48 protein-coding genes and 1 tRNA gene (1 of these 49 running past the window's edge) are annotated in these 56,279 nt (G+C 72.5%); 20 read left to right on the top strand and 29 right to left on the bottom strand.

Going from position 1 to position 56,279, the window contains the following annotated elements; genetic code table 11:
* From ACZ5NH_RS26265 to ACZ5NH_RS26220, 10 genes are all read right to left on the bottom strand, one after another.
* Positions 1-1,356 carry the 5' portion of an MmgE/PrpD family protein gene (locus tag ACZ5NH_RS26265; protein ID WP_468778584.1) on the bottom strand. The gene continues 213 nt to the left of window position 1, outside the view, so only the first 1,356 of its 1,569 coding nucleotides appear in the window; it begins with the start codon at positions 1,354-1,356; its stop codon lies off the left edge, out of view.
* Between the two features lie 92 nt (positions 1,357-1,448).
* Positions 1,449-1,817, bottom strand: coding sequence for a nuclear transport factor 2 family protein (locus ACZ5NH_RS26260; RefSeq protein WP_388624626.1), 369 nt, complete (start codon positions 1,815-1,817; stop codon positions 1,449-1,451).
* A gap of 50 nt (positions 1,818-1,867) precedes the next feature.
* Positions 1,868-2,830, bottom strand: a complete 963-nt coding sequence (locus tag ACZ5NH_RS26255) for a diacylglycerol/lipid kinase family protein (protein ID WP_468778581.1) — start codon at positions 2,828-2,830, stop codon at positions 1,868-1,870.
* 135 nt (positions 2,831-2,965) lie between these two features.
* Positions 2,966-4,159 carry a cytochrome P450 gene (locus tag ACZ5NH_RS26250; RefSeq protein ID WP_468778579.1) on the bottom strand — a complete coding sequence of 398 codons (1,194 nt, stop codon included), beginning with the start codon at positions 4,157-4,159 and terminating at the stop codon, positions 2,966-2,968.
* Positions 4,160-4,309: 150 nt separating this feature from the next.
* Complete coding sequence (locus tag ACZ5NH_RS26245; protein ID WP_468778577.1) at positions 4,310-5,779, bottom strand: MFS transporter; 1,470 nt, start codon at positions 5,777-5,779, stop codon at positions 4,310-4,312.
* 151 nt (positions 5,780-5,930) lie between these two features.
* A complete protein-coding gene (locus tag ACZ5NH_RS26240) occupies positions 5,931-6,698 on the bottom strand; it encodes a thioesterase II family protein (RefSeq protein ID WP_468778773.1) in 768 nt (255 codons plus the stop codon).
* Between the two features lie 29 nt (positions 6,699-6,727).
* On the bottom strand, positions 6,728-7,726 hold the full coding sequence (locus tag ACZ5NH_RS26235; protein WP_468778575.1) for an LLM class flavin-dependent oxidoreductase: 999 nt from the start codon (positions 7,724-7,726) through the stop codon (positions 6,728-6,730).
* Between the two features lie 38 nt (positions 7,727-7,764).
* Positions 7,765-9,366, bottom strand: a complete 1,602-nt coding sequence (locus ACZ5NH_RS26230; RefSeq protein ID WP_468778574.1) for a fatty acid--CoA ligase — start codon at positions 9,364-9,366, stop codon at positions 7,765-7,767.
* 23 nt (positions 9,367-9,389) lie between these two features.
* Entirely contained in the window at positions 9,390-15,143 is a 5,754-nt protein-coding gene (locus tag ACZ5NH_RS26225) for a type I polyketide synthase (protein WP_468778572.1), read from the bottom strand.
* Positions 15,144-15,154: 11 nt separating this feature from the next.
* Positions 15,155-15,454: an acyl carrier protein gene (locus ACZ5NH_RS26220; protein ID WP_388624645.1), complete on the bottom strand. Its 300-nt coding sequence runs from the start codon at positions 15,452-15,454 to the stop codon at positions 15,155-15,157.
* 161 nt (positions 15,455-15,615) lie between these two features.
* On the opposite strand from ACZ5NH_RS26220, the gene ACZ5NH_RS26215 reads away from it, so the two are divergent.
* From ACZ5NH_RS26215 to serS, 12 genes are all read left to right on the top strand, one after another.
* A complete protein-coding gene (locus tag ACZ5NH_RS26215) occupies positions 15,616-17,247 on the top strand; it encodes an aldehyde dehydrogenase family protein (RefSeq protein WP_388624647.1) in 1,632 nt (543 codons plus the stop codon).
* Positions 17,248-17,274: 27 nt separating this feature from the next.
* Positions 17,275-18,417, top strand: coding sequence for an acyl-CoA dehydrogenase (locus ACZ5NH_RS26210; protein WP_388624650.1), 1,143 nt, complete (start codon positions 17,275-17,277; stop codon positions 18,415-18,417).
* A gap of 126 nt (positions 18,418-18,543) precedes the next feature.
* Complete coding sequence (locus tag ACZ5NH_RS26205; protein ID WP_468778570.1) at positions 18,544-19,839, top strand: aspartate aminotransferase family protein; 1,296 nt, start codon at positions 18,544-18,546, stop codon at positions 19,837-19,839.
* Positions 19,840-19,841: 2 nt separating this feature from the next.
* Positions 19,842-20,324 carry a type II toxin-antitoxin system RatA family toxin gene (locus tag ACZ5NH_RS26200; protein ID WP_468778568.1) on the top strand — a complete coding sequence of 161 codons (483 nt, stop codon included), beginning with the start codon at positions 19,842-19,844 and terminating at the stop codon, positions 20,322-20,324.
* Between the two features lie 21 nt (positions 20,325-20,345).
* Complete coding sequence (locus ACZ5NH_RS26195) at positions 20,346-20,879, top strand: hypothetical protein (protein WP_468778567.1); 534 nt, start codon at positions 20,346-20,348, stop codon at positions 20,877-20,879.
* Positions 20,876-21,421 carry a flavin reductase family protein gene (locus ACZ5NH_RS26190; RefSeq protein WP_468778565.1) on the top strand — a complete coding sequence of 182 codons (546 nt, stop codon included), beginning with the start codon at positions 20,876-20,878 and terminating at the stop codon, positions 21,419-21,421. The genes ACZ5NH_RS26195 and ACZ5NH_RS26190 overlap by 4 nt, the downstream gene beginning before the upstream one ends.
* Entirely contained in the window at positions 21,418-22,401 is a 984-nt protein-coding gene (locus tag ACZ5NH_RS26185) for a ferritin family protein (RefSeq protein WP_388624664.1), read from the top strand. Before ACZ5NH_RS26190 ends, ACZ5NH_RS26185 begins: the two co-directional genes overlap by 4 nt.
* Positions 22,398-23,405, top strand: a complete 1,008-nt coding sequence (locus ACZ5NH_RS26180) for a beta-ketoacyl-ACP synthase III (RefSeq protein WP_468778563.1) — start codon at positions 22,398-22,400, stop codon at positions 23,403-23,405. Before ACZ5NH_RS26185 ends, ACZ5NH_RS26180 begins: the two co-directional genes overlap by 4 nt.
* A gap of 78 nt (positions 23,406-23,483) precedes the next feature.
* Positions 23,484-23,714 carry a phosphopantetheine-binding protein gene (locus tag ACZ5NH_RS26175; protein WP_076095786.1) on the top strand — a complete coding sequence of 77 codons (231 nt, stop codon included), beginning with the start codon at positions 23,484-23,486 and terminating at the stop codon, positions 23,712-23,714.
* On the top strand, positions 23,714-24,934 hold the full coding sequence (locus ACZ5NH_RS26170) for a beta-ketoacyl-[acyl-carrier-protein] synthase family protein (RefSeq protein ID WP_468778561.1): 1,221 nt from the start codon (positions 23,714-23,716) through the stop codon (positions 24,932-24,934). Before ACZ5NH_RS26175 ends, ACZ5NH_RS26170 begins: the two co-directional genes overlap by 1 nt.
* Positions 24,935-25,017: 83 nt before the next feature.
* Positions 25,018-26,487, top strand: coding sequence for an APC family permease (locus ACZ5NH_RS26165; protein WP_388624672.1), 1,470 nt, complete (start codon positions 25,018-25,020; stop codon positions 26,485-26,487).
* Complete coding sequence (serS, locus tag ACZ5NH_RS26160) at positions 26,480-27,757, top strand: serine--tRNA ligase (RefSeq protein ID WP_468778559.1); 1,278 nt, start codon at positions 26,480-26,482, stop codon at positions 27,755-27,757. The genes ACZ5NH_RS26165 and serS overlap by 8 nt, the downstream gene beginning before the upstream one ends.
* 52 nt (positions 27,758-27,809) lie before the next feature.
* On the opposite strand, the gene fabI is transcribed toward serS, so the two are convergent.
* The 6 genes from fabI to ACZ5NH_RS26130 form a co-directional block, all read right to left on the bottom strand.
* Positions 27,810-28,577: an enoyl-ACP reductase FabI gene (gene fabI / locus ACZ5NH_RS26155; RefSeq protein WP_468778557.1), complete on the bottom strand. Its 768-nt coding sequence runs from the start codon at positions 28,575-28,577 to the stop codon at positions 27,810-27,812.
* Complete coding sequence (gene fdxA / locus ACZ5NH_RS26150; protein ID WP_388624681.1) at positions 28,574-28,903, bottom strand: ferredoxin; 330 nt, start codon at positions 28,901-28,903, stop codon at positions 28,574-28,576. Before fdxA ends, fabI begins: the two co-directional genes overlap by 4 nt.
* A gap of 28 nt (positions 28,904-28,931) precedes the next feature.
* A complete protein-coding gene (locus tag ACZ5NH_RS26145) occupies positions 28,932-30,299 on the bottom strand; it encodes an MFS transporter (RefSeq protein WP_468778555.1) in 1,368 nt (455 codons plus the stop codon).
* Between the two features lie 110 nt (positions 30,300-30,409).
* A complete protein-coding gene (locus ACZ5NH_RS26140) occupies positions 30,410-31,510 on the bottom strand; it encodes a fatty acid desaturase family protein (protein WP_388624687.1) in 1,101 nt (366 codons plus the stop codon).
* A gap of 288 nt (positions 31,511-31,798) precedes the next feature.
* On the bottom strand, positions 31,799-31,948 hold the full coding sequence (locus ACZ5NH_RS26135) for a hypothetical protein (RefSeq protein ID WP_468778496.1): 150 nt from the start codon (positions 31,946-31,948) through the stop codon (positions 31,799-31,801).
* Positions 31,949-32,005: 57 nt separating this feature from the next.
* On the bottom strand, positions 32,006-33,013 hold the full coding sequence (locus ACZ5NH_RS26130; protein ID WP_468778494.1) for a DUF2156 domain-containing protein: 1,008 nt from the start codon (positions 33,011-33,013) through the stop codon (positions 32,006-32,008).
* Positions 33,014-33,200: 187 nt separating this feature from the next.
* On the opposite strand from ACZ5NH_RS26130, the gene ACZ5NH_RS26125 reads away from it, so the two are divergent.
* The 4 genes from ACZ5NH_RS26125 (at position 33,201) to ACZ5NH_RS26110 (ending at position 36,303) form a co-directional block, all read left to right on the top strand.
* A tRNA-Cys gene (locus tag ACZ5NH_RS26125) sits at positions 33,201-33,292 on the top strand.
* Between the two features lie 289 nt (positions 33,293-33,581).
* Positions 33,582-34,379 (top strand): AfsR/SARP family transcriptional regulator, encoded by a 798-nt coding sequence (locus tag ACZ5NH_RS26120; RefSeq protein WP_468778492.1) that lies wholly within the window; start codon positions 33,582-33,584, stop codon positions 34,377-34,379.
* A 140-nt stretch (positions 34,380-34,519) separates the two neighbouring features.
* Positions 34,520-36,064, top strand: coding sequence for an acyl-CoA carboxylase subunit beta (locus ACZ5NH_RS26115; RefSeq protein WP_468778490.1), 1,545 nt, complete (start codon positions 34,520-34,522; stop codon positions 36,062-36,064).
* Between the two features lie 38 nt (positions 36,065-36,102).
* A complete protein-coding gene (locus ACZ5NH_RS26110; RefSeq protein WP_388624699.1) occupies positions 36,103-36,303 on the top strand; it encodes an acyl-CoA carboxylase epsilon subunit in 201 nt (66 codons plus the stop codon).
* A 68-nt stretch (positions 36,304-36,371) separates the two neighbouring features.
* Here the strand turns inward: ACZ5NH_RS26110 and ACZ5NH_RS26105 are convergent, their stop codons facing one another.
* The gene (locus ACZ5NH_RS26105; protein ID WP_468778488.1) at positions 36,372-36,797 is read right to left on the bottom strand and encodes a DUF6299 family protein; all 426 of its coding nucleotides are present in this window, start codon (positions 36,795-36,797) and stop codon (positions 36,372-36,374) included.
* 237 nt (positions 36,798-37,034) lie between these two features.
* Here ACZ5NH_RS26105 and ACZ5NH_RS26100 point away from each other — a divergent pair, with 237 nt between their 5' ends.
* Positions 37,035-37,229: a DUF5999 family protein gene (locus tag ACZ5NH_RS26100; protein ID WP_351806179.1), complete on the top strand. Its 195-nt coding sequence runs from the start codon at positions 37,035-37,037 to the stop codon at positions 37,227-37,229.
* Positions 37,230-37,239: 10 nt separating this feature from the next.
* Here ACZ5NH_RS26100 and ACZ5NH_RS26095 read toward each other — a convergent pair whose 3' ends face one another.
* Together ACZ5NH_RS26095 and ACZ5NH_RS26090 are read right to left on the bottom strand one after the other, a co-directional pair.
* A complete protein-coding gene (locus ACZ5NH_RS26095; protein WP_468778486.1) occupies positions 37,240-37,638 on the bottom strand; it encodes a RidA family protein in 399 nt (132 codons plus the stop codon).
* Positions 37,635-38,768 (bottom strand): acyl-CoA dehydrogenase family protein, encoded by a 1,134-nt coding sequence (locus ACZ5NH_RS26090; protein ID WP_468778484.1) that lies wholly within the window; start codon positions 38,766-38,768, stop codon positions 37,635-37,637. The genes ACZ5NH_RS26095 and ACZ5NH_RS26090 overlap by 4 nt, the downstream gene beginning before the upstream one ends.
* Positions 38,769-39,021: 253 nt before the next feature.
* Between ACZ5NH_RS26090 and ACZ5NH_RS26085 the strand changes: the two genes are divergently transcribed.
* Positions 39,022-40,614 carry an AMP-binding protein gene (locus ACZ5NH_RS26085; protein ID WP_468778482.1) on the top strand — a complete coding sequence of 531 codons (1,593 nt, stop codon included), beginning with the start codon at positions 39,022-39,024 and terminating at the stop codon, positions 40,612-40,614.
* 15 nt (positions 40,615-40,629) lie between these two features.
* The gene (locus ACZ5NH_RS26080) at positions 40,630-41,442 is read left to right on the top strand and encodes a PaaX family transcriptional regulator (RefSeq protein WP_468778480.1); all 813 of its coding nucleotides are present in this window, start codon (positions 40,630-40,632) and stop codon (positions 41,440-41,442) included.
* Between the two features lie 12 nt (positions 41,443-41,454).
* Here ACZ5NH_RS26080 and ACZ5NH_RS26075 read toward each other — a convergent pair whose 3' ends face one another.
* The 3 genes from ACZ5NH_RS26075 to ACZ5NH_RS26065 are packed head-to-tail and all read right to left on the bottom strand — an operon-like array spanning position 41,455 to position 45,093.
* On the bottom strand, positions 41,455-41,934 hold the full coding sequence (locus ACZ5NH_RS26075; RefSeq protein WP_468778478.1) for a hypothetical protein: 480 nt from the start codon (positions 41,932-41,934) through the stop codon (positions 41,455-41,457).
* A gap of 57 nt (positions 41,935-41,991) precedes the next feature.
* Positions 41,992-44,259, bottom strand: a complete 2,268-nt coding sequence (locus tag ACZ5NH_RS26070) for a bifunctional salicylyl-CoA 5-hydroxylase/oxidoreductase (RefSeq protein ID WP_468778476.1) — start codon at positions 44,257-44,259, stop codon at positions 41,992-41,994.
* Positions 44,260-44,265: 6 nt separating this feature from the next.
* Positions 44,266-45,093: an enoyl-CoA hydratase family protein gene (locus ACZ5NH_RS26065; protein WP_468778474.1), complete on the bottom strand. Its 828-nt coding sequence runs from the start codon at positions 45,091-45,093 to the stop codon at positions 44,266-44,268.
* Between the two features lie 295 nt (positions 45,094-45,388).
* On the opposite strand from ACZ5NH_RS26065, the gene ACZ5NH_RS26060 reads away from it, so the two are divergent.
* Complete coding sequence (locus ACZ5NH_RS26060; protein WP_468778472.1) at positions 45,389-45,844, top strand: ATP-binding protein; 456 nt, start codon at positions 45,389-45,391, stop codon at positions 45,842-45,844.
* Here the strand turns inward: ACZ5NH_RS26060 and ACZ5NH_RS26055 are convergent.
* The 7 genes from ACZ5NH_RS26055 to ACZ5NH_RS26025 form a co-directional block, all read right to left on the bottom strand.
* A complete protein-coding gene (locus ACZ5NH_RS26055) occupies positions 45,801-47,252 on the bottom strand; it encodes an amino acid permease (protein ID WP_468778470.1) in 1,452 nt (483 codons plus the stop codon). The genes ACZ5NH_RS26060 and ACZ5NH_RS26055 overlap by 44 nt on opposite strands.
* Positions 47,253-47,373: 121 nt before the next feature.
* Positions 47,374-48,384, bottom strand: a complete 1,011-nt coding sequence (gene argF / locus ACZ5NH_RS26050) for an ornithine carbamoyltransferase (RefSeq protein ID WP_468778468.1) — start codon at positions 48,382-48,384, stop codon at positions 47,374-47,376.
* Between the two features lie 62 nt (positions 48,385-48,446).
* Positions 48,447-49,670 carry an arginine deiminase gene (locus tag ACZ5NH_RS26045; protein WP_388624730.1) on the bottom strand — a complete coding sequence of 408 codons (1,224 nt, stop codon included), beginning with the start codon at positions 49,668-49,670 and terminating at the stop codon, positions 48,447-48,449.
* Positions 49,671-49,699: 29 nt separating this feature from the next.
* Positions 49,700-50,566, bottom strand: a complete 867-nt coding sequence (locus tag ACZ5NH_RS26040; RefSeq protein ID WP_468778465.1) for a DUF5825 family protein — start codon at positions 50,564-50,566, stop codon at positions 49,700-49,702.
* Between the two features lie 227 nt (positions 50,567-50,793).
* On the bottom strand, positions 50,794-53,340 hold the full coding sequence (locus ACZ5NH_RS26035; RefSeq protein WP_468778463.1) for a polynucleotide kinase-phosphatase: 2,547 nt from the start codon (positions 53,338-53,340) through the stop codon (positions 50,794-50,796).
* The gene (locus tag ACZ5NH_RS26030) at positions 53,337-54,806 is read right to left on the bottom strand and encodes a 3' terminal RNA ribose 2'-O-methyltransferase Hen1 (protein WP_468778461.1); all 1,470 of its coding nucleotides are present in this window, start codon (positions 54,804-54,806) and stop codon (positions 53,337-53,339) included. The genes ACZ5NH_RS26035 and ACZ5NH_RS26030 overlap by 4 nt, the downstream gene beginning before the upstream one ends.
* Positions 54,807-54,907: 101 nt before the next feature.
* On the bottom strand, positions 54,908-56,167 hold the full coding sequence (locus tag ACZ5NH_RS26025; protein ID WP_468778772.1) for an IS701 family transposase: 1,260 nt from the start codon (positions 56,165-56,167) through the stop codon (positions 54,908-54,910).
* Positions 56,168-56,279: the final 112 nt, after the last annotated feature.

Below are 56,279 nucleotides of genomic sequence, written 5' to 3'. Positions count from 1 at the left end.
GGTGACCCGGGCGCCGGTGGCCTTGGTGGATCGGGAGAAGTCCCGGTCGTCGGCCGCCGACACACCCACCAGGTCCACCAGCTCGTCACCGCCGAAGCCGCGCAGCCACGGCACGGCCAGCTCCCCCGCCTCGCGCACCGCCTCGCCGAACGGCGCGTCGGACAGGAAGAGTTCCCGCGTCATCTCCGTGTCGTGCTCCAGCCGTATCCGCCTGGCCAGCGCCCACCGGTCGGGGTCGTCCAGCAGCGGTGCGGAGAAGTCGTCCACGCCGAACGCGCCGGTGAGCAGGGTGGTCGCCACCGGGTAGGGCACGTCCAGCACCAGCGCGCCCAGCGGGGAGCCGGGCCCGGTGACGTACTGGGCGGCCCGCTGCCCCGCGAACAGCGTGTACAGGGAGGCCTCGACGACGACTTCGGCCACGTCCCGCGGGCGCAGCGCGCCGATCTCCTTGTGGATCTCGGCCGCGCAGTCGACCGCCGCGTCGATACCGGGCCCGCCCGGGTGCATCTTGAACGACAGGGTGTCCGTGTGCCAGCGGCGGCCGAGCCCCTTGGCCACCGCCTGGGGCAGCGGCACGGTGGCGAAGCGGGCCAGGAAGCCGTCGCGGTGCTCCATGATGTCCGGCGCACCGCGCAGCCCGGCGTACGCGGCGTCACAGGCGTCCATCGCGGTGCGCACCGGGGTGAAGGTGTTGAACAGGCGGGCGTCGCTGGCCAGGAAGGCGCGCATCAGCGGCCAGTTGGGCATCGCGAAGGCCAGCCCGAAGGCGTTCTCGAACAGGGCTGCCGGGGCCCGGTCGCAGTGCAGCCGCCCGGCCACCGCGCCGGCCAGATGGGTGTGTACGGCGCTCTGGCCGCGCAGGGGTCCGAGGGTCGCGGAGGCGGTGATCCGGGCCGCGCACTCGTTGGCCGCGACCACCGCGGTGAGCAGCGAGAGCCCGTCCAGCTGCCGGGCGTAGGCGAAGGCGAGCGGCACCGCCACGGTGGAGTTCGACAGGTGTCCGGCGTAGGCGGTGTCGTCCAGGTTCAGCCAGGAACCGAGCGCGGCGAAGACGCCGGCCGCCTGGCGCGGATCGCGCTGCATGGGGTGCCCGAACGCGGCCACCAGCCGTCTGCCGAGCGGGTGTTGCAGCCCCGCGCGGATGGAGGCGATCTGCGAGAGGACCTGGCTCGCGGCGAGCTTCAGCACCCGGCACGGCACATCCTGCGGCCGCAGGGTCGCGGCCCAGTGCGAGAGCTCACGCAACGGGGTGTCGGCCGGGGTGCGGCCGCGGGCGGCCCGGGCCGGGGTACGGGCCTGCTCGGCCCAGTCGGCGCACAGCGCCCGGGCGACGCTCTCCGCGAGGACGGCGGTCATGGAGGGTACCTTCCGTGCGTGCGCTGGGACGTGCGGGGGAACACGGCTGCGGGAGCACCGTCGCCCCGGTGCTCCCGCAGTGTATGGTGGTGTTACGCGGCCGGGACCTTGTCCAGGAAGCCGTAGACGGCCTTGATCTTGCCCGCCTCGTCGGTGACGAGCACGTCGAAGCCGATGGCGATCGGCTCGGCCCCCGGCTCGGTCACCAGGCCCCACTGGAAGCGGGCCTGGTTGTGGTGGGCGTCGACGGTGCCGTGCAGTTCGAAGGCGAGGCCCTTGAACTGGTCGCGGGCCCCGGCCACCACGGCCCCGAAGCCCTCATGGCCCTCGACCGCGGCGAGCGGGTCGATGTACGGGGCGTCGGCGGTGAACAGCTCGGCGATGGCCGCGGCGCGCTTCTCGGCGTCCGCCTCGTTCCAGATGTCGAGGTAACGGGTGACGGTGGTGGTCAGGTCGCTCATGCGGGCGATCTCCTCTGTGGCGTGCTTGTCTGGTTCTTCGGACAGGTGGATCAGGGGGTGGCCGGCGCCCAGACCGGGAGGGCTCCGGGGAGCACCTCGAAGGTGGCCGTGGTGCCGATGCCGTGCTGGTACTCGCCGTCGTGTTCCAGCGGGAGCCGGCGGCCGTCGGTGCGCTCGACGGTGATCGTGCGCCCGCGGGCGTAGACGGTCGCGGGGTGGTCCATGTGCCGGGCCTCCAGGGTCAGTTCGGGCACCTGGTCCGCCGGGACCGCGCCGCCGATCACACAGACGTCGAGCAGTCCGTCGTCGAGCAGCGAGCCGGGCAGGACCAGGAACCGGCCGCCTCGGTAGCGGCCGCCGCCGACGTTGGCGAGGACCGTGGGGCCCTCGTGCACGACCCGGCCGTCCACGGTGACCCGGCCCGGGTACGGCCGGTAGCCGGCGGCCGTGTCGGCGAAGGCGCGGGCGTAGCGCTCCCGCCCGGTCAGCGGCAGCTCCCGGGCGGTGATCAGCGCGTCGGCGATCACCCCCGAACAGGCCCCGAGATAAACGTGGTTGCGGGTCTCGGCCAGGCGGGCCAGGTCGAGGCGGCGCAGGCGGGCGCTGCCGCCGATGCCGTTGTCGGTCAGGACCGCCTTCAGGGACTCGCTCCAGGGGCGCTCGCCCCACAGCATCTTGTAGCCGGAGTTGCCGGTGCCGCCAGGCACCACCGCGAGGGCGGCGTTCCCGGTCACGGGCACGAGTGCCTGGACGGCCTCCCGGACGGTGCCGTCCCCGCCGATGACCACGATCAGGTCGGGGGCGCCGGGGGATGCCGCGGCGGGCCGCTGCAGGGCGCGGCGCACCGCGACCGTGGCGTCACCGGGGCCGGTGGTGAGGTGCACCTCGGTGTGCTCCAGACAGGAGGCACACAACTGCCTTACTTCTTCGACCAGTTCGGGCGAGTGGCTGCCGGAGGCGGGGTTGCCCAGGACGAGCGCCCGGGTGGGAGCCGGGGCTGCGGTGTCTGCCATGGCGGGCATACTCCTTCTCGTCGGACGGCAGCGGGCCGACCAGGCCGGGTGGTGCTGCCCCGGTCTCGCCGCGTTTCCCACTGTGCCGGGGGGCGCTGACACGACGCTGACGCCGGGCACCGGGGCTCGCGGGGTTCACCAGGTGACCGGCAGTTCCTCCAGGCCGTACACGATCGTGTTCTCACGGAAGCGGACCTCCTGCGGCGGCACCGCCAGGCGCAGCGTCGGGAAGCGGGTGAAGAGGGCGCTCAGGCACACCTCCAGCTCCATGCGGGCCAGCGACGCGCCGGGGCACAGATGGGCGCCGAAGCCGAAGGCGAGATGGCCGGAGGCGTCGCGGCGGATGTCGAGGCGTGCGGCGCCGGGGTAGACCGACTCGTCGTGGTTGGCGGCGGGGATGGCGACGATCACGCCGTCCCCCTTGCGGATCCTCGCCCCGCTCAGCTCGACGTCGTCCACGGCGGCGCGCACCTGGTTGTCCTGCGAGATGGACCAGTAGCGCAGGAGTTCCTCGACGGCTGGCTTGAACAGGCCCGGGTCGGCGCGGAGTTCCGCCAGCTGGTCCGGGTCGCGCAGCAGGCTGAGCACGCTGAGGCTGATCTGGTGGGCCGTGGTCTCGTGCCCGGCGACGAGGATGAACCGGGCCATGGCCACGAGGTCCTCGTGGGTCAGCTCGCCGCTCGCCACATAGCGGGTGGCCAGCCGGCTGATCAGGTCGTCCCGCGGAGTGGCGGTGCGCTGTGCGACGAGCCGGTCCAGGAACTGCGACATCTCCACGAAGGCCGCGTACGTCTCCTCGGGACCGGCCTCCTGGGAGAGGATGACCCGGCTCTGCTCGGTGAAGTCCGCCTCGTCCTCCTCCGGCACGCCGAGCATCCGGGCGATCACCAGGGAGGGCAGCCGGACCGCGAAGTTCGCCACCAGGTCGACCGGGCGGGGGCCCGCCGCCAGCTCGTCCAGCAGCTGTTCGACCAGGAGTTCCACCTCGGGGCGCAGGGCGCGGGTGCGGCGGGCGGTGAACTCGGTCATCGCCATGCGCCGCAGCCGGCCGTGCTCCGGGTCGTCCATGCGACTGAAGGACATCACGCCGGGCTCGGGCGGCAGCTGAATCCGGATCGGGAAGCCGGGCTGCTGGTCGTCGGCGCTGAAGCGGTGGTCGTTGAGCACCCGGCGCACGTCCGCGTGCCGGGTGACCAGCCAGGCCTCGCCGCCGCGTATGCGCACCCTCAGCGGGGGCCGCTCTCTCAGCTCCGCGTAGGCGTCCGGGGGTGCGTAGGGGCAGGAGCGGGGCATGGGCCAGGCGGGGAGTGGGTCAAGGGTGTCGGGCACGGATGTCCTCCGTCGGCTCGGCCGAAATTCGGTGGGTTGTTTCGGCCAGCGTGGAGGAGACGGCTGACGGAGTTCTGATGCAGCACTGACGGGCGCACGGAGGCTTTGCCTCCGTGCGCCCGTCAGGCGGTGGTCCACCCGGCCGGTGGGTCAGGACGCCTGCGCCCGGCGCGGCAGCAGCTGGACCAGCAGTGCCACCGCGACGCAGATGCCCGCCTGGACCAGCAGGCCCGCACCGAAGGCGTGGGCGTAGGAGTGGGCGGTGACCTGGTGGCCGGCGACGCCGAAGAAGACGACGCCGATGACCGCGATGCCGACGGCGTTGCCCATCTCCTGGGCGGTGGAGAAGACCCCGGAGGCGGCGGCCGCGTGGTGCGGGGCGACGCCCTCCAGGACCAGCGAGGCGAGCGGGGCGACGACGAAGCCCATGCCGAAGCCGGCGAGCACCATGGCCGGGATGCACCAGCCGACGGAGCCGCTGCCGCCCAGCTCCCACGCGGTGGCGGCGAGCGCGATGTTGCCGACCGCCTGGAGCAGCGCACCGATGGTCAGGACCTGCTTGCCCAGCTTGCCCGCGACCTTCGGGGACTGCGCGGAGCCGATGAAGAAACCGAGGCCGAGCGGGATGAACAGCAGACCCGACTGGAGCGCGGACAGGCCGCGGCCCTCCTGCAGATACAGCGCGAGCACCAGGAAGAAGGAGGCCATCGCGGCGAAGAACACCAGCAGCGAGACGACGCCCACGCCGAACGCGCGGTCCTCGAACAGGCTCGGGTGGACCAGCGGCGACTTGTCGCGGGCCGCCTTGCGGCGCTGGGTCCACCAGAACGCGGCCAGCAGCGGTACGGCCGCCACCAGGCACTCCCAGGTCCAGGTCGGCCAGCCCTGCTCACGGCCTTCCACCAGCGGCAGCACGACGGCGGCGAGTCCCGCGGTCACCAGGATCACGCCGGTCCAGTCGAGGCCGGTGTGGCCCTCGGCCCGGGACTCGGGCACCACCTTCGGCGTGAGCAGCAGGACCACCGCGCCGATCGGGGCGTTGATCAGGAAGATGGTCCGCCAGTCCCAGCCGAAGACGTCGGCCTTGATCAGCAGGCCGCCGATCAGCTGGCCGAACACCGCGGAGGCGCCCATCGTGATGCCGTAGGCGTTGAACGCGGCGACCCGGGCCTTGCCCGCGTAGGCCGTGGTCAGGATGCCGAGGACCTGCGGGATGACGAGGGCGGCCGCGGCGCCCTGCACCGCGCGCGCCACGATCAGCTCGGTCATGTTCGGGGCGATGCCGCAGGCCAGCGAGGCGAGCGTGAACAGGGCCAGGCCGATGGAGAAGACCTTCCGGCGGCCGTAGAGGTCGCCGAGCCGGCCGCCGGTGATCAGCATGGCGGACAGGCCGATATTGAAGGTCGCGGCGACCAGCTGGATCTCGGCGCTGGTCGCGTGCATGTTCCGCTGGAGTGACGGGATGGCCACGTTGACGATGAAGAAGTCGACGTTGGCGATGAACAGGCCGGCCAGCACGACCCAGAGCGCACCCCAGGCGGGCTTGCCCGCGGCCTCCTCGATGTCCGGTGGCGAGGCGGCCGAGGCCGCGCTGCCGGTCAGTTCCGCTTCGGTGGTCATGGACGACCCTCCTAGGTCGTTTCGTGCTGGTGGGGGGCGTGCCGAAGAGGTCCGCGAGCACGCGAGGGGCACGGGACGGCACTCGGTACGGCAGTCCTCCGAGCACTGTCCCGCACCCCGCTGACACGGCGCTGACACGGACCTTCGGCGGTCAGCGCACCGCCGCCGCGGCCAGCCGCTGGAGCCGGTGCGCGAAGTGCGCGGTGACGGCCTGGGCGTGGGTGTCGATGTAGAAGTGGCCGCCCTCGTACTCGCTGTGGCCGAGGTAGGCCGGGGTGCGGCCGGCCCAGTGGGCCATGGCGTCCGGGGCCTCCTGGAGCGGGTCGCTGCGGCCGCCGTAGGAGGCGAGCGGGCAGGTGACGCCCTTGCCGTCGTCCTCGTACTGGGCGGCGACCCGCAGGTCGGCGCGGAGCGCGGGCACGACCAGGGCGAGCATCTCGGGGTTGTCGTAGATCTCCGCCGGGAAGGACCCCAACTTCTTGATCCACTCGACGAGTTCGGGCTCCGGCATCCGGCTCTGCTCCTCCGTCGGCTGGAAGAAGCCCTCGGGCGACCAGCCGGACATGCCCACCAGCACCGGTGCCGGTCCGCCCTCCTCCTGCATCCGGATGGCCAGCCGGAACGCCAGCTGGGCGCCTAGGCAGTGCCCGAAGAGGGCGAACGGCCGCTCGTCCAGGTCGTTCAGCACCGCCTCGTGCAGGGCGTCGAGCAGCGGCCAGAACTCCTCGTACGTCGGCTCCTCCCGGCGATTGTGGCGGCCGGGCAGGGTGACGGCCTGCGGGGTGATGTCCGGCGGCAGCAGGCGCTCCCAGTCGCGGTAGATGATGGCGCCACTGCCCGCGTGGGGCAGCAGGAACAGCCGGACCGAGGCGTCGGGCGAGGGCTCCACGGGGTGGAACCAGTGCCCCTCGCTGGACATCTGGCTGCCTATGGTGCCGATGGCGGTGGTCACGACGGCGTACTCCCAACGGTGGTGGACGGGCCGAGGGCGCGTACCGCGGGCAGCAGCACCTCGGCGATCTCCTTCAACTGCGGCTCGGGGTCGAGCGATCCGATCCGTACGACCAGATGCCGGGCGCCGGCCCGGACGTATCCGCCGAGCCACTCCGCGCACTTCTCGGCGCTGCCCCAGGCGTAGGCCTGGATGCTGCTCATCTGCTCCAGGGAGCGGCCGTAGTAGTGGCTGATGTAGTGCTCCAGCTCGGCCCTGGCGGCGCTCTCGTCGCTGTTCACGGTGACCGTGGCGTACAGCGCGGGAGTGACCGTGCGGCCGGCCTCCGCCGCGAGTTCGGCGATACGGCGGCGGGCGCGGGCGTAGGCGTCGACGTCGGGCAGGAACGGCAGCCAGCCGTCGTAGCGGGCCGCCGCGCGGGCGAGGACCTTCGGGGTGTCGCTGCCGGCGAGCCAGAGGGGCGGGCCGCCGGGCACCGCCGGCGAGGGGAGCCGGTCGAGGTTGTCGGCCTGCCAGAACCTGCCCTGGAACTCGGCGGGTTCGCCCTCGTCGTGGGACCGCCAGGCCGTCCGCCACAGCGCGGTGATCTCGTCCAGGCGGCCGACGCGGCCCTGGAAGGAGGCGCCGACGGAGGCGAACTCCTCCTCGGTCTCGGCCATGGGGAACCCGGAGCCGAGCCCGAGAACCAGCCGCCCGGCCGCCACATGGCTGAGGCTCGCGATCATGTTGGCGCCGATGAGGGGGTGGCGCAGGGCGGGGGTGAGGGCGGCGGTGCCGACGGTGATGCGCCGGGTGGCCGCGGCCGCGGCGGACAGTACGATCAGCGGGTCCAGGCGAGGGCGGGCCGTCAGTGAGTCCCCGGCCCACAGGGAGTCGAACCCGAGGGCTTCCGCCTGACGGGCGAAGTCGAGCAGGGGGGCTGCCGCATAGCTGCCCCTGATGGCCTGTTCCCGAGTGGGCAGCTGGACGCCGACCCGCAGGGCCTCTGCGCTCATGGTCAACTCCTCTTCCGCTGGGCGATGTCGATACGTCGTCATAGTGCGTGGCCCAGCGGGTCCCTGGCTGGTGCCGCCAGTACCTCCCGCACCGCGCGGCGCAAGATCTTCCCCGAGGGGTTGCGCGGCAGGGAGGCCGTGAAGTGGTACGTTCCCGGGATCTTGTAGTCGGCGATGCGGCCCCGCAGGGACAGCAGGAGTTCCCGTGGGGTGGCACTCGCGCCGGGCTTCAGCACGACCACCGCGTGCACGCTCTCGCCCCAGCGGTCGTCGGGCAGGCCGACCACCGCCACGTCGGCCACCGCGGGGTGCGCGGCGAGGGCCTTCTCGACCTCCGCCGGGTAGATGTTCTGCCCGGCGACGATGATCGTGTCGTTGATGCGGTCGCACAGGTGGAGGTAGCCGTCCTCGTCGAGGTAGCCGGCGTCGCCCATGTGCAGCCACTCCCCCACCAGGGTGCGGGCCGTGGCCTCGGGCAGGTTCCAGTAGCCGAGCATCCGGGAGGGGGTGCGGACGCAGATCTGGCCGACCGCGCCGGGCGGCAGGGTCTCGCCGCCGGGGCCGATCACCTTGACGTCGGTGCCGGGGCAGGGGCGGCCCACGGAGTTCAGCCTGGTGCTTCCGGGGTGATGGGCGTCCGGCGGGAGGCACACCGCCACGCTGCCGGTCTCGGTGCTGGCGTAGATCTGGGCGAACTCGCAGTCGTACGTCTCCAGGCACTGCTTGAGCAGGGTCTCGGACATGGGGGCGGCGCCGTACGCGATCTTGCGGAGCGAGCGGAACGCCTCGGGTCCGGCCTCGCGTTCGGCCGCCATCGCCTGGAGCATCGCGGGAGCGGCGAAGGTGGTCGTCACGCGGTGCGTTCGGATGAGCCGGACCGCTTCCTGCGGGTCGAACTGCGGCATGATGACGTTGGTGCCGCCCGCGTTGAGGGTGTGCAGGAACCAGCCGATGCCGGCCACGCCGAAGCCCGGCAGCGAGATCAGGGCCACGTCCTCGGGCCGCCAGTCGATCCAGTCGACGCCCTCGGCGCGGCTCGCGTGCGGCAGCGTGAAGAAGCTGCGGTGGGCGAGGACGGCGCCCTTGGGCAGGCCGGTCGTGCCGCTGGTGTAGATCTGGATCACCGCGTCGTCCGGGCCGGTGCCGGGCGTGGGGTCGGTCTCGGGCTGGTCGGCCGCCCAGGCGAGCACGCCGGTGCCGCGCGCGGGTTCGCCGTCGGCGTCGGTGCCGTCGACGCGGATCACCCGGCGCAGTCCGCGCAGTTGGTGGCGGACGGTGGCGACGGTGTCCCAGAACTCGTCGTCCACGAAGATCAGTGTTGCGCCGGAGTCACGCAGGATGTGGTCGACCTCGTTCGGGGTGAGCCGCCAGTTGACCGGGACCAGGACCGCGCCGGCCTTGGCGCAGGCGATCATCACGAGGTAGTAGTTCGCGGACTCGCGGCCCAGGTAGGCGACCCGGTCACCGCGCCGGACGCCGCCGGCGCGCAGGGCGTGCGCGGCCCGGTTGCTGTCCTGGTGGAGCTTGGCGTAGGTGGTGACCCGGCCCTCGCAGACGATCGCCGGGTGCTCCGGGCGGCTTCCGGCGTGGGCGCGCACGGAGTGGTGGAGCGTCCAGCGCTCCCTCGGTGTGTCGGTCATCTCGGTTTCCCGTCCCTTGCTGTTCACGCTGCCGGGGCGAGCTGCCCGTCGACGAACCGGGCCAGCGCGCGGACCGTGGGGTGGTCATGGGTGAGGGAGGCCGGCAGGGGCAGCCGGAACGCCTGCTCCAGTGCGGCCTTGACCTGCTGGGCCATCAGGGAGTCCAGGCCCAGCGACACGAATTCGGCGTTCGCGTCCAGCTCGTCGCCCTCCTCCAGGTGCAGGACGGCGGCGACCTTCTCGCGGACCACGCGGGTGACGGCGGCGAGCCGTTCGGCCTCCGGCAGCGCGGCCAGCGCGCCGAGGTCGAGGCCGGTGCCGTCCTCGTCCGTGGTCCGCCGGGCGAGCCGGTCGTAGAACAGGTCGCCGGTGACGCTGCCGGAGACATAGCGGTCCCAGTCGAACTCGCCCACGATCCGCTGCGTGCGCGGCCGGCCCCAGAGCCGGGCGAGCGTGTCCAGTGCGCGGGTCGGGGAGAAGAAGCGGACGCCGCTGCGTTCGATCTCCTGGCTGAGGTGCTCCTCGAGGCGGGCGGACATACCGACCCGGGCCCAGGCGCCCCAGTTGACCGACAGGCCGGGCACCCCGCGCCGGCCGCGCCACTCGGCGAGCGCGTCGAGGGCGGCGCTGGCGGCGGCGTAGTGGCCCTGGGTGGCGCCGCCGAGGACGGAGGCGATGGAGGAGTAGGTGACGAAGAACTCCAGCTCCGGGAAGGACTCCTCGGCGGCCTCGTGCAGCAGCCAGCCGCCGTAGGCCTTCGCGGCGAGCTGGGCGTCGATGGACTCCCAGGTCAGCTCGGAGATCAGTTTCTTGTCGTAGGAGCCGGCGGCGTGCACGATCCCGCCGACCGGGTACGGGCCCGCCGCGAGCTGCCGGACGAGCCGCCGCACGTCCTGCGGGCGGGAGATGTCGGCGCGAACGACGTCGATCTCGGCGTCTGCGGCGAGGTCGGCGAGGAGCGCCGAGGCCTCCTCGGTGGCCCGGCCGCCGCGGCTGACCAGGGTCAGGTGCCGGGCGCCGAGGGCGGCCAGCTTGCGGGCGGTGACCAGGCCGAGACCGCCGAGGCCGCCGGTGACCAGGTAGGTGCGGTCGGCGCGGAGCCGGGCGGGGCCCTCCTCGACCGCGTACTGCTGCGGCTCGGGCCGGCCCTCCGGCGGGATCACCGCGTCCCGTTGCGATCCGGCCCGGCCCTCCGCCAGGAGCACCGCGTCCGGCGGCTGCTCGGCCGGGTCCTCGGGCAGGGTCACCCAGGCCCGTCCGGCCGGGTCGGCGAGGGCGGTGCGCAGGGCTTCGCCGGTCTCGTCGAGCCGGAAGCGGGGCGCGGTGTCGTCGGAGCCGGTGGCGTGGACGACGGCCGGGACGGGCACGGTGAGCGTGGCCCGGAAGGTGCCGTCGTGGCGCACGAGCACCTCGTCGCCCGGCGCGAATCCGGTGCCGTCGGCGGTGGCGAGGACCGTGCCGCGCGCCAGCCGCCCGAGCAGCGGCGGGGGTTCCTCCTCGCCCTCCGCCGCGCGTTCCGCCCGGCCGGTGTCCAGGGCGGCGCGGGCGTCCTCGGCGGTGAGGCCGACGGTGTGCACGCGGACCTGGACCTCGCCGGCCCCGGGCGCCCGGTCGGGGACCGGGGCGAGGGCCAGGTCGGAGAGGTCGCCGGAGTCGGGGGCGCGCAGTTCGAAGCCCCCGGTCCAGGTGAGCGCGGTGTCACCGGCGAGCAGCCGGCGCACATAGCGGCGGCCGGGCCGGTGGGCGACCTGGTACTCGCCGGGCGGCTCGGCCCGCCACTCCTCGGCGAGCGGGGCGAGGCCGCTGCCGGGGGCGAGGTCGACCAGGGTGGCCCGGTACTGCGGGTACTCGGTGAGCAGCACCCGGCCGAAGCCCCACAGGGTGGCGGCGCCGAGGTGGCCGCCGTCGCCGGCCGGGTCGCCCGGCAGCCACTGGGCGCCCTCGGTGACCAGCCATAGCCGGGGCGGCCGGGCCACGGCCTCCAACGCGCCCACGAGCGCGAGGAGTTCGCGGTAGTTGTCCTCGCACTCGGCGCGCAGCCGCTCGGCGGACATCGGCTCGGGGCGCTGCCGCCACAGCCGGCAGACGTCGGTGACGGTGGGGTCCTCCAGGGCGGCCTTGAGGTCGGTGAGGCCGGTCAGCCAGGTGACCTTGAGACCGGGCTCGGCGGCGAGTTCGGCGGCCCGCGCGGCGGACGGGTCGAGCAGCACCACATGCCGGGCCGGGCTGTGCTCCTTGGCCGGCAGGGCGCGGCGCACCCAGTCGGGGCGGTGCAGGAACTGCCGGCGGCCGGCGCGCCCCTCGGGCCGGGCCATGCGTACCCCGAGCAGCTCGGCGACCGGCTCGCCGTTCTCCAGCAGCAGCACGTCCGCGAGGCGCCGGTCCTGTTCGCCGCGCACCCGGGCGAGGACCCTCAGGTTCTGACCGCGCGGCTTGCGGAAGTGCCGTACGGCCGCGATCTCCCGCGGCACGAACACCGGGCCCTCGGGGTCGAGGACGACCAGGGCCTGCACGGCGGCCTCCAGCAGCTCGGCCGGGACGTGTTCGACGGCGGTGGCGTCGCGGCCGGTGAGCTCGCCGGTGACCAGTCCGTCGCCGTGCCGGGCGGCGCGCAGCAGGAGTCGCATCCTCGGCCCCTGGGGGCGGCCGACGGAGGCGAGGTCGGTGTAGATGTCCTCGTCGTCGATGTGCTGGGCGGCGGGGGCGAGGGTGGCGTCCAGTTCGGCCAGCTCCGAGACCGGGACGAGGGGTTCGGGCGCCGCGGCGACGACGGCGGTGGCGTGCAGGTTCTCCTCACCGCCGACGATCGTGAACACCTCGACCTCGGCGCCGCCGCCGTGCCGGGGCCGCCAGCGGGTGGTCAGCGCGGTCACGGTCTCGGCGGGCAGCTCCAGCGGGGCGAGCAGCCTCAGGTCGCGGACGGCGGAGCGGGCGTGGCCCTGGACCGCGTCCTGCACGGCGAACAGCAGGTCGACGTAGGCGCCGGCGGGCAGCACGGTACGGCCGCCGTCGGCGAGGTCGGCGAGCGCGCCCAGCTCCTCGGCGGTGAACTCGGCCGTGAACTCCCGCACCCCGCTGGCGAACCGCTCCTCGATGCCGAGCAGCGGGTGCCGGGCGCTGCCGTTCGCGGCGGACCGGCGCGGGGTGACCGAGGGCAGCCAGTAGCGCTTGCGCTGGAAGGCGTAGGTCGGCAGGTCCACGCGCGCGGGCACCGGGTGTCCGGCGTGGTAGCCGCTCCAGTCGACGGTGAGGCCGGCCGTGTAGTAGTCGGCGAGCGCGGTGAGGGCGGTCGCGGTGGTGGTGTCGCGGCGGCGCAGGCTCGCGAGCCACAGGTGGTCCTCGGCGGTGACGCCGCGCCGGGCGAGCGCGGTGAGCGCGGCCTGCGGGCCGATCTCGACCATCGCGTGCCGCCCGCGCTTGGCGACGGCCCGGATGCCGTCGAGGAAGCGGACGGGTTCGCCGATGTGGCGTACCCAGTAGTCCGGGTCGCCGATCTCCCGGAAGCGGGCGAGGCGGCCGGTGACGTTGGAGATGAGGCTGATGGCCGGCTCGCGGAAGGTGATGCCGTCGAGGGCGGCGCGGAAGTCGTCGTAGACCTCGGCCATCAGCGGGGAGTGGAAGGCGTGGGAGACCTTGAGCCGGTCCACGCGGACGCCCTTGGCCTCCAGGGCGGCGACCACCTCGTCCAGCGCGGCCGTGGCGCCCGAGATCACCGTCTGGTCGGGGGCGTTGATGCCCGCCAGGGCCAGGTCGTCATGTCCCTGGAGCAGGGGCTCGACGTCCTCGACGGGCGCGGCGACGGCGGCCATCCCGCCCGCGGTGCGCACGGCCTGCATCAGCCGGGCGCGGGCGGCGACCAGCCGGACCGCGTCGGGCAGGTCGAACAGCCCGGCGACGGCGGCGGCGACGACCTCGCCGATGCTGTGTCCGATGAGCACGTTGGGCCGGGCGCCCCAGGCCATCCACTGCCGGGCGAGGGCGTACTCCAGGGTGAACAGGGCGGGCTGGGTGTACTCGGTGCGGTCGATCGCCTCCGGGTCGGCGGCGGTGCCGAGCAGCAAGTCCCTTACCGAACGGCCGAGATGGGCGGCGAACAGCTCGTCGCACGCGTCCACGTGCTCGCGGAAGACGGGGCAGGCCGCGTAGAGGGCGGCGCCCATGCCGGCGTACTGGGAGCCCTGGCCGGTGAACAGGAAGGCGGTCTTGCGGATGCCCGAGGGGCCCTCGTGTTCCTGCTCGGCGGCCCGGTCGAGGAGCCTCGCCAGCGCGGCCCGGTCGGCGACCGGGGCGGCGATGCGGTAAGGGTGGTGGGCGCGGGTCGTGTTGGCGCTGTGGCACAGCGCCTCCAGGGGCTGCCGGTCGGCCGACTCCCGGTAGGCGGCGGCGAGTTCGCGCAGGGCGGCGGCGTTCTTCGCCGACAGGGTGAACAGCGGTGCCGCCCCTTCGCCCGCGGCGGGCTCCGCGGGCGCGGGCGCCTGCTCCAGCACCACCGCGCCGATGGTGCCGGCGAACCCGAAGCTGTTGACGACCGCCCGCCGCACCTCGGCGTCCCACGGCTCGCAGGCGGTGGGCACCCGCAGCGGGTAGAGGTCCCAGGGGATGCGGCCGGAGGGCGTCTCCAGGTTGAGGTGCGGGTAGATCGTCCGGGCCCGCAGCTGGAGCACGGTCTTGATGACGCCGACGATGCCGGAGGCGGGCTCCATGTGCCCGAGGTTGGTCTTCACCGAGCCGACCAGCACGGGCCGGTCCTTGGTGTGGGAGTCCACGAACACGTCGCCGATGGCACCGAACTCGATGGGGTCGCCGAGCGGGGTGCCGGTGCCGTGCGCCTCGACGTACTGGATGTCCCCGGGCGTCAGGCGGGCGGCGGCGAGCGCGCTGCGGATGACCTTCTCCTGGGCCGGTCCGTTGGGCACGGTCAGGCCCGCGCTGTCACCGTCCTGGCCGACGGCCGTACCGCGCACCAGGGCGAGGATCTGGTCGCCGTCGCGCTCGGCGTCGGACAGCCGCTTGAGCACGACGATGCCGCAGCCCTCGGCGCGCGCGTAGCCGTCGGCGGACTCGTCGAAGGTCTTGCAGCGGCCGTCCGGGGCGAGCATCTGGGCGTTGGAGAACATCACCGGGATGCGCGGGTGGTGCAGGGCGTTGACGCCGCCGCACAGCGCGATGTCGGTCTCGCCGGCGCGCAGCGCGTTCACGGCGAGGTGCAGGGCGACCAGGGAGGAGGAGCAGGCGGTGTCGACGCTCATGCTCGGGCCGCGCCAGCCGAGGAAGTAGGACAGCCGGCCCGACAGCGGGAACATGGTGATGCCGGACGCCAGATGGCCGTCCAGCTCCTCGTACGGCAGTGAGTCCAGCTCCAGGGCGTAGTCGATGGAGCTGGCGCCGATGTAGACGCCGCCGTTGCCGCGGCGCAGCGGGGCCGGGTCGATGCCGGCGTGCTCCAGGGCCTGCCAGGCGGTCTCCAGCAGCAGCCGCTGCTGGGGGTCCATGTAGCGGGCTTCCTTCGGGGAGATGTTGAAGAAGCCCGCGTCGAACAGGTCGATGCGGTCCAGGAACCCGCCGGCCGAGGCGATGATCTTGCCCTTGTCGTCGGGGCCCTCGGGGGTGAACGCCTCGACGTCCCAGCGGTCCCGCGGGATCGGTCCGATCCCGCTCCTGCCCTCCTTGAGGAAGGCGTCGAACTCGTCGGGCGAGCCGCTGCCGCCGGGGAACCGCAGACCGATTCCGACGATCGCGACCGGCTCGGGCGCCTGCTCTGTCTCCGTACGCGGCATGGAGCGACTCCTCAAGCTTCCTTGACGGCCTGGGTCAGGTGGTCCACGAGATGGGCGATCGTCGGCTCGTTGAAGAGCACGCTGACGTTGATCGACAGGTCCAGGAGCTGCTCCAGGCTCTGCCGTATCTCGGTCAGCCGCAGCGAGGTGAGGCCGAGATCGAAATAGCTGATGTCGAGCGGAAGATCCTCGGAATCGTCCATGAGCAGAACGGTCCTGAATTTGGCCAGGACGATTCCCTCGATCTCTTCGGCGAGTTCGCTGCGCGGCAGCTCGCGCAGGCGCCGGCTGGTGCTGTCGACAGGTGGCATGCGCCTCATGCAAGCAGCGCCGGCTGACGCCCCACTGACGGCTTCGTACAAGGCAGTTGGCCGGATCAGGCCGGTCAGTCGGGCGTCAGCGCGGGGTCAGATTCCGCTGCCACGCTCGCCTTGCTTCAAGAAATCCACACGCCATATCCGAAAGGCTGAAGATGCTTCGCGAAGCCGCGCAGGAGGAGAGTGCTGAGGCACCTTCCGGATTGAAGAGCTACGACCTCTACATCGCGGGCAAGGACGTCGCCGGAGACGGCTGGGTCTACACCGTCAGCGGACGCTCCCTGCTGGAAGACGTGTTCACCAGCGTGAGCCTGAAGCGCTCCCTCGAACAGGACCCGGAATCCGAGGCGGCGAGGCACCCCTATGTCGTCGGGCGCTGCGCGATCGCGGACGACTCGGCCATCGACCTGGCCACCCAGGCCGCCGCCGCTGCCGCCCCCGACTGGGCGGCCGTACCGCTGGAGCGGCGGATGCGCCTCGGCACCCGCTTCCGCGAGGAACTGATCAAGCACCAGGACGAGTTCCTGCGCATGCTGGTCGCCGAGTCCCACCCGGTCAAGCTCGCCCGCTGGGAGCTGAGCTGCCTGCTGCAGATCTACGCCCCCGGCTCCCTGCGCTGGTACCTGAAGCAGATGCGGGTGGAGAAGGAGTACAACGGCCGCAAGCTGATCCTGCACCGCCAGCCGGACGGCGTGGTCGCCTTCAACCCGCCGCAGAACGCCCCGCTGCCGAGCGCCGCCCTGTGCGTGCTGGCGCTGATGGCCGGCAACGCGGTGGTGGTGCGGGCGCCGCGCAGCATCGCGCTGTCCACGATGTGGCTGCTGCGGGACGTCGTCGCCCCGCTGCTGGAGGAGGTCGACGCGCCGGCCGGGGTGCTCAACGCGGTGTGCTCCAACCCGAAGCAGACCATGGACCGCTGGATCGCCGACCCGCTGATCAACGACATCTTCTACATCGGCGGCAGCCAGGAGGGCCTGCGCTTCGAGCAGCAGTGCGTGGCGCACGGCAAGAAGCCGATCCTCGAACTCGCGGGCAACGACGGCATCGTGGTGTGGAAGGACGCCGACGTGAAGTGGGCGGCCGAGGCGATCACGGAGGCCTTCTACGGCTCCGGGCAGATCTGCATGGTGCCCAACTACGTCCTCGTCCACCCCGATGTCGCCGAGGCGCTGATCGCCGAGGTGAAGGAGCAGGTCAAGGGCATCCGTCCGGGCCTGCCGGAGGAGGAGGACGTGCTGCTGTCGCCGGTCAGGCGCAGCGAGCGGTTCTTCCGGCTGCTGCGGCAGGCCCTGGACAACGGCGCCGAGCTGGTCACCGGCGGCCACCGCACCGAGCTGGACGGCACGGTCTCGGAGACGGGCGTGTTCCTGCAGCCGACGGTGGTGCGGGTGGACGGCCTGGACCGGGCGCGGACGTACGACGTGGTCCGCGAGGAGACGTTCTTCCCGCTGATCCCGATCGTGATCGCCGAACGCGACCACGACGACGCCCTGCTGGAAGCCTTCCTGCAGTTCGTCAACAGCAACGACTACGGGCTGCGCAACTCGCTGTGGTCCCGCTCGGACCACGTCGTGGAGACCTTCGTGCGGCGCACGGTCAACGGCGGTCTGCTGAAGGTCAACGACTCCCACATCGGCTTCCTGCCGTACCTGCCGAGCCACGGCGGCACCGGCCGCACCGGCGGCGCCTTCGGCGAGGCCAACTACCCGATGCTCAAGACCTCCCATGTGCAGGGAGTCAGCATCGCCCGCGACGTGAGCCCGTACGACGCGGTCTTCGGCGCCTGACCACATTCCGACCTGCGGAGGTTTCCCGTGCGTTCCCTCGATGCCGCCCGGACCGTCTGCGAGCGGTTCCACCCCGGACTGCTCAAGGAGCTGGAGCAGATCCCGTACGCCGAGCGGGAGCGGCCCGGCAGCCCTGTGATCGACCTCTTCCGCATCCACGGCGGGGTCGGCCTGCTCATCCCCGAGACCTACGGCGGCCATGGCGCGGCCCCGCTGGAGGCGCTGCGCGTGCAGCTGGCCCTGGGCGCCCTGTCGCCGTCCCTGGTGGCGGCCGTGTCCATGCACCACTTCACCGCCGCCATGCTGTACTCGCTCGCGGTGAAGTCGGGCCGGCTCACCGCCGCGCAGACCGAGCTGCTGCACCGGATCGTCCCGGAGCAGCAGGTGATGGCCTCCGGCTGGGCCGAGGGCCGTACCGCACAGAACATCCTCAAGCCGGCCGTGACCGCGCGCCCGGTGGAGGGCGGGTTCCTGCTCTCCGGGGCGAAGAAGCCGTGCAGCCTGTCCGGTTCGATGAGCCTGCTCACCGCGTCCATCGCGATCCACGGCGAGGACGGCGGCGAGCCGGAGCTGGCGCTCGCGATCGTCCCCGCCGACGCCCCCGGTCTGTCCGTGCACCCGTTCTGGGGCAACGACCTGCTGGCCGGCGCGGAGAGCGACGAGGTCCGGCTGGCGGACGTGTTCGTGCCGGCCGAGATGGTGGTCCGGGCCGGCGCCGACGACCCCAGCCGCCTCGACGACCTTCAGTCGGCCGGGTTCGTCTGGTTCGAGATGCTGATCTCCGCCGGGTACGCCGGCACCGCCGCCGCGCTGGTGGAGCAGGTGCTGGAGCGCAAGCGGGGCGGCGTGGAGGAACGGGCCGCGCTGGCCGTCGACATGGAGGCCGCGCTGGCTCTGCTGGAGGGCGTCGCCCGCGGCACGGGCCCCGAGCCCGGTGACGAGGAGTCGGTGGCGCGGGTGCTGGTCGCCCGGTACGCGGTGCAGAACGCGCTGCCGGACATCGTGGGGCGGGCGCTGGAGCTGCTCGGGGGGCTGGAGTTCATCAGCAACTCGGCCTCCGCGCAAGGCGCTGCCGCTACTCGAGCACTGGCCTTTCATCCGCCGTCCCGGATCGGTGCCGCCGAGCCGCTTCTTGCCTACTTCGGCGGGGGGCCGCTGGTTCTGGCGTAGAGCTCGGTCGGCAGAGCCCGTGGGCGGCTGCGGTCCGTCTATGGCTGGTCGCGCAGTTCCCCGCGCCCCTTAAGGGGCGCTGCACCCCACCGACCTTATGACCACCCTCTTTGGAGTGAGCGACACGTGACCGTTATCCAGGAATCACCGGCGACTTCGGCCGCCGACACCGAGGCGGAGATCCTCCACCTCTACCGCGCCCACCTCAGCAAGGGCCGGGCCACGCTCGCCGAGTTGTTCGGCAGTCATATGGAGGTGGCGTCCGAGGGCGCCTGGCTCACCACCAGTGACGGTGAGCGCTTCCTGAACGCCGGCGGCTACGGCGTGTTCATCATGGGCGCCCGGCACCCGATCGTCATGGAGGAGGTGGAGCGCCAGCTGCGCACCCACCCCACCGCGACCCGCATCCTGCTGGAGCCGACGGTGGCCCGCGCCGCCGAGGCCCTGGTCTCCGTGCTGCCGCCCGGTCTCGACCGCGTGCACTTCGCGCTGTCCGGCGCCGAGGCGGTCGAGACGGGACTGAAGCTGGCCCGCGCGGGCGGCTACAAGCGGACCATCTCGATGCGCGGCGGCTACCACGGCAAGACCCTGGGCGCGCTGTCGGCGACCGCCAAGGACGTCTACCAGGCGCCGTTCCGCCCGCTGGTCCCCGACTTCCAGCATCTGCCGTACGGCGACGCCGACGCCCTGGAGGCCGAGCTGAGGGCCCACCCGGGCGAGGTCTGCGTGATCCTGGAGCCGGTGCAGGGCGAGGGCGGGGTGATCGTCCCGCCCAAGGGCTACCTGAAGCGGGTCGAGGAGCTGGTCCGGGAGTACGACGGCTTCCTGATCCTCGACGAGGTGCAGTCCGGGTTCGGGCGGCTCGGCGAGTGGTGGGGCGCCGACATCGAGGGCGTCGTACCGGACGTCCTGCTCACCGGGAAGGCACTCGGCGGCGGGGTGATGCCGGTGTCGGCGGCCGTCGCCACCCGCAAGGCGTTCCGCCCCTTCGACAAGGACCCCTACGTCCACACCGCCACCTTCTCCGGGCAGCCGGTGCTGATGGCCGCGGTGCAGGGCGCGATCCGGGCCGTCAAGGAGGAGCGCCTGGTCACCCGGGCCATGGACCTCGGCGCCCGGCTGCTGCCGCGGATCGCGGAGGTCGCCCGGCGCAACATCCCCGAGCTGGTGGTGGATGTGCGCGGCCGGGGCCTGCTCATCGGTGTCGAGCTGGTCGAGGCGGGTCTCGCCGGCGAGCTGCTGATCGAGCTGTTCAACCACGGCGTGGTCGCCAACCACTCCATGAACGGCAGCTCGGTGGTGCGGTTCACCCCGCCCGCCGTGCTGGACGACACCGACGTGGACTTCCTCGTCAACTCCTTCGACCTGGCCACCCGCGACCTGATCAAGGGCGCGGCCAAGATGCCGGAAGGCGGTAACTGATCGTGCGGCACGTCGAACTCGATGCCCTGATACCCGCGGAGCAGGCCGAAACGGTCCTGCACGCCGTACGGCGCTGGGAGAAGTACCCCGACCTCGCGCCCCACGTCAACGCGACCACCGTGCACGCCTCCTACCCCGATCCGAAGGCCTCCTCCAGCTGGGAGCTGCACTTCCGCAGCGGTCTGCTGCGCTGGACCGAGGACGACGTGATCGTGCCCGAGGAGGGCACGATCCGCTTCGAGCAGTCCGACGGCGACTTCGACTCCTTCTCCGGGACCTGGTCCGTCCAGCAGTCCGGCGCGGACGTCACCGTCCGCTTCGACGCCGACTTCGACTTCGGCATCCCGAGCCTGGAGGGCATCCTCGACCCGATCGCCGAGCGGGTCATCAAGGAGACCGTCGCCTGGGCGCTGACCGGCCTGTTCCCGGCCGTGCGCATCCAGGGCGGCATCCAACTCACCGAGCCCGCCGCGGTCGGCGCCTAGGACCCGCGCGAGGAGCTGACCATGGACCAGGCGAACCCCTTCGAGACCCCGCGCACCTACTCGCTGCACCGCGCCGAGTACCTGGTGGGCCTCGCCGTCACCACCGGCCTGATCGTCTACCACTTCGGCGACATCCGCTGGCTGCCGGCGCTCGGACTGTTCCTCTACATCGACCTGATCGGCTACGTCCCCGGCGCGATCGCGTTCCGCAGGAGCGGCGGCCTGCCGATCCACAAGGCGTACTACGTCCTCTACAACGTCATGCACAGCCTCATCACCCAGGGCGCGGTGGCCGCGCTGTGGTGCTGGCTCGTCAGGCCCGAATGGGCACTGCTGGTGCTGCCGTTCCATCTGTTCGGCGACCGCGGCCTGTTCGGCAACTTCATGAAGTCCTTCGCGCTGCCCTTCGAGCCGGTGCGCCAGGAGGGCTATCTGCGGCTCCTGGACGACCTGGGGCTGCCCCACCCGAAGCCCGTGGGACACGCCATGGACCCGGTGCCGGTCGGGCACGTCCCGGCGCGGCCCGCCGTACGCGAGACGGAGGCCGTGCGATGACCACCGCCACGGATGTACGGCGTCCGGTCCGACAGGACCCCGCCGAGCGCCGGCGCGCCCTGTACCACCTGGCCTCCCCGGTGTCCGTGCTGACCACGGGCCCCGAGGACCATATGCACGGCACGACGGCCAGCACGGTCACGCTCGTCTCGCGCGCGCCCCTGCTCGTCGGGGTCGTGCTGCGCGCGGGCTCGTCCTTCGCCCGGCTGGCGGCCGCCGAGGGCCGGTTCGCCATCAATGTGCTCGGTGCCGAACAGGCCGATGTGGCCCGGCGGTTCGCCGACAGCACGCGGCCCGACGGCGACGCGGCCTTCGCGGGCCTGGCCTGGACGGCGGACCGGTACGCGCACGCCCCGCTGATCGCGGGCGCGCTCGCCCACTACGTCTGCCGCTTCCACTCCGCGCACGCGGCGGGCGACAGCGAGCTGCTGCTCGGCCATGTCGTCCGTGCCACCGCGGACGACGGGCTCCCGCTGTTCAGCTACGCCGGCGGGCTGTACGCCGGCTCCCTGCGCCCGGCGAAGGAGGCCGCCGCGTCATGACCTCGTCACCCGTTGCTCCCGAGGCGGACTGGGACAAGGCGCCCGGTCTGCTGGACGGCGCGAAGGAACTCACCCTCGGCCCCGAGGAGTGCGACCTCGCCTACTGGATCACCTCCGTCGCCCAGGGCACCCTGCGCGACCGCGGGGCGACCGGCCACCACGTAAACGCGCTCACCCCGGACTTCCTGAAGGCGCCCGGCCCGCTGCGTGAGGCCCTGGTGCTGGAGTTCGGCTTCCGGGCGCTGGCGGAGGAGCTGGCCACCCGCCTCCTCGGCCACTACGTCTCGATCGCGCCCGGCATCCCCCAGATGGAGTTCTACGCCACCCAGCTGCTCGACGAGGCCCGGCACGCCCGGGTCTTCCGCCAGCACTTGGTGGAACTGGGCATCCCGCAGCACACCCTGCTGAAGGACATCGAGGAGATGGCCCGGGACTACCGCAAGCGGGTCCTGGACCCGGTGGTGGACTTCACCCTGGACATCGTCCGCGATCGGGGCGACTTCCCCGGCGGGGTCGCCGTGTTCGCGATCGTCATCGAGGGCGTGCTCGCCCCGGCCGCCGAGCTGAGCGAGCGCAAGTGGACCCCGCTGTCCCCGGCGACCGGCGAGATCTCGCGCGGCACGGCCATCGACGAGATCAGGCACCTCACCGTGGCCAGCACCATCCTGCGCGACCACGTGATCGAGCACCCGGAGTACAGGCCGCGGTTGCTGGAGATCCTGCGCGCGGGCGTGAAGCTGTGGGACGAGATCCCGGACCGGGAGTTCGTCATCCACCGCGAGGAGCTGTTCCAGGAGGGCATGTTCCGGCACGCGGATCTGATCGGCGACTACGAGATCTGGCCGGGCGTGCGGCTGCTCGACACCACCGCCGAGCAGCGCTACGACATGGCGGAGCGGTGGACCGACGAGATGGCCGAGGTCCGCATGGCGTACATGGGCCTGCCCGTCGAGGTCCTCGCCTCGGAGGCCGGCGCATGAGCACCGGGCGGGCCGCGGTGATCGCCGGCATCGGGTCGTACGTGCCGCCCAACCGGGTGACCAACGACGACCTGGCGGCCCGGCTGGACACCTCCGACGCCTGGATCCGGTCCCGCACCGGGATCGCCGAACGGTACGTCGTCTCGCCGGGTACCGCCACCGGCGACCTGGCGGTGGAGGCGGGCCTGAGGGCCCTGAAGTCCGCCGGGGCGGAGCGGGTCGGGGCGGTGGTGCTGGCCACCACCACTCCGGACCAGCCCTGCCCGGCGACCGCACCGCAGGTGGCCACGCGGCTGGGGCTCGGACCGGTGCCGGCCTTCGACGTGGCGGCCGTGTGCTCCGGGTTCCTGTACGGCCTCGCGTCCGCCGCCGGGCTGATCGCGGCCGGGATCGCGGACAGCGTGCTGCTGGTCGCCGCCGACGCCTTCACCACGATCATCAACCCCGCCGACCGCACCACCGCGGTGATCTTCGCCGACGGTGCGGGCGCGGTGGTGCTGCGGGCCGGCTCGGCCGCCGAGCCCGGGGCGATCGGTCCGCAGGTGCTGGGCAGCGACGGCGAGCTGAGCCATCTGATCGAGGTGCCCGCGGGCGGCTCCCGGCAGCGGTCCACCGGCCGCCCGGCCGCCCAGGAGGACCACTACTTCCAGATGCTCGGCCGGGACACCTACCGGCACGCGGTGGAGCACATGACCGCCGCGTCCGCCGAGGCCGCCGAGCGGGCCGGCTGGCGCCTCGCCGACGTCGACCGGTTCGTGGCCCACCAGGCCAACGCCCGGATCCTGGAGGCGGTTTCGGACCGGCTCGGCATTCCGGCCGAACGGCGGCTGAGCAATATCGCACGGGTCGGCAACACCGGCGCCGCCTCCATCCCGCTCCTGCTCGCGGAGGCCGCGGCCGAGGGCCGGCTCGGCACGGGCCACCGGGTGCTGCTCACCGCGTTCGGCGGCGGCCTGTCGTGGGGAGCGGCGACGGTCGTCTGGCCTCAGCTGCAGACCTTCTGACGCGCGGATAACCGACGCGACGTCAGCCACTCGTAGTCAGCGGTACGCGGGGCGCGTACACCTTCGAAAGGAACCGACATGCTGGAGCAGCTCAAGGAAATCCTGTCCAACAAGCTCAAGGTGTCGCCCGAGGCCATCACCCCGGAGGCGACCCGGGAGGACATCGAGCTGGACTCGCTGGCCGTGGTGGAGCTGTCGCTGCTGCTGAAGTCCGAGCTGGACCTGGACATCAGCGACGACGACCTCCTGGAGGCCGAGACCGTGGCCGACATGGTCCGGCTCATGGAGGAGCGGAGCGCGACGGTCTGATGGCCGGCATGGACATCGCCGTCACCGGGCTCGGCCTGGTCACCCCGGGCGGGATCGGGGTCGGGCCGAGCTGGGCGGCGGTCTGCGACGGCAGGCCGGCCGCCGCCCTCGATCCGGTGCTGGCGGACAACCCCGTACAGATCTCCTGCCGGGTGCCCGGCTTCGACCCCGAGACCCTGCTGAGTGCGCGGCGCGCCCACCGGCTGGACCGGTTCGTGCAGTTCGCGCTGGTCGCCGCGCACGAGGCGGTGGCCGACGCGGACCTGGACCCGCAGACCTGGGACGGCGCGCGGGTGGGTGTGGTGCTGGGCTGCGCCGACGGTGGTCCGGGCACGGTCGAGGACCAGCACCATGTGCTGCGCGAGCAGGGCGCCGACCGGGTGTCGCCGCTGCTGCTGCCCATGCAGCTGCCGAACATGCTGGCCGGTCAGACGGCCATCGAGTTCGGGGCGACCGGGCCCAACCTGGTGGTGGCGACGGCCTGTGCCTCGGGTGCGACCGCCATCGGCACGGCCCGGGACCTGCTGGCGCTGGGCCGCTGCGACATCGTGCTCGCGGGCGGCAGCGAGGCCATGATCACCCCGCTGGTCATGGCCGGGTTCGCCCAGATGGGCGCGCTGTCGAAGCGGCACGACGATCCGGCCTCCGCGTCCCGGCCGTTCGACGCCGACCGGGACGGGTTCGTCGCGGGCGAGGGCGCCGGGATCCTCGTGATGGAGCGGGTGGCCGACGCGCGGGCGCGGGGCGCCCATGTCCACGGCCGGATCATCGGCTACGGAGCGACGGCCGACGCCCACCACATGACGTCACCGCATCCGGACGGCGCGGGCATCGAGGCGGCGGTCCGGGCGGCGCTCGCGGACGCGGGTGCCGATCCGGACGACGTGCAGCACGTGAACGCCCACGGCACGTCGACACCGCTCAACGACCTGTCCGAGGCCCGCATGATCCAGCGGACCCTGCGTGGGGATCCGCTGGTCACGTCCACGAAGGGAGTCACCGGGCATCTGCTGGGCGCGGCGGGGGCCGTCGAGGCCGCGTTCGCCCTGCTGAGTGTGGAGCACGAACTGATTCCGCCCGTCGCCAACCTGGTCCTGCCGGATCCCCGGATCGAGATCAAGCTGGCCCAGACCCTGACCGAGATGCCGATCGATCTGGCGCTGAGCAACTCCCTGGGCTTCGGTGGGCAGAACACGGCGCTGGCGATCGCGCCCGCCTGAGCCCCTGAGCAAGCAGCCGTCCGCCGAGCAAGCCTCCGCGGGCGGCTGTTCCCCTGTCACGTCCCGTCTGCTCTGGAGTCCCCATGTCCACCAGTGGTCCCCCCTCCCCACCCGGCCGGCTCGGTACCGGGCACATCCTCTTCCTCATCGTCGCCGCCGCCGCTCCGCTCTCCGCGATGGTCGGCACGGTCCCGCTCGCGTTCGCCTTCGGTGACGGCGCCGGCGTACCCGCGGCCTTCCTGTTCGCCGGCGTGACGCTGCTCTGCTTCTCGGTCGGATACGCGGTCAGTGCCCGGCGTACCGGAGGCTCCGGTGGCTTCTACGCCTCCGTCGCCGACGGGCTCGGCAGGCCGCCCGCCGTCGCGGCCGGGTATGTGGCTCTGCTGTCCTACAACTGCGCCACCATCGGGCTGGCGGGCGCGCTCGGCTACTTCACCCAACTGGTGCTCGCGGCCCACGGGGTGACGATCTCCTGGGAGTGGTGCGCCGCCGTCGGGCTGGTGCTGACCGCCGTGCTCGGGTACCGGGAGATCGCGCTCAGCGCCCGGGTGCTCGCCCTGCTGATGCTGGGGGAGATCGGTGTGCTGGCGGCCCTCGACGGGGCGATCCTCGTCCGGCACGGGGTGCACGCGCTGCCCGCCGTCTCGTTCTCGCCCCACACGGCCGCCGGACCGGGTGCCGGGGTCTCGCTGATGTTCGCGTTCGTCTCCTTCATCGGCTTCGAGTCGGCCGCGCTGTACGGCAAGGAGGCGCGGGATCCGCGGCGCAGTGTGCCCCGGGCCACCTACGCGGCGGTCGTGCTGATCGCCGGTTTCTACGCGCTGACCAGCTGGCTGGCGGTGGGTGCGGTCGGCAGTGGCCGGGTGCGGGAGGTCGCCGGGAAGGAGATGGGTGATCTGTTCTTCGTGCTCGGCGACGACTTCCTCGGCAAGTGGGGCAGCACCGGACTCCAAGTGCTGCTGTGCACCAGCCTGTTCGCCGCGACGCTGGCGCTGCACAGCGCCGCCAACCGGTATGCGCAGGTCCTCGCCGAGGACGGTCTGCTGCCGGGCGCCCTGGCCGCCGCGCACCCGAAGCACGGCTCCCCGCACCGGGCGAGTCTCGCGCAGAGCGCGCTGACGGTCGCGGTCGTCGCCGGGTTCGCCGTCGCCGGACTCGACCCGTACGCCGACCTGACGACCAGCATGCTCGGGCTCGGCACCCTCGGCATCGTCGCCCTGCAGGCGCTGGCCGCGCTGTCGGTGCTCGGGCTGCGACTGCGCGGGGGCGGCGGGCACTGGTGGCGGGAGACCCTCGCCCCGCTGCTCGGCTTCGCCGGGCTGGCCGCCTCCGTCTGGCTGGTCGTCGGCAACTTCGACATGCTCACCGGCTCCCCGTCGAAGGTGATCGCCGCCCTGCCCTGGCTGCTGCCGCTGGTCGCGCTGGGCGGTCTTGCGTACGCCGCCCGCATGCGCTCGGCCCACCCGCTGCGCTACCGCCGGCTCGGCACCCGGCACCTCGCCTCCCCCGCACCGGCACCCTCCCCCGCCCTGACTGGAGACCGCCATGCATGACGCCCACGAGCTGATCGAGGCGGGCCCGGACGCCGTACGGCGCCTGGCCCGCCGCCGCCACGCGCTGGACCTGGACGCGCTGAGCGCCGCCGTACGGGACCGCTCCGCCGCCCAGGCCGAGGTCACCCGGCTGCGCACCGAGCTGAACCGCACGGCCAAGGCCCGCCGCACCGGCCCGCCGACCGAGGCGGAGAAGGAGGCCGCGCGGGCGCTGCGGGCCGAGGTGCAGCGCGCGGAGAGCGCGGCCCGGAAGACCTCGGGCGAACTGTGCGAGCTGCTGCTCTCCATCCCCAACCTGCCGCTGGACACGGTCCCGGACGGGGACTCGGAGAAGGAGGCGGTGGAGATACGGCGGGGCGGTCCCGCGCCGCGTCCGGCGGACGGGGCCCGCCATCATGCCGAGATCGGCGAGGCGCTCGGCATCCTCGACTCCTCCGCCGCGGCCCGGCTGTCCGGCGCCCGGTTCAGCGTGGCCCGGGGTGCCGGTGCCCGGCTGGAGCGGGCCCTCGGCGACTTCTTCCTGGACCTGCACACCCGCGAGCACGGCTACACCGAGCAGTCCGTGCCGTTCCTCGTCAGCCGGGACACCATGACCGGCACCGGGCAACTGCCCAAGTTCGAGGAGGACCTGTTCCGCACCCAGGTCGGCGACCGGGAGCTGTTCCTGATCCCGACCGCCGAGGTGCCGCTGACCAACCTGGTGGCCGGACAGCTGCTGGACGCGCGGAGCCTGCCGTACGCCTTCACGGCCCGCACCCCCTGCTTCCGTGCGGAGGCGGGGGCGTACGGCCGGGACACCCGGGGTGTGCTCAGGCTGCACCAGTTCGAGAAGGTGGAGCTGGTGCGGATCTGCGCGCCGGAGCAGGCGCAGGAGCAGCTGGAGCTGATGACCGGGCACGCCGAGGAATGTCTGCGCCGGCTCGAACTGTCCTTCCGCACCGTGCTGTTGCCCGCCGGCGACATGGGTTTCTCGGCGCGGATGACGTACGACATCGAGGTCTGGCTGCCGGGCGGCGGCTCCTACCGGGAGATCTCCTCGGTCTCCGACTGCGGCACCTTCCAGGCCCGCCGCGCGGACATCCGGGTGAAGCGGGCCGACGGCCGCAAGACCCCGGCGGCCACCCTGAACGGTTCGGCCCTGCCCGTCGGGCGGACCGTGGCCGCGCTGCTGGAGCAGGGCGTCCAGGGCGACGGGTCCGTGCTGCTGCCCGAGGCGCTGGTGCCCTACACCGGCTTCCGGCGGATCCTGCCGGGCGGCGGAACCGAGTGAGGGCAGCGGAAAGGGGCGGGAGTCGCACTCCCGCCCCTTTTCCCTGCGCGGCTCACGCGCCCGTCATGTGCACCCCGCCGTCCACGTGCACGATCTCGCCCGTGGTGCGAGGGAAGAAGTCCGAGAGCAGGGCGACGACGCCGCGGGCGGCCGGGTCGGGGTCGGTGAGGTCCCAGCCGGCCGGGGCGCGGTCGGTGGACCAGACGTCGGCCAGCTCCGTGAAGCCGGGGATGGACTTGGCGGCCATGGAGCGCAGGGGGCCGGCCGCGACCAGGTTGCAGCGGATGCCGCGGCCGCCGAGCTCGCGGGCCAGATAGCGGCTGGTGGACTCCAGGGCGGCCTTGGCGACGCCCATCCAGTCGTAGTGCGGCCAGGCCACGCTCGCGTCGAAGGTGAGGCCGACGACCGAGCCGCCGCGCCGCTCCAGCAGCGGCAGGCAGGCCGTGGTGAGGGACTTCAGGGAGTACGCCGAGACATGCACGGCCGTCGACACGTCGGCCCAGGTGCCGTCGAGGAAGGAGAAGGCGCCCTGGGGGCCGTAGGCGATGGAATGGACGACGCCGTCGAGGGAGTCGGTGTGCGCGCCGATCCGCTCGGCGAGGGTGTCCAGGTGGTCCTGGTCGGTGACGTCCAGCTCGATGACCGGGGCGGACTTGGGCAGCTTGCCCGCGAACCGCTCGATCAGGGAGAGCCGACCGAAGCCGGTGAGCAGGACCTCGGCGCCCTCCTCCTGGGCGATCCGGGCCACATGGAAGGCGATCGAGGCGTCCGTGACCACTCCGGTGACCAGGATCCGCTTGCCGGCGAGGATGCCGCTCATGCCACCGACACCCCCTTGGGCAGCGCGCTCACCAGTGCCGAGTCGTGGTCCTGGGGGCCGAGCGCGCTGCCGCCGCCGGGCGAACCGAGGTTCGCGAAGAAGTCGGCGTTGGAGGCCGCGTGGTCGTCGCCCCACTCCTCGGGCAGGTCGTCCTGGAAGTAGATGGCGTCGACCGGGCAGACCGGTTCGCAGGCCCCGCAGTCCACGCATTCCTCCGGATGGATGTAGAGGGCGCGGCGGCCTTCGTAGATGCAGTCGACGGGGCATTCGTCGATGCAGGAGCGGTCCTTGATGTCGACGCAGGGCAGTCCGATGACGTAGGCCATGTTCAACTCCTCGTTCTGGTCGGTGGGTTCAGTCGACCGGGGTGCCGGTGGTGCGCTCGCCCAGGGTCAGCACGGTGACCGCCAGGACGGCCATGGCGGCGGCGATGACGGCGAACAGGGCACCGGCGCCGTGTGCGTCGAGGACCGGCAGCAGGACGAACGGCAGTGCGGCGGCGCTGAGTTTGGACAGCGAGTAGGCGGCGCCGGCGGCGGTGGCCCGGATCGCGGTGGGGTACTGCTCGGAGAGGTACACATGGGAGACGCTGGAGAAGACATTGCTGACCAGCGTGTAGGCGAAGCCGCACGTCACGATCAGGGCGGCGGAGCCCGCGCAGGCGAAGCCGAGTCCCGCCCCGACCATCGCGGCCGCCGAGAGGGCGATCAGGGTGCGCCGCTCGATCCGGTCCACTACGGGCTGGGCCAGGGCGGAGCCCACGGGGTAGCCGAGGAAGGACAGCGCGGTGAAGCCGAGGCCGGCGACGACGCCGTAGCCCTTGGCGGCGACGATCTGCGGGGCGAGCGTGCCGAAGCCGTAGTAGCCGACGACCGAGAGCACGCAGAAGAGCCAGAGCACGAGGGTGCGGCGGCGCAGGCCGGGCCGGACGACGTCCAGCAGCCGGGCGCGCTGCGCGGGCGACTGGGGCCGGGGCACCGGCTGGGCCGGGAGCAGGCCCCGGCCGGCCGCCTGCGCCTCCATGCGCGCAACCAGCCTTTCGGCCTCGGCGGCGCGGCCCTGCGCCGCGAGCCAGCGCGGGGACTCGATCAGCCCGCGCCGCAGCAGCCATACGACGGCCGAGCCGAGCGCGCCGAGCACGAACAGCCAGCGCCAGCCGGCCACGCCGAGCGGGGTCCGCGGCACCAGCCACAGCGCGGCGAAGCCGACCGCGGGGACCCCGCAGAAGGCGAGGGTGTAGGCCCGGGCGATGAACCGGCCGCGCCGCGAGGCGGGCAGCACGTCCGCCAGATAGCAGTCGGACAGGGCCTGTTCGGCACCGATGCCGAGCCCGGCGAGGAAGCGGGTCACGATCAGCCAGGCGGCGTTCGGCGCGAGGGCGCCGAGCAGTGAACAGACCGAGTAGACGGCCAGGTTGACCTGGAAGGCCCGCCGCCGGCCGAACCGGTCGGCGATCCGGCCGAGCGTCAGCGAACCGAGGAACTGGCCGAGGAACGCGGAGGCCAGGACGAGTTTGAGCGAGGTCGCGCCGAAGCCGAAGTCGCTCTGCAGCACCTTGCCGATGGTGCCGGACAGGTTGTTCTCGAAGGTGTCGAAGAACAGGCCGACACCGATGACCGCGGTGAGTCTGCGGTGCAGCGGAGTGATCGGCAACCGGTCCAGGCGGGCGCCGATCGGGGCGGGAGCGGTGAGACCGCCCGCCGCCGCGGTGGTCTGGGACATGGGGCTGGCTCCTTACGGGTTCCTGCGTGGGGTGCACGTCCGCCCCTGGCCAAGGAACCGCCCGGGCCGCCGACGGGCCCGGGCGTGCGGCCGCGGCGACAGGTGGGGGGTCAGACCGATTCCATGGCCCGGCGCCGGATCTGCTCCTCCACATCGCCGCGGCGGACCGGCGCGCTGACCTCGTGGAGGTAGGAGGCGACCTCGCGGTAGGAGGCCCAGAACCCGACCTCGTGGTACGGCACACCGCGTTCGGCGCAGTACTCCATGGTCAGCTCCCGGGCGCGCGGCAGGTTCTTCTGCGGCATGGCCGGGAACAGATGGTGTTCCACCTGGTAGTTGAGGCCGCCGTAGAGGAAGTCGACCAGCCGTCCCGGCCGGATGTTGCGGGAGGTGAGGACCTGGCGCTCCAGCCAGTCCAGGGTCTCCTCCTCGCCGTCGCGGATCTGCATGCCCTTGTGGTTCGGGGCGAAGATCATGCCGAAGTAGACGCCCAGGGAGGCGTGCTGGACGACGACGAACGCGACCGCGAGCGCCGGGGACAGCACGGTGAAGACGCAGGTGAGATAGACGGCGGCGCGCAGCAGGATCAGGAACGTCTCCAGCACGGGCCGCTTGGTCCTGCCCTGGGCGATCGACAGGACAGCCGTCTTCAGCATCTTGAAGCCCTCCAGCACGAGCAGCACGAAGAACAGCACGCTCTGGTAGCGCACGACGAACTTCTGGGTGCCCTTGCGGGTGGGGTACTGCTTGATGTCGAAGATGGCGGTGCGCCGGGCGATGTCCGGGTCCATGTCCAGGTGGTTGGGGTTGCTGTGGTGCCGGTTGTGGTGGTTGACCCACCAGCCGTAGCTGACCCCGTTGACCAGGTTGGCGTGCACATAGCCGACCGCGGACGCGGCCTTCTTGCTGCGGAACATGGCCTTGTGGCCGGCGTCGTGCCACATGAACGCCGACTGGCCGCCGCACAGGCCCATCCACAGGGCCGTGACGAGCTGCCACCAGGTGTCGCCCAGCTCGAAGAAGGCGGCGAAGCCGATCAGCAGCAGGGTGGTGTTGAGGGCGAGCTTGCCCACGTAGTAGCGGGGGTCGAGGTCGAGCAGGCCCTCGGCCTTGACCCGTTTGAGCAGTTCGGCGAAGGTCGCCGAGGCGCCGGGGCGCGGGGCGGCCTCGGAGGCCGGGACCCCGGCCGTCTGGGTGTGCGGACGCTGCATGCGTTGCTCTCCTTGGGAGAAGTGCCCGGTGCGAGCGGCGGCGCCGCTGCCCGCGCGGAGCCGCGGGCGCCGCGAGTTCGACTTCGGCTCCCGCGTGCGGTCACCGTCGCGGGACAGGTCCTGTCGGGGTCCGCCCGGCGGGTCCGGGCGACGGGAACACAGTGCGGTGCTCCCGGGCCCGGGCCGCCGGGCGAACGTGTGTCCAGCGTTCCGTGCCGTACTGATGTGGCACTGATACCGGTCTGATCGGGCCGCCGGTGCTCCGGCCGGCGGCCGCCGGCGGCGTGGTCAGGCGGCCGCCTCGGCACACAGCCGCTCGTCCAGCGCGCGCACGGCGGCGTCGGCGGCCTGGGCGACCTGCTCGTCGTCGGGCGCGCCGATGACGGCCATCAGCTGCTCGACCATGGCGTGCTGGAGTTCCTCGGTGGACGGGCTCATGACGAAGTCTCCTGTTCGGTGAGGTGACGTGAGGTGATGTGCGGCGATGGCGGTCGGTCAGAAGGCGCCGCACGCACGGAAGATGTGCGCGAAACCGGGCAGCGAGGCCTGCGGGCCGTCGAAGGCGACGTACTCGGGGATGATCACGTCCGGCGCCCACTTCTGCTTGTACGACAGCTGGGTCTGCGCCGGGTACAGCGCCGCGCCCTCGGCCCACAGGGCGTGCATCAGCCACTGGAACGCGGCGCTGTGGCCGTCGAGTTCGTGGCCCGCGTCGAGGCCGGTGAACGGGGTGAACCCGAAGTGCAGCCACTCGACGCCCTCGGCCCGGAACACCTCGATGGCGTGCGCGTTGATGGCCTCCATCAGCCCCGGGGAGCCCTCGGGGATGCGGCGGCTGAGGTCGTGCATCCAGCCGGCGCGGCTGCCGTACACCGGCGAGTACGAGATGTAGGCCACCGGGGCTCCCTCGATGGTGCCGGTGAACAGCCGGCGGTGCGCCTGGGCCTCGCCGCCGATCTGGCCTACGAGGAACTCCAGTTGCTGGGCGCCGCCCTTGGAGCCGAGCCAGGCCCTGTCGATGGTGGCGATGGCGTCCCGCACGTCGGCCGCGTCGGCCTCCTGGATCGTCAGGCCGTTGCGGTGGGCGCGGGAGATCTTGTTGCGCAGCTGCATGAACTTCGTGCCGCGCAGGGTGAACTCGGCGAGGGCAACCGCCCAGGAGGCGCCGACCTGGTTGACGGTGCAGCCGCGCCGGGCGTAGCGCTCGGCGTCCGTGCGCTGGAGCTGGACGCCGACGAGGTTCAGCCCCTCGTCGCGCACGTACTGCCGGAAGGCGTCGAGGAGGGTGTCGTAGTCCTGCTCGGCGGCGAACGGGCCGCCGAACTGCACGGCCCAGCGGCCGGTGCGGCGGTACACGACAACGCCGTCCGCGCCCGGGACGGTGAAGATGCTGTTTCCGCTGTTGAGCGCCAGGAAGGAACTCGGATTCTCGCTCGCGGTGTGCCTGCCTATCGCGTCGAGAATCCGGTTGCCGGTGGCGGTTTCGGTGGTGGTGGCGGTCATTCCCTTACCCCTTTCGGGAGCGTTTTCACGGCACGGGGGTGTCGAAGCGAGTACAGCACCGGAAGGTTGTCCCGCAAAAGGGTCGTTGGAAATTCATTGCCTACGTCAGAAGCGTGTCAGCATTCCGTCAGCCGGTACTGCCAATGTGGTCCATGTGAACGGCGCGGGGCGTCCGGGCCGGGAACGAGGAGAGGTGCCCGGAGTGGCTGATCGGGGACCGTGAGCACAGCTCTGGTCGGGCCTGGCAGGCCCACGCAGGTTCAAATCCTGCCCTCTCCGCCCACCGCCGGAATCATCGCCGAACGGAATTCCCCATCCGGGTGAAAGGGAATTCACCGATTCGGCGAGCGGAATCGGATTCCGCCCGGCCGGTGCGCCGCCGAAGACGATGGCGCACCGGACCCCCCAGAAACCGCCGGCCACCCCGTCCCGGCGGAGCAGCCGCCCCGGCGGGCCGATGAAGGAGTCGAGGCCCGCCGGGGCGCGGCCTGTTCGGTCACTCTGTCTTTCACCGCAGCACCACCCCAGAAACACCATCGCCGAGGAATTGTCGTCAAGGGGGAGAGACATGCTGAGGTTCTCCGTTCTCGGGGCACTGGAGATATGCACCGCCGCGGGTCCGGCGGACGTCTCCGGGGACCTGCAGCGCACCCTGGTGCAGACGCTGCTGGTCAGCGAGGGGCGTCCGGTCTCCGGGGAGGGCCTGGCCGAGGAGATGTGGGGCGAGGCCGTACCCGACCGCCAGGCCAACGCCCTGCAGGCGCACATCAGCAGGCTCCGGCGCAGGCTGCGGGCGCTGGAACCGGACCGGCCGGCCTCGCGGGTGACCATCCATCCCGCCGGATACCGGCTCAGTGTCGGCGAGGGCGAGCTGGACGCGGCCGAGTTCGTGCGGGCCGTACGGCAGGCGGAGACGGCGTCCGACCGGGACGCGGCGCGCACCGCCCGGTCGCTCGGCGAGGCCCTGGCGCTGTGGCGCGGGCCCGTGTTCGGCGGCCTTCCCGGCGGCACCCTCTGCCAACTGGCCGGCGCCCGCTACGAGGAGTACCGGATGCGGGCCATGGAGCTGCGCTTCGACGCGGAGCTGCGGCTCGGCCGGCACGCGGCCGTGCTCGCCGAGTTGGCCGAGGCGCACACCAACCACCCGTTGCGGGAGCGGTTCTGCGAGCAGCTGATGATCGCCCTGTACGGCGCGGGCCGGCAGGCCGACGCCCTCGACGTCTTCCGCCGTATGCGCCGCCACCTCGACGACGAACTCGGCATCCAGCCCTCCCCCGCGCTGCGCAAGGTCGAGACCGCGATCCTCTCCCACGATCCGGCCCTCACCGGTGACCCGCGCATCCACACCCCGCTCCAACCCGTCTGACGGCCGTGCGGATCGACGGCCGTGAGCGCCCGTCAGTCGCCGGTCAGCGTGCCCTGCCACGCTCGTGCCCACGCACGCCGGGGCCGGCAGCCGGCGCGGGCGCGGTATCCGATGTCCACCTCACACAGAGGCAGGGAGACATGAAGTCCCAGGTCGCGGAACTGGCCGCGCTGCGCGCACGCGTGCTCGCCGGCCCCGGTGAGAAGGCGACGGCCGCACAGCAGGCCAAGGGGAAGCTGACCGTGCGGGAACGGATCGGTCTGCTCCTCGACGAGGGCTCGTTCCACGAGGTCGAGCCGCTGCGCCGGCACCGGGCGACCGGTTTCGGCCTGGAGGCGAAGAAGCCGTACACCGACGGCGTGGTCACCGGCTGGGGCACGGTCGAGGGCCGTACCGTCTTCGTCTACGCGCATGACTTCCGGATCTTCGGCGGCGCGCTGGGCGAGGCCCACGCCGCCAAGATCCACAAGATCATGGACATGGCCATCGCGGCCGGCGCGCCCCTGGTGTCCCTGAACGACGGGGCGGGCGCCCGCATCCAGGAGGGCGTGACCGCGCTCGCCGGGTACGGCGGCATCTTCCGCCGCAACACCGCAGCCTCCGGGGTGATCCCGCAGATCAGCGTGATGCTGGGCCCGTGCGCGGGCGGCGCCGCCTACAGCCCGGCCCTGACCGACTTCGTGTTCATGGTCCGCGAGACCTCGCAGATGTTCATCACGGGCCCCGACGTGGTCAAGGCGGTGACCGGCGAGGAGATCACCCAGAACGGCCTCGGCGGCGCCGACGTCCACGCCGAGACCAGCGGGGTGTGCCACTTCGCCTACGACGACGAGCAGACCTGTCTGGAGGAGGTCCGGTATCTGCTCTCCCTCCTGCCTCGCAACAACCGCGAGAACCCGCCCGCGGTGCCCTGCGACGACCCGGCCGACCGGCGCTGCGAGGCGCTGACGGAGCTGGTGCCGGTCGACGGCAACCGGCCCTACGACATGGCCCGGGTGATCGAGGAGATCGTCGACGACGGCGAGTACCTGGAGGTGCACCAGCGCTGGGCCCGCAACATCATCTGCGCGCTGGCCCGCCTCGACGGCCAGGTCGTCGGGATCGTCGCCAACCAGCCGCAGACCCTGGCCGGTGTGCTGGACATCGAGGCGTCCGAGAAGGCGGCCCGGTTCGTGCAGCTGTGCGACGCGTTCAGCATCCCGATCGTCACGCTGCTCGACGTGCCCGGATTCCTGCCCGGCGTCGGCCAGGAGCACGGCGGCATCATCCGGCACGGCGCCAAGCTGCTGTACGCCTACTGCGACGCCACCGTGCCCCGTATCTCGCTGATCCTGCGCAAGGCCTACGGCGGCGCGTACATCGTCATGGACTCCCAGTCGATCGGCGCCGACCTCACCTACGCCTGGCCGACCAACGAGATCGCGGTGATGGGCGCGGAGGGCGCCGCGAACGTCATCTTCCGGCGGCAGATCGCCGAGGCCGACGATCCCGAGGCCAGGCGGGCGGAGCTGGTCAAGGAGTACAAGGCCGAGCTGATGCACCCGTACTACGCGGCCGAACGCGGCCTGGTCGACGATGTGATCGATCCGGCCGACACCCGCGCCGTCCTCATCGGCGCGCTCGCGATGCTGCGCACCAAGCACGCCGAGCGCCCGGCCCGCAAGCACGGCAACCCCCCGCAGTGAGTGTCCCCGGTGAGTCCCGCCATGTGACGGAGGTCCCCATGCCCGTGTCCCCCGCGTCCCCCACCCCGCCGATCCGGGTCGAGAAGGGCCAGGCCACCGACGAGGAACTGGCCGCCCTCGCGGTGCTGCTCCTCAGCCGGGGCGCCCTCGCCGGTGCCGATGCGGAGCCCTCCTCCCCCGGCACCACCTCCTGGCGCCCGCACGCCTTCCACGCGCCGCACAGCTGGCAGCGCTCCTGACCGGCGTACCCCGCGACAGCACCGAACGGCCCGGCGTATCCCGCGTCCGGGCCGCCCGGCACCGTGGCTCAGCCCTGGACGAGGGTGATGTTCTGGTCCGTGACCCCGTGGAAGGCGGGCAGCGGGGCGATGTCCGAGGGCCGCAACTCCATGAGGGTGGCCTGCACATGGGCGGGACCGGTCCTGAGGGTCTCGGAGCCGGCCTTGCCGGTGTTCTGCCAGCGGTGCTCGGCGCCGTCGCACTGGGCGACGCCGCCGCCGATGCCGTGCTTGACCCGGGCGTCGCTCTGGCTGAGCGAGGAGCTGACGAACACCGGTCCGGTGCCGGCGGTGCAGCGGTAGCTGCCGGAGAGCGTGATCGTGCCGTCGGACGCGATACGGCCGGGGGTGTCGACGGTGACGGTCTCGGAGGAGTCGGCGCCTGCCGGGCCGCCGGCGACACACAGCAGGGCGACGGCGCCGAGGGCCGCGACGAGGGCGGGGCGAGTGGGCATGGGGTATCTCCCGGTTCCGTGGGGGGACGATGGCTGCCACTGGTACCGGTCGGCCGTGCCGCAGGTCGTGATCGTCACTCCATCGGTGGCGCGTCCTGGAACCGTCCGGGAGTTGTCCGGTTGTTGTCACGCTTCACGGCGCGCGGTTCCGGGGCGTTCACGGCGGGAGCATGGTCTATGCATGACGGGCGGCGGCCGAACCCGCCGGCCCCTCACATCCCGATGTGGAGGTGCGCCATGTGCTCCAACCAGTCCTCGTGCCCCGCGTCCGGCCCCGCCCTGCGGCATCCGGTGGCCGCCCATCCCGAGCAGGGCTGGACCTTGCTGTGCGACGGCTCGATCGTGTTCGACGACAGCGGCGAACTGCACCCGGACGGCAGCGTGGTGCCGCCGTGCCGGGTCCCGGCCGAACGCCTCGCCACAGCGGCCTGACCCCGGCCCGCTACGGCAGCACCGCGAACCCGTCCAGCTCCACCATCGCCTGCTCGTCCCACAGCCGTACGACCTGTACGACGGCCATCGCCGGGTAGTCCCGGCCCGCCAAGTCCCGCCAGATGCGGCCGAGTCGGCCGGCGTGGGCGCGGTACGCGGCGACGTCCGTGGCGTAGACGGTGACCCGGGCGAGGTCCGCGGGGGTGCCGCCGGCCGCGCGCAGGGCCGCGAGGAGGTTGCCGAGGGCCCGCTCGAACTGCTCGGGCAGCGTGTCCCCGGTGACCTTGCCGTCGGCGTCCAGGGCGGTCTGGCCCGCGAGGAACACCACGCGCGAGCCGGAGGCGACGACGGCGTGCGAGAACCCCGTGGGCGGGGGCAGCTCGGGCGGGTTGACGCGCTCGGTCGTCACCGGGGGGCCTCCTCGGTCCTTGCGTACAACTCCTTGGCGATGATGCCCCGTTGGACCTCGCTCGCGCCCTCGTAGATGCGCGGGACGCGCACCTCGCGGTAGAGGTGTTCGAGGAGGTGGCCGCGGCGCAGGGCCTGGGCGCCGTGCAGTTGGACGGCGGTGTCGACGACGTACTGCGCGGTCTCGGTGGCGAGCAGCTTGGCCATCGCGGCGCGCTTCGGGACGTCGGCGGCGCCCTCGTCGTGCGCCGTCGCCGCCGCGTACACCATCAGCCGGGCGGCCTCGGTGCGCAGGGCCATCTCGGCGACCTGGTGGGAGACGGTCTGCAGGTCCATCAGCCGGCCGCCGAAGGCCTCGCGGCGGCGGGTGTGACCGAGGGTGGCGTCGAGCGCGGCCTGAGCCATGCCGACCGCGAAGGCGCCGACGCTGGGGCGGAAGAGGTTGAGGGTGCCCATGGCGACCGTGAAGCCGCGATCGCGCTCGCCGAGCATGTCGTCGGCGGTCACCGGTACGGCGTCGAAGTCCAGGGCGCCGATGGGGTGCGGCGAAAGCATGTCCAGCGGGGTGCCGGTGAGCCCGGGCCGGTCCGCGGGGACGAGGAAGGCGGTCACACCGCGGGCCTTGGCGCCGGGCGTGGTGCGGGCGAAGACGGTGTAGAAGTCGGCCTCGGGGGCGTTGGAGATCCAGCGCTTGGCGCCGGTGAGCCGCCAGCGGCCGGCGCCGTCGGGCTCGGCCGCGAGGGACAGCGCGGCCGCGTCCGAACCCGCCCCCGGCTCGCTCAGCGCGAAGGCGGCGACCGCGCTCCCGTCGGCGACCCGGGGCAGCCAGCGCTCGCGCTGGGCGGGGCTGCCGTGGGCGTGCACCGGATGGGCGCCCAGGCCCTGCAGCGCGAGCGCGGTCTCGGCCTCGGTGCAGGACTGGGCGAGGGATTCGCGCATCAGACACAGGTCCAGCGCACCCGAGGTGAACAGCCTCGCGAGCAGGCCGAGTTGGCCGAGCTCGGCGAGGAGCGGCCGGTTGACGCGTCCGGGCTCGCCCTTGTCGGCGAGCGGGCGCAGCCGTTCGGCGGCCGTCGTGCGCAGCTCGGCGCACCAGGCGGCCTGCCGCGGGTCGAGCGAGAATGCGGGCACTGCCGGTCCTCCCTCCGGTCCGGGCCACCCTGACCCTTCCCGTTCACCGTCCGGGACGGCACCACCGCGGCCCGCCCCAGCGCCTTCCGGCGACGAGCCACCCTCTTGGCCACCCCGGCTCCCCACCCACGTTATCGCGCAAGCTTGACTGCCGTCACCAAGACGATACGCTCGATGCGCGAGCCCATCAGGACGCCGGTGCCCACCACGACGCCCGTCTTCGACGCTTGTCACGGCAAGGGGGCGAACCGCCATGCACCGCTCGGCCCATGTCGACACCTTCGCGCGCGACCATCTGCCGCCGCCGGACGAGTGGCCCGAGCTGCGGTTCGACCTGCCGGAACTGCGCTATCCCGAGCGGCTGAACTGCGCCGCCGAACTCCTCGACCACGCCGGGGCGGACCACCCGGTCTTCCACACCCCGGACGGGCCGAGCTGGACGTACGGCGAGTTGCGCGCGCGGGTGGACCGGATCGCGCACGTGCTCACCGGCGACCTCGGCGTGGTCCCCGGCAACCGGGTGCTGCTGCGCGGCCCCACCACGCCCTGGCTCGCCGCCTGCTGGCTGGCGGTGCTGAAGGCGGGCGCGATAGCGGTCACCGTGCTGGCCCAGCAGCGCCCGCACGAGCTGGCCACCATGTGCGAGATCGCCCTGGTGCGGCACGCGCTGTGCGACATCCGGTCCGTGGACGACCTGGCGAAGGCCGACATACCCGGGCTGCGGATCACGACGTACGGCGGGGACGGCCCCGACGACCTCCTCAACCGCCCGGCACCCGGCACGCCGTACCCGGCGGTCGGCACCGCGGCCGACGACGTGGCCCTGATCGCGTTCACCTCGGGCACCACGGGTCGCCCGAAAGGGTGCATGCACTTCCACCGGGACGTGCTGGCGATCGCGGACACCTTCTCCCGGCATGTGCTGCGCCCCCGGGCGGACGACGTCTTCACCGGCAGCCCCCCGCTCGGCTTCACCTTCGGCCTGGGCGGTCTGGTGGTCTTCCCGATGCGGGCCGGCGCCAGCTCCCTGCTCCTGGAACAGGCCGGACCCCGCCAACTGCTCCCCGCGATCGCCGAGCACCGCGTCTCGGTCCTGTTCACCGCCCCGACCGCCTACCGCGCCATGCTGGAGCAGCTCGACGGGCACGACGTCTCGTCGCTGCGGCGCTGTGTGTCGGCCGGCGAGAACCTGCCCGCGGCCACCTGGCGGGCCTGGCACGAGCGCACCGGCCTGCGCGTCATCAACGGCATCGGCGCGACCGAGCTGCTGCACATCTTCGTCTCCGCGGCCGACGAGCGGATCAGGCCGGGCACCACGGGGGTGCCGGTGCCGGGCTGGCAGGCGCGGGTGCAGGACGCGCACGGCAGGCCGGTGCCGGACGGCGAGCCCGGACTGCTCGCCGTGCGCGGCCCGGTCGGCTGCCGCTACCTCGCCGACCCGCGCCAGCGCGGGTACGTACGCGGCGGCTGGAACATCACCGGCGACACCTATGTCCGCGAACCGGACGGCTACTTCCGCTATGTGGCCCGGGCCGACGACATGATCATCTCCGCCGGGTACAACATCGCCGGACCGGAGGTGGAGGACGCGCTGCTGCGGCACCCGGACGTGGTGGAGACGGCGGTCGTCGGCCGCCCGGACGAGGCCCGCGGACAGGTGGTGGTCGCCTACACCGTGCTGCGCGAGGGCGCCCGGCGCGACCCCGAGGCCCTGCGCGGCTTCCTCAAGTCCGAGCTGGCACCCTACAAATGCCCGCGCGAGTTCGTCTTCCTCGACGCGCTCCCGCGCACCGCCACCGGCAAGCTCCAGCGCTTCCGGCTGCGCAGCGAAGGTGACCGGCAGTGATGCCGACGACCTAAAATGATCAACGTGTCCGAGCAGCACGCCCCCAGGTCCCTCATCGTCACGCTCTACGGCGCGTACGGCCGCTTCATGCCCGGCCCGGTGCCCGTCGCCGAGCTGATCCGGCTCCTGGCCGCGGTCGGCGTGGACGCGCCCTCCGTGCGTTCCTCGGTGTCCCGGCTCAAACGCCGCGGCCTGCTGCTGCCGGCCCGCACCGAGCAGGGCGCGGCCGGCTACGAGCTCTCCCCGGAGGCACGCCAGTTGCTGGAGGACGGCGACCGGCGGATCTACGCGACCACGCCCGTGGAGGACGCGGACTGGGTGCTCGCGGTGTTCTCCGTGCCCGAGTCCGAGCGGCAGAAGCGGCATGTGCTGCGCTCCCGGCTGGCCGGCCTGGGCTTCGGCACGGCGGCCCCCGGGGTGTGGATCGCCCCGGCCCGCCTCTACGAGGAGACTCGGCACACCCTGCGCCGGCTGCACCTGGACCCGTACGTCGACCTCTTCCGCGGCGAGCACGTGGGCTTCGCCCCGACGGCCGAGGCGGTCGCCCGCTGGTGGGACCTGACCGCGATCGCCAAGGAGCACGAGCGGTTCCTGGACGCGCACGCCCCGGTGCTGCGGGCCTGGGAGCGCCGCGGCAGCACCCCGCCCGAGGAGGCCTACCGGGACTACCTCCTCGCCCTCGACTCCTGGCGCCACCTGCCGTACACCGATCCCGGCCTGCCCACCCCACTGCTGCCCACCGGCTGGCCGGGCCTGCGCTCGGCGGAGGTGTTCCGCGCCCTGCACGAGCGGCTGCGGGACGCGGGTGCGGAGTTCGCGGGGGTGTGAGACGGGGCGGTCTCACAGGGAGGTCAGGCAGTACAGGTGTGCTCCCTCCGTCCGGGCGCGATGGGCCAGGCCGACGAAGGTGCGGATGCTGTCCTCGGCGTGCAGGTAGTCGGCGAAGTACGCCTCGTCGATGTCGCACGCCTGGAGCGCGAGCATCGGCACCGCGTCCTCGACCACGTCGGCGAGGGTGTCCCGCCAGGCGTCGGGCAGTTCCTCGAGGAACGTCCCTTCGTCCCACGCGGTCCCGGACACCACCAGCGTCTCATGGGGGTACGGCACCTCGTCCGGGTCGGGCGAGACCAGTTCGGGCCGCTCCCCGCGGGCGGGCGGTATGCCCGCCGCGAAGGCGATCAGCCGGGGCAGCGCCAGATGAGGGTCCATGTTCCCCACATCGACCCCGGCCAAGCCCAGCCGCTCACCGTCCGGTCCGATGACCCGCTCCACCGCCGTGCCCCGGTCACCGGCGAGGAAGTACTCGCGCGACACGCCCATGACGTCTCCGTTCGTCTCACTGCCCCACGAGTCGAGTACAGCAGACGGCACTGACAGTCATCCACCGAGGGACAACCGCGGCTTCGGGGCGTCCGTGCGGCCGGTCTGCGGGCGGCGGCTGCCGGCGCGATAGGGCGCGGGCCAGACCACACCGGGGCCTTCGTAGCCCTGCTCGGCCGCCGCGTGCAGGGTCCAGTGCGGGTCGTACAGGTGCGGACGGCCCAGCGCGCACAGGTCCGCGCGCCCGGCGAGGATCAGGGAGTTGACGTCGTCCCAGGACGAGATCGCGCCGACGGCGATCACCGGGACACCCGCCTGCTGCCGGATCCGGTCGGCGAACGGCGTCTGGTACGACCGCCCGAACTCCGGCCGCTCCTCGGCCACCACCTGCCCGGTGGAGACGTCGATCGCGTCGGCGCCGTGCGCGGCGAAGGCGCGGGCGATCTCCACCGCGTCCTCGGCGGTCGTTCCGCCCTCGGCCCAGTCCGTCGCGGAGATGCGCACCGTCATCGGCCGCTCCGCCGGCCACACCGCGCGGACGGCGTCGAAGACCTCCAGCGGGAACCTCAGCCGTCGCTCCGGCGAGCCGCCGTAGGCGTCGGTGCGCCGGTTGGTGAGCGGGGAGAGGAAGCCGGAGAGCAGATAGCCGTGCGCGCAGTGCAGTTCGAGCAGGTCGAAGCCGGCCCGCGCGGCCCGCCACGCGGCGGCGGTGAACTGCTCGCGGATGTCGGTGAGTTGGGCCCGGGAGAGCTGCCGCGGGAGCTGGCTGCCCGGCTTGTACGGCAGCGGGGAGGCGGCGACCAGGGGCCAGTTGCCGCGCGGCAGCGGCTCGTCCATGCCCTCCCACATCAGCTTCGTGGAACCCTTGCGGCCGGAGTGCCCGAGCTGCACGCCGATCGCGGTGCCGGGCGCCTGGGCGTGCACGAAGTCGGTGACCCGCCGCCAGGCCTCGGCCTGCCTGCCGGTGTAGAGCCCGGCGCAGCCCGGCGTGATCCGGCCCTCCTCGCTCACGCACACCATCTCGGTCATGACCAGACCGGCCCCGCCGAGGGCGCGGGCGCCGAGGTGGACCAGATGGAAGTCGCCGGGGACGCCGTCGGTGGCGGAGTACATGTCCATCGGCGACACCACGACCCGGTTGCGCAGGGTCAGACCACGCAGCCGGAACGGGGTGAACATCGGGGGGGTGCCGGGCGGGCAGCCGAACTCGCGCTCGACCGCGGCGGTGAAGTGGGGGTCGCGCAGCCGGAGGTTGTCGTGGGTGACGCGGCGGCTGCGGGTGAGCAGGTCGAAGGCGAACTGGCGGGGCGGCCGGCCGAGGTGGAGGGAGAGGTTCTCGAACCATTCGAGGCTGGCCCGGGCGGCGCGCTGAGTGGAGGCGACGACGGGTTTGCGCTCCTCCTCGTAGGCCGCCAGTGCCGTTTCGAGTGTGGGCCGTTCGCGCAGGCACGCCGCGAGTGCGAGGGCGTCCTCCACGGCGAGTTTCGTGCCCGAGCCGATGGAGAAGTGGGCGGTGTGCGCGGCGTCGCCGAGGAGGACGACGTTGCCGTGCGACCAGCGGTCGTCGACCACCGTACGGAAGGTGGTCCAGGCCGAGTTGTTGGAGCGCAGGGGGCGGCCGCGGAGCGCGTCGGAGAAGATCTTGGCGCAGCGCTCGACGGACTCGTGCGGGGTGAGCTCGTCGAATCCCGCCGCCTTCCAGACCTCCTCGCGCATCTCCACGATCACGGTGGAGGCGCCGGCCGCATAGGGGTAGGCGTGCAGCTGCATCACGCCGTGCTCGGTCTCGGCGATCTCGAAGCGGAAGGCGTCGAACGCGAAGTCGGCGGCGAGCCAGATGTAGCGACAGCGGTGTGTCGTCACCCGCGGGCGGAACACATCGGCGTAGGCGGCGCGGGTGGTGCTGTTGACTCCGTCGGCGGCGATCACGAGGTCGTACGCGGCGGAGAGCGTGTCCGGGTGCGGCGCCTCGGTGGAGAACCTCAGGTCCACGCCGAGGGAGCGGCAGCGCTCGTGCAGGATCTCCAGGAGACGGCGCCTGCCGAGCGCGGCGAAGCCGTGGCCGCCGGAGCGGTGGGTGACACCCCGGTGGACGATGTCGATGTCGTCCCAGCGGACGAAGTCCCTTTGCAGGGCCGCGTAGACGACGGGGTCGGCGTGTTCGATGCCGCCGAGGGTCTCGTCGGACAGGACGACTCCGAAGCCGAACGTGACGTCCGGGGCGTTGCGCTCCCAGACGGTGACCTCACGGGTGGGATCGAGCCGCTTGAGGAGCGCTGCGGCGTACAGGCCCCCGGGGCCGCCGCCGGTGATCGCCACGCGCATGAAGGCTCACCTCCCCCGCCACTTCGGCGGGCGTTTCTCCGTGAAGGCCGCGTGGAACTCCGCGTAGTCCTCGCCGTTCATCAGCAGGGCCTGGGTCGAGGCGTCCAGCTCGACGGAGGCCGCCAAGGGCATGTCCAGCTCGGAGGTGAGCAGGGCCTTCGTCTGGGCGTGTGCCAGTGCGGGGCCGTCGGCCAGGCGGCGGGCCAGCGCTTGAGCCGCCTCGTCGGCCCGCCCCTCCTCGGTCAGCTCGCTGATCAGGCCGATGCGCTCGGCCTCGGGGGCCCGGACCGGTTCGCCCAGCATGAGCAGCCGGGTGGCGTGGCCGAGGCCGACGACACGGGGCAGCAGATAGGCCGCGCCCATGTCGCCGCCGGACAGGCCGACGCGGGTGAAGAGGAAGGCGAAGCGGGCGCTCGGGTCCGCGACGCGGAAGTCGGCCGCCAGCGCCAGGACCGCTCCGGCACCGGCCGCCACGCCGTGCACCGCGGCGATCACCGGGAACGGGCACTCCCTGATCGCCCGCACGACCTGGCCCGTCATCCGGTTGAAGTCGAGCAGCCGCGCGGTGTCCATGCCGAGGGTGGCGCCGATGATCTCGTCGACGTCGCCGCCCGAGCAGAAGCCGCGTCCCTCGCCGGCCAGCACCAGGGCGCGTACGGCGCGCTCCCGGGACAGCTCGGCCAGCAGGTCGCGCAGGTCGGCGTAGGCGCCGAAGGTGAGCGCGTTGAGCTTCTCGGGACGGGCGAGGGTGACGGTGGCGACACCGTCGGCGAGCCGGACCCGCAGGTGCTCCCAGGCGGAGGTGCGGGCGGCGGAGCCGGTGAAGGGACTCATGACGTGCGGCCTCCTAGGGCGGCGGTGCCGTACGTTGCACTGTCCCATGAAGTTATCACTCATTTGTGACTGTCGTCACGAGTACGCGACAGACGGCGACCGATCGGCCGGATCCGGTCACGTGCGTCACCGGTTCTCGACAGCGCCGTAACAAGGGGCCCGGGCGGGCGAGGCGGGGCGTTCGCCGGGGTAAGCCGCCGGTACCGGGGCCGAGGGTCCCGGGCGAAGCCCGCCGACGGTCCGAAGTGGCCGGGCCCGTACCATTCCTACAGTCGAAAGCAGGACAGCCTGCTCCATGAACGGACTCGCCTTGCACGAACGCCCCACCGAACCGGCCTCCTGGCGCATCGCACTGCCGCACACCGCCGCGGCGGTGCCCGTGGCCCGTGCCCTGGTGCGCACGGCCCTCGCCGAGGTGGAGCACCCGGCCGACAGCGACACCGCGGAGCTGCTCACGGCGGAGCTGGTGGCCAACGCGGTGGAGCACACCGCCGGGCGCGGCCCGATAGAGCTGGTGGTGGAGCTGATGCCGACCGGCTGCCAGGTCGAGGTGCACGACCCGGACCCGGCGCCGCCCGGCCATCTGACCCGGCCGGTGATCGAGGAGCCCGACGTGTGGCAGGAGGGCGGGCGCGGGCTGCTGCTGATCCGCGCCCTCAGCTCGTCCTGCGGTCACCGCCCCACCCCGTCGGGCAAGGCGGTGTGGTTCAGACTGCCTGCGGTTCCCGCTCAGCGGCGGCGCTCGGCGTGACCTCCGGGGCGGCCGCCCGGGCCAGCGTGGAGTGCCGGCGGCCGTAGCCGACGTAGATCAGCAGGCCCACCACGAGGAACACCGCGAACTGGACCCAGGTCTGCCAGCCGGTCTCGTACATCAGGTACAGGCAGAAGCCGACGCCGAGCAGCGGGCCCACCGGGTACAGCGGCACCCGGAAGCTGCGGGTGAGGCCCGGTTCGCGGCGGCGCAGGGCGATCACCACGATGTTCACCACGGCCATGATCGCCAGGGTGCCGATGGTGCACAGGTTCATCACGGCGTCGAGGGAGGCGAAGGCCGCCGGGAGCGCGAAGACGAGGGCGACGATCAGCGTGCCGGCGACCGGGGTGGAGGTCTTCGGGTTCACCTTCTCGAAGACCCGCGGGATCAGGCCGTCCCGGGACATCGACATCAGGATGCGGGTCTGGCCGTACATCACCGCGAGGACCACCGAGGCGATGGCGATGACCGCGCCGAAGGCGATCACTCCGCCGCCGACGGCCGAGCCGGTGACCTCGTTGACGACGTACGACAGCGCGGCGGGGCGGCCGGCGACCTGCTGGCCGCCGATGGCGCCGATCGCCGCCAGCGCGACCGCGCAGTACAGCAGGGTCACGATGCCCATGCAGACCATGATCGCGACCGGGATGTCCCGGCGCGGGTTCTTGGCCTCCTCGCCGGCGGTCGTGATCGCGTCGAAGCCGATGTAGGAGAAGAACGCGGCCGTGGTGCCCGCGCCGATGCCGCCGAGGCCGGCCGGCGAGAACGGGGTGAGGTTGCCGTGCTTGAAGGCGCTGTAGCCGATGGCGCAGAAGGCCAGCAGGATGACGAGCTTGACCGCGGCCATGGCGGCCGTCGCCCGGGCACTCTCGCGCACCCCGCGCACCAGCAGCACGGAGGCCAGGGCGATGACGATCACGGCGGGGAGGTTGATGATCCCGCCGTCGCCCGGGCCCGCGGACAGCGCGGCCGGGAGCTGGACGCCGGTGAGGCTGTGCAGCAGCTCGTTGACGTACTGGCTCCAGCCGACGGCGACGGCCGAGATGGAGATGCCGTACTCCAGCAGCAGGCACCAGCCGACCAGGAAGGCGGTGGACTCGCCGAGGCCGGCGTAGGCGAAGGAGTACGAGGAGCCGGAGACCGGGATCGCGCCGCCCAGCTCCGCGAAGGAGAAGGCGGTGAAGACGCAGGTGATCGCGGCGAGGACGAAGGAGACGACGACGGCCGGGCCGGCTTGGGCGACGGAGTCGGAGAGGCCGACGAAGATGCCGGTGCCGACGATGGCGCCGACGCCGAAGCAGATGAGCTGGAAGAGGCCCATCGTGCGCTTGAGGCCGTGGCCCTCGCGGTCGGCGCCGGATTCGGCGACGAGCAGGTGCGGGGACTTGATGCGGGGAGCGGGCATTGCGGGTGGTGCTCGTTTCTGGGTGGTGCGGGCGACCGGGTGAGGTCGCGGCGGCGGCCCGGGCTGGGGTGGTGCGGGGCCGCCGGTCAGGATAAGGGCAGGTCGGGGCGGTGGGCCAGGGTCAGCGGGCGAGTGTGGCGACCAGCACCGCCTTGATGGTGTGCAGGCGGTTCTCGGCCTCGTCGAAGACGACCGAGTGCGCGGACTCGAAGACCTCGTCGGTGACCTCCAGCGAGGTCAGGCCGTAGGTCTCGTGGATCTCGCGGCCGACCTTGGTGCCGAGGTCGTGGAAGGCCGGCAGGCAGTGCAGGAACTTCACGTCCGGGTTGCCGGTGGCGCGCAGGACGTCCGTGGTCACGGCGTACGGCGCGAGGGCCTCGATCCGCTCGGCCCAGACCTCCTTCGGCTCACCCATGGAGACCCACACGTCGGTGGCGACGAAGTCCGCTCCCGACGCGCCCTCCCGGACGTCCTCGGTGAGGGTGACCCGGGCGCCGCTCGCCTCGGCGAGCTTGCGGGCGTGGGTGACGACGTCCTCGGCGGGCCAGTAGGCCTTCGGGGCGACGATCCGCACGTCCATGCCGAGCAGGGCGCCGGTGACCAGGTAGGAGTTGCCCATGTTGAAGCGGGCGTCGCCGAGGTAGGCGAAGGCGATCTCCTTCAGCGGCCTGGCGCTGTGCTCGGTCATGGTGAGCACGTCGGCGAGCATCTGGGTGGGGTGCCAGTCGTCGGTGAGCCCGTTGTAGACGGGCACGCCGGCGTGCGCCGCCAGCTCCTCGACCTTGGCCTGGCTGTCCCCGCGGTACTCGATACCGTCGTACATCCGGCCCAGCACCCGCGCGGTGTCCTTGACGGACTCCTTGTGGCCGATCTGCGAGCCGGACGGATCCAGGTAGGTCGTGTGGGCGCCCTGGTCGGCGGCGGCGACCTCGAACGCGCAGCGGGTGCGCGTCGAGGTCTTCTCGAAGATCAGCGCGATGTTCCGGCCGCGCAGGTACTGCGTCTCGGTCCCCGCCTTCTTGGCGGCCTTCAGCTCGGCTGCCAGCTCGACCAGGCCGCGGAACTCCTCCTCGGTGAAGTCCAGCTCCTTGAGGAAGTGGCGGCCGGCGAGGGCGGTCGGGACTGTCGCCATGGGGCGCGCTCCAGACGTACGACTACGAATGACAATGGAAGTATATACGACCATTCACAAATCTATACAGCGTCTCGCTCCACGGGACAGCTCATGCATCTCGGGCCGCCCCGGCCCCGGCCCAGCTCGCTGCCCGGGATCTCGATCACCTCGATGCCCTGCTTGCGCAGATGCGTGTTGGTGGTCGAGTTGCGCTCGTAGGCGACGACGACTCCGGGCTCGACGGCGAGCACGTTGCAGCCGTCGTCCCACTGCTCGCGCTCGGCGGCGTGCACGTCCTGGGTGGCGGTCAGCACCCGGATCTCACCGAGGCCGAGGGCGGCGGCGATCGCGCGGTGCATGTGCTCCGGCGGATGGTCGGTGACCTTCAGCTCCTTCTCGGAGACCCCCGGCTCGATGGTGTACGAGCGCAGCATGCCGAGCCCCGCGTACTGGGTGAAGGTGTCGCCGTCGACCATGGTCATCACGGTGTCGAGGTGCATGAAGGCGCGCCGCTTGGGCATGTCGAGCGCGACGATGGTGCGTGCCGAGCCTGCCGCGAACAGCTTGTACGCCAGCATCTCCACGGCCTGCGGGGTGGTGCGCTCGCTCATGCCGACCAGGACGGCGCCGTTGCCGATCACCAGGACGTCGCCGCCCTCGATGGTGGAGGGGTGGTCGGCCTGCCCCTGGGACCAGACGTTGAACGTCTCGGCGCGGAACAGCGGGTGATGGCGGTAGATCGCCTCGAAGTGGACGGTCTCCCGCTGCCGCGCGGGCAGCCGCATGGCGTTGATCGCGACTCCGTCGTAGATCCAGGCGGAGGTGTCGCGGGTGAAGAGGTGGTTGGGGAGGGGGCCGAGGAGGAAGTCGTCGAGGTCCATCACATGGAAGCGGACGGAGGTCGGCTCCGCGTGCGCCCGCAGGAACTCGCGCTTGGTCATGCCGCCCACGAGCGCCTCGGCCAGCTCGCGTGCGGGCAGGGCCTCGAACGCGGCGCGCAGATGGTCGGCGGCGAGGGGGCCGTACTCCTTCTCGTGGAAGACCCGGTCCAGGACGAGGGCGCGGGCCTCGGGAAGCTCCAGGGTCTCGGTGAGCAGGTCGCCGAAGAGGTGGACGGCGACCCCGCGGTCCCGCAGGACGTCGGCGAACCCGTCGTGCTCGGCGCGCGCCCGGCGCACCCACAGCACGTCGTCGAAGAGCAGGGCGTCCTTGTTGCTGGGGGTGAGCCTTTTGAGCTCCAGGTCGGGCCGGTGCAGGATCACGCGGCGCAGCCGCCCGGCCTCGGAGTCGACGTGGTATGCCATGCCTCCATCCTGGCCGTCCGCGCCCGTCTTCACGCCCTTGTTGACCGTTTCCGACTCCTCCTGTTTTCGTCTCCCTGACGAGAAGGCCCGGTCAGACCGTGGTGCACGGGACCGGCCGGCGCCGGACGCGCGGGGGCAGCGCCACCGCCCAGCCTCCGGCGGCCGGCACCAGCCGCTCGGCTCGGAGGAGACCGACGGCCTCCCGGTCGACCGACGACCGCGTCCAGCGGTGCCGGGTCCTGGAGGCGAAGGAACGCGGCGAGGAGATCGGGGTGGTCGAGGGTGAGCCGTACGGCCGTGCCCTTCTCCCTGCGATCCAGGACCGTCACAAAGGCGGGGCCGCGGCGGTGGTGGAGGCTCCCGAAGACGTGTCCGGCCCGCCAGGCGGCCAACTCCGCCTCGTCCGGCGGACAGTTCCCTCGGCGGGGGGGCAGGTGGTGCAGCAGTCCGATGTCGTACGACGGCCTGCCCACGGCCCGCCAGGCAACCGGCAGCCCCTGGCTCCGGCACTCGCGCAGGAAGCGCACCGTCTCCGCCGTGCTGCGCCCCGAGCCGCTCAGGTCCAGCGGCCCGGTCACCTCGACCCGCCGTCCCGTGAGCCGGTACGGCACGGCGGTCGCAGGCGCGCTCATACCGCGCCCTCGGCCAGGCGGACCGGCTCGCCCCCAGGTCGGCAGGGCCACATAGGTGGCCCCGTCGCGGAACAACAGGCCGAGCTCCAAGGCCTGCCGGACCCATGCGGTGAGGACGTCCGAGACCGGCCCCTGGCCGTCGGCGGTCAGCAGCCGGTGCAGCGCCGGTACGGTACGGCCCTCCTCCAGGCGGCGCAGCGCCTCGCTGCGCCAGCCGGTGAAGCGGTGGGTGGCCGGTGGCCGCCCGTGCCGCCGGTCGTGCACCAACAGCTCCCCGCCGTCCTCCTCGAACAGCAGCCGGGAGTACGCGTGCCCGGCCCGCCAGGCGGCGCCGGCGCACCAGCCGGTCGAGCTCCGCCCACAGCCGCTCCCCGGGCTTGGCGCGGAAGGTCATGGCGAAGCCGTTGAGCCCGCAGAAGGTGCGGCGACACAAGGGCGTTCCGTGACGGACGGGATGCGGCGTGGCGGGCCACAGGCGCGGATCCACCGGGCTACAGGCGCGGATCCACCGGCTCCGACTCCAGGGCCAGCACCCCGAACACCGCCTCGTGCACCCGCCACAGCGGCTCCCCGTCCGCGAGCCGGTCCAGGGCCTCCAGGCCGAGGGCGTACTCGCGCAGCGCGAGGGACCGCTTGTGGTTCAGGAACCGCTGCCGCAGCTTGGCGAGGTTGTCCGGGCGGGTGTACTCGGGGCCGTAGATGATCCGCAGGTACTCCCGGCCCCGGCACTTGATGCCGGGCTGCACCAGCCGGCCGTCGGTGTTCCGGACCAGCGCGCCGAGCGGCTTGACGACCATGCCCTCGCCGCCGCGACCGGTCATCTCCAGCCACCAGTCGACACCCGCGCGCACCGACTCCGGCTCGCCGGTGTCGACGTACAGCCGCCGGGTGGTCTGCAGCAGTCCGGTGCCGTCGTGCTCCACCAGCCGGTCGATCAGGGCCAGTTGCTCGTCGTGCGGCAGCGCGGCGAGGCTGCGGCCCTGGACGGCCAGCAGCTGGAAGGGCGCCAGGCGTACGCCGTCCAGGCCGTCGGTGGTCCAGCAGTAGCGGCGGTAGGCGGCGGTGAACGCGGCCGCGTCGGCGGCCCGGTCCCGCTGCCGGTCCAGCAGGCCGGTGAGGTCGACGCCCCGGGCCGAGGCCGCCTCCAGCGCGGCCAGCGCGCCCGGGAAGACCGCGCCGGACGCGGCGCCGACCGCCGCGTACTGGCTGCGCAGCAGCCCCGAGGCCTTCAGCGACCACGGCATCAGCTCGGCGTCCAACAGCAGCCAGTCGGTGGCCAGTTCGTCCCAGAGTCCCGCCCCCGTGATCGCCGAGCGCAGCCGGCCGAGGATCTCCTCGGTCACCTGCTCGTCGTCGAGGAACGGCCGCCCGGTACGGGTGCAGAGCGACCCGGTCGGACCGTCCACTCCAAAGCGCTTCCGTGCCGCCTCCGCGTCCCGGCACACCAGGGCCACGGCCCGCGAGCCCATGTGCTTCTCCTCGCACACGACCCGCTCGACGCCGTCCGCCGCGTACTGCGCGAAGGCCTCCACCGGGTGCTCCAGGTAGCCGTCCACCTGGGACGTCGGCGTCGGTGCCATGGTCGGCGGCAGGTACGGCAGCAGGCGCGGGTCGGTCGCGAAGCGGCTCATGACCTCCAGGGCCGCCGCCGCGTTCTCCTCGCGGACCGCCACCATGCCCGCGTACCGGGTCTCCACGGCCCGGCGGCCGTGGACGTCCGCCAGGTCCAGCGGCCGGCCGTCCCGGCCACCGGGCGCCTCCGCGCGCAGCGGGCGGGCCGGCTCGTACCAGACCCGCTCGGCCGGTACGTCGACCAGCTCGCGCTCCGGCCAGCGCAGCGCGGTCAGCTTGCCGCCGAAGACCGCGCCGGTGTCCAGGCAGATGGTGTTGTTGAGCCAGGTCGCCTCGGGAACCGGGGTGTGGCCGTAGACCACCGCCGCGCGGCCCCGGTAGTCCTCGGCCCACGGGTAGCGCACCGGAAGACCGAACTCGTCGGTCTCGCCCGTGGTGTCGCCGTACAGGGCGTACGAGCGGACCCGGCCGGAGGTGCGGCCGTGGTACTTCTCGGGCAGGCCGGCGTGGCAGACGACCAGCTTTCCGCCGTCGAGGACGTAGTGACTGACCAGACCCGCCAGGAACCTGCGTACCCGCTCCTTGAACTCCTCGCTCTCGCCCTCCATCTGCGCGATGGTCTCGGCGAGGCCGTGGGTGTGCTGGACGTTGCGGCCCGCCAGGTAGCGGCCGTACTTGTTCTCGTGGTTGCCGGGCACGCACAGCGCGTTGCCCGTCTCGACCATCGACATCACCCGCCGCAGCACGCCCGGGGTGTCCGGGCCGCGGTCGACCAGGTCGCCGACGAAGACGGCGGTACGGCCGTCCGGGTGGACGCCGTCCGTGTAGCCCAGCTTGGCGAGCAGCGCCTCCAGTTCGGCGGAGCAGCCGTGGATGTCGCCGATGATGTCGAAGGGGCCGGTGAGGTGGGTGAGGTCGTTGAAGCGCTTCTCGGTGACGACGGTGGCGTGCTCGGCCTCCTCGACGCCGCGCAGTACATGCACCTTGCGGAAGCCCTCGCGCTCCAGGTGCCTCAGCGAGCGGCGCAGTTCGCGGATGTGCCGCTGGATGACCCGGCGGGGCATGTCGGCGCGGTCGGTGCGGGCCGCGTTGCGCTCGGCGCACACCTCCTCCGGCATGTCCAGCACGATGGCGATGGGCAGCACGTCGTACGTCCTGGCCAGCTCGATCAGCTGACGCCGGGCGTCCTGCTGCACGCTGGTGGCATCCACGACGGTGCGCCGGCCGGCGGCCAGCCGCTTGCCGGCGATGTAGTGCAGGACGTCGAAGGCGTCCCGGGTCGCGCTCTGGTCGTTCTCGTCGTCGGAGACGAGACCGCGGCAGAAGTCCGAGGAGATCACCTCGGTGGGCTTGAAGTGCCGTCGTGCGAACGTGGACTTGCCGGAGCCGGAGGCGCCGACGAGGACGACGAGGGAGAGGTCCGTGACGGGGAGGATCCGCCCCTCGTTCTCTGTTGTCTCGGTCATGCCGCCTTCGCCTCCTTCTCGGTCTTGATCGTGAACAGTGCCATCTGGGTGGGCGGACCGACCTCGGGGTCGTCCGGGCCGACGGGGGCGAACTCCACGCCGTAGCCGTGTCGTTCCGCCACTCTCGCCGCCCAGGTGCGGAACTCCTCGCGCGTCCACTCGAAGCGGTGGTCGCCGTGCCGGGCGTGTCCGGCGGGCAGGGTCTCCCAGCGGACGTTGTACTCGACGTTCGGGGTGGTCACCAGGACCGTACGGGGACGGGCGTGCCCGAACACGGCGTACTCCAGGGCGGGCAGCCGGGGCAGGTCGAGGTGCTCGATCACCTCGCTGAGCACGGCGGCGTCGAAGCCGCTCAGCCGCTTGTCGGTGTAGGCGAGCGAGCCCTGCACCAGCTTGACCCGGGACGCCTGCCGCTCCCCCATGCGGTCCAGCTTCAGCCGGCGGGAGGCGATGGTGAGCGCCCGCACCGACACGTCGAGGCCGACGATCTCGGTGAACCGCACGTCCTTCAGCAGCTCCCGCACCAGCTCACCCTGTCCGCAGCCGAGATCCAGGACGCGCGCGGCGCCCCGGTCCCGCAGGGCGGCGAGGATCGCCTCCCTGCGCTGGACGGCGAGCGGGGTGGGCCGCTCCACCTCCTCGGTCTCGGCCTCGACGGCGTTGTCGATCTCCTCGACCTCGCTGTCGTCGGCCTCGGCGAGCCGCACCAGCTCCAGCCGCTCCATCGCCTGCCGGGTCAGCGACCAGCGGCGGGAGAGGTACCGGCTGGTGATCAGCTTCTGCTCCGGGTGGGCGGGCAGCCAGCCCTCGCCGGCTCGCAGCAGCTTGTCGACCTCGTCCGAGGAGACCCAGTAGTGCTTGGCGTCGTCGAGGACCGGCAGCAGGACATAGAGGTGGCGCAGGGCCTCGGCGAGGGTCAGCTCCTCGGCCTCCAGGACGAGACGCGCATAGCGCGAGTCGCCCCACTCGGGGAACTCGGCGTCCAGGGGGACCGGTTCGGCGGTGACCGTCCAGCCCAGCGGCTCGAAGAGACGCCGTACGAGCTCCGGTCCGCCGCGGGCGGGCAGCGCGGGCACCTCGATGCGCAACGGCCGTGCCCGTTCCGGGAGTTCGGGCCTGGCGTGGCAGGTGCCCTTCATCGCGCTGGAGAACACGCCGCTCAGCGCGACCGCGAGCAGCGAGGAGGCCGCGTAGGGGCGGTCGTTGACGTACTGCGCGAGCGCCGCGTCGGGGGCGCCGCCGCGGCCCTTGCCCTTGCCCTTGCCCCGCCGGACCAGCGCGAGCGTGTCGATCTCCAGCAGCAGCGCGGCCGTGCAGCGCAGGTCGTCCGCCTCGGGGTAGAAGACGTGCGCCGTGCCGTAGGACAGCTTGGTTGAGAACGGGTTGTCAGGGTGCTTGTGGAGGAGAAACCCCAGGTCAGTAGCCGGGTGCTGCTCGTCGCCAGTAGTCGAGATCGTCAGGAACACGTGACCGAGTATGGGTGCCCATGGGTCGGCTCCGGTACTGGATTACCTGGTGACAGCAGAGAGCCCCTACCGGCTAGTACTCCAGCCGTAGATTGTGATCTTTATGAGCGGAGGGCGGCCTGGCGACGGTAGTGGCTGTGGCGGGCCCGGGCTTGGTGGCGTCGTCGCCAGGTGGACCAGCGAAGTCGGTGGGCCGCGTCGCAGGAGGGCCGAACGAGCAGGGCAGCGAAGAGGCGCTGGATCTCGTTGCAGGTGAACGGAATCAGCGCGTCGGGGCTGCTCCCATCGCCGATTGGTGTTTGGTCGCGGCGTTCGAGGGCGCTGGTGACGGCGAGGAATGCGTGGGCGAGGAGGGCCAGGGTGACCCAGCGGTGCCAGGAGTTCCAGCGGCGGACCTGGTGCTCGTCCAGCCCCGCGAGCGTCTTTGAGCTCTGGAACATTTCCTCCACCGTCCAGCGGCTACCCGCGACCGCGACCAGCGTGGACAGCGGGACCGGGCGGGGCGAGTAGCAGCGGTAGTAGGCCAGTTCGCCGGTGCTCCGGTTGCGGCGGATCAGCAGGTGCTGATGGCCCGGCACATCGCCAGAGTTGATGGCGACCTGTGCCCAGTCGTAGAGGCGGTGCCCCTTGGCGCCGCGCCCGGCGGACACCTTCTGCCAGGCCCGGCGCGGGATCTTCTTCGCGAGGTGGTCGGCGTGCTGTGGGCCAGCCTGGGTGGGGACGCGATGGGTGCGGGAGACTGCGAGTACGTAGCCGAGCCCGCGCTTCTCCAGGGCGGCGCGCAGGTGCGGATTGTCGCCGTAGACCTCATCCCCGGCCGCCCACGCGGCAGGGGCCCCGGCATCCAGAGCTCGCTCGATCATCTGCCAGGCCAGCTGCGGCTTGGTCGCGAAGCTGACCTCGTCTGGCACGGCGGCCCGCTCGCAGCGGTCGCGGTCGCCGACCCAGGAAGCGGGCAGGTGGAGGGAGCGGTCGATGCCCGCGTGCCCGTGCCGGGAGGTGTAGGTGAGGTAGACGGCGACCTGGGCGTTCTCGATCCTGCCCGCAGTCCCGGTGTACTGGCGTTGCACGCCCACGGTCTGGGAGCCCTTCTTCAGGTCGCCGGTCTCGTCGACCACGAGGACCGCCTGTTCGTCGGCCAGGTGCTCCAGCACGAACTCGCGCAGGTCGTCGCGGAGCTGGTTGGCGTCCCACTTCGCGCGGCCGAGCAGGTGCTCCAGCCCGTCCGGGGTGGTGTCCCCGATGTGCTCGGCGATGGTCCAGCAGTTCTTGCGCGGCAGGTCCGACAGGAGCCCGAGGATCAATTTCCGTACCCGGCGGCGGGGTTCGACCCGGGAGAACCGACTGGCTATTCGACCCATCAGGCCCTCGAATGCGTCCTGCCAGCGGGCAGGCACTACGCTGTGACCCGCGGCCACCGCATGATCTTCTGTCTTCACACACCGATGATCAGCGGTGGCCGTGCAGCTTCCT

The sequence above is a fragment of the Streptomyces sp. NPDC031426 genome, assembly GCF_055581585.1.
The sequence above is the reverse complement of the archived record's forward strand: the minus strand, read 5'-3'. Positions and strand labels throughout refer to the sequence as shown.

Bases quoted from the DNA above. Each gene is read 5' to 3' on its own strand.
- ACZ5NH_RS26135 (WP_468778496.1), bottom strand. From the start codon at position 31,948: ATGAGCCCGTCCACCGAGGAACTCCAGCACGCCATGGTCGAGCAGCTG.
- ACZ5NH_RS26220 (WP_388624645.1), bottom strand. From the start codon at position 15,454: ATGCCACCTGTCGACAGCACCAGCCGGCGCCTGCGCGAGCTGCCGCGC.
- ACZ5NH_RS26035 (WP_468778463.1), bottom strand. From the start codon at position 53,340: ATGACCGAGACAACAGAGAACGAGGGGCGGATCCTCCCCGTCACGGAC.
- ACZ5NH_RS26115 (WP_468778490.1), top strand. From the start codon at position 34,520: ATGAAGTCCCAGGTCGCGGAACTGGCCGCGCTGCGCGCACGCGTGCTC.
- fabI (WP_468778557.1), bottom strand. From the start codon at position 28,577: ATGAGCGGCATCCTCGCCGGCAAGCGGATCCTGGTCACCGGAGTGGTC.
- ACZ5NH_RS26055 (WP_468778470.1), bottom strand. From the start codon at position 47,252: ATGCCCGCTCCCCGCATCAAGTCCCCGCACCTGCTCGTCGCCGAATCC.
- ACZ5NH_RS26025 (WP_468778772.1), bottom strand. From the start codon at position 56,167: ATGGGTCGAATAGCCAGTCGGTTCTCCCGGGTCGAACCCCGCCGCCGG.
- ACZ5NH_RS26235 (WP_468778575.1), bottom strand. From the start codon at position 7,726: ATGAGCGCAGAGGCCCTGCGGGTCGGCGTCCAGCTGCCCACTCGGGAA.
- ACZ5NH_RS26110 (WP_388624699.1), top strand. From the start codon at position 36,103: ATGCCCGTGTCCCCCGCGTCCCCCACCCCGCCGATCCGGGTCGAGAAG.
- ACZ5NH_RS26075 (WP_468778478.1), bottom strand. From the start codon at position 41,934: ATGGGCGTGTCGCGCGAGTACTTCCTCGCCGGTGACCGGGGCACGGCG.
- ACZ5NH_RS26130 (WP_468778494.1), bottom strand. From the start codon at position 33,013: ATGACCGCCACCACCACCGAAACCGCCACCGGCAACCGGATTCTCGAC.
- ACZ5NH_RS26175 (WP_076095786.1), top strand. From the start codon at position 23,484: ATGCTGGAGCAGCTCAAGGAAATCCTGTCCAACAAGCTCAAGGTGTCG.
- ACZ5NH_RS26255 (WP_468778581.1), bottom strand. From the start codon at position 2,830: ATGGCAGACACCGCAGCCCCGGCTCCCACCCGGGCGCTCGTCCTGGGC.
- ACZ5NH_RS26085 (WP_468778482.1), top strand. From the start codon at position 39,022: ATGCACCGCTCGGCCCATGTCGACACCTTCGCGCGCGACCATCTGCCG.
- ACZ5NH_RS26105 (WP_468778488.1), bottom strand. From the start codon at position 36,797: ATGCCCACTCGCCCCGCCCTCGTCGCGGCCCTCGGCGCCGTCGCCCTG.
- ACZ5NH_RS26190 (WP_468778565.1), top strand. From the start codon at position 20,876: ATGACCACCGCCACGGATGTACGGCGTCCGGTCCGACAGGACCCCGCC.
- ACZ5NH_RS26060 (WP_468778472.1), top strand. From the start codon at position 45,389: ATGAACGGACTCGCCTTGCACGAACGCCCCACCGAACCGGCCTCCTGG.
- ACZ5NH_RS26230 (WP_468778574.1), bottom strand. From the start codon at position 9,366: ATGACCGACACACCGAGGGAGCGCTGGACGCTCCACCACTCCGTGCGC.
- ACZ5NH_RS26215 (WP_388624647.1), top strand. From the start codon at position 15,616: ATGCTTCGCGAAGCCGCGCAGGAGGAGAGTGCTGAGGCACCTTCCGGA.
- ACZ5NH_RS26100 (WP_351806179.1), top strand. From the start codon at position 37,035: ATGTGCTCCAACCAGTCCTCGTGCCCCGCGTCCGGCCCCGCCCTGCGG.
- ACZ5NH_RS26045 (WP_388624730.1), bottom strand. From the start codon at position 49,670: ATGGCATACCACGTCGACTCCGAGGCCGGGCGGCTGCGCCGCGTGATC.
- ACZ5NH_RS26165 (WP_388624672.1), top strand. From the start codon at position 25,018: ATGTCCACCAGTGGTCCCCCCTCCCCACCCGGCCGGCTCGGTACCGGG.
- ACZ5NH_RS26245 (WP_468778577.1), bottom strand. From the start codon at position 5,779: ATGACCACCGAAGCGGAACTGACCGGCAGCGCGGCCTCGGCCGCCTCG.
- ACZ5NH_RS26225 (WP_468778572.1), bottom strand. From the start codon at position 15,143: ATGCCGCGTACGGAGACAGAGCAGGCGCCCGAGCCGGTCGCGATCGTC.
- argF (WP_468778468.1), bottom strand. From the start codon at position 48,384: ATGGCGACAGTCCCGACCGCCCTCGCCGGCCGCCACTTCCTCAAGGAG.
- ACZ5NH_RS26195 (WP_468778567.1), top strand. From the start codon at position 20,346: ATGGACCAGGCGAACCCCTTCGAGACCCCGCGCACCTACTCGCTGCAC.
- fdxA (WP_388624681.1), bottom strand. From the start codon at position 28,903: ATGGCCTACGTCATCGGACTGCCCTGCGTCGACATCAAGGACCGCTCC.
- ACZ5NH_RS26185 (WP_388624664.1), top strand. From the start codon at position 21,418: ATGACCTCGTCACCCGTTGCTCCCGAGGCGGACTGGGACAAGGCGCCC.
- ACZ5NH_RS26145 (WP_468778555.1), bottom strand. From the start codon at position 30,299: ATGTCCCAGACCACCGCGGCGGCGGGCGGTCTCACCGCTCCCGCCCCG.
- ACZ5NH_RS26140 (WP_388624687.1), bottom strand. From the start codon at position 31,510: ATGCAGCGTCCGCACACCCAGACGGCCGGGGTCCCGGCCTCCGAGGCC.
- ACZ5NH_RS26120 (WP_468778492.1), top strand. From the start codon at position 33,582: ATGCTGAGGTTCTCCGTTCTCGGGGCACTGGAGATATGCACCGCCGCG.
- serS (WP_468778559.1), top strand. From the start codon at position 26,480: ATGCATGACGCCCACGAGCTGATCGAGGCGGGCCCGGACGCCGTACGG.
- ACZ5NH_RS26170 (WP_468778561.1), top strand. From the start codon at position 23,714: ATGGCCGGCATGGACATCGCCGTCACCGGGCTCGGCCTGGTCACCCCG.
- ACZ5NH_RS26080 (WP_468778480.1), top strand. From the start codon at position 40,630: ATGATCAACGTGTCCGAGCAGCACGCCCCCAGGTCCCTCATCGTCACG.
- ACZ5NH_RS26260 (WP_388624626.1), bottom strand. From the start codon at position 1,817: ATGAGCGACCTGACCACCACCGTCACCCGTTACCTCGACATCTGGAAC.
- ACZ5NH_RS26065 (WP_468778474.1), bottom strand. From the start codon at position 45,093: ATGAGTCCCTTCACCGGCTCCGCCGCCCGCACCTCCGCCTGGGAGCAC.
- ACZ5NH_RS26240 (WP_468778773.1), bottom strand. From the start codon at position 6,698: ATGTCCAGCGAGGGGCACTGGTTCCACCCCGTGGAGCCCTCGCCCGAC.
- ACZ5NH_RS26180 (WP_468778563.1), top strand. From the start codon at position 22,398: ATGAGCACCGGGCGGGCCGCGGTGATCGCCGGCATCGGGTCGTACGTG.
- ACZ5NH_RS26070 (WP_468778476.1), bottom strand. From the start codon at position 44,259: ATGCGCGTGGCGATCACCGGCGGCGGCCCCGGGGGCCTGTACGCCGCA.